The organism is Microvirga ossetica, from assembly GCF_002741015.1.
In the GTDB taxonomy this organism is placed as follows: domain Bacteria; phylum Pseudomonadota; class Alphaproteobacteria; order Rhizobiales; family Beijerinckiaceae; genus Microvirga; species Microvirga ossetica.
The window spans coordinates 3650597-3707037 of record NZ_CP016616.1 but is presented as its reverse complement, the minus strand read 5'-3'; the positions used below and the strand labels follow the sequence as shown (position 1 = coordinate 3707037).

52 protein-coding genes and 1 tRNA gene (2 of these 53 running past the window's edge) are annotated in these 56441 nt (G+C 65.8%); 23 read left to right on the top strand and 30 right to left on the bottom strand.

The genetic code is table 11. From position 1 onward, the window contains the following. From BB934_RS17585 to BB934_RS17570, 4 genes are all read right to left on the bottom strand, one after another. Positions 1–946, bottom strand: the 5' portion of a protein-coding gene (locus BB934_RS17585) for an ABC transporter permease (protein WP_099510794.1). The gene continues 158 nt to the left of window position 1, outside the view; the window shows 946 of its 1104 coding nt (coding positions 1–946); the start codon lies at positions 944–946; the stop codon falls past the left edge of the window. Then, entirely contained in the window at positions 943–1377 is a 435-nt protein-coding gene (locus BB934_RS17580) for a VOC family protein (RefSeq protein ID WP_099510793.1), read from the bottom strand. The genes BB934_RS17585 and BB934_RS17580 overlap by 4 nt, the downstream gene beginning before the upstream one ends. Beyond that, entirely contained in the window at positions 1377–2900 is a 1524-nt protein-coding gene (locus BB934_RS17575; protein ID WP_099510792.1) for an ABC transporter ATP-binding protein, read from the bottom strand. The genes BB934_RS17580 and BB934_RS17575 overlap by 1 nt, the downstream gene beginning before the upstream one ends. Positions 2901–3021: 121 nt before the next feature. After that, on the bottom strand, positions 3022–4026 hold the full coding sequence (locus BB934_RS17570) for a BMP family lipoprotein (RefSeq protein WP_099510791.1): 1005 nt from the start codon (positions 4024–4026) through the stop codon (positions 3022–3024). 282 nt (positions 4027–4308) lie between these two features. Here BB934_RS17570 and BB934_RS17565 point away from each other — a divergent pair, with 282 nt between their 5' ends. Then, a complete protein-coding gene (locus tag BB934_RS17565) occupies positions 4309–5145 on the top strand; it encodes a HesA/MoeB/ThiF family protein (protein WP_099510790.1) in 837 nt (278 codons plus the stop codon). After that, positions 5138–5431: a GIY-YIG nuclease family protein gene (locus BB934_RS17560; RefSeq protein WP_099510789.1), complete on the top strand. Its 294-nt coding sequence runs from the start codon at positions 5138–5140 to the stop codon at positions 5429–5431. Before BB934_RS17565 ends, BB934_RS17560 begins: the two co-directional genes overlap by 8 nt. Before the next feature lie 119 nt (positions 5432–5550). Here BB934_RS17560 and pheT read toward each other — a convergent pair whose 3' ends face one another. The 6 genes from pheT to BB934_RS17530 all read right to left on the bottom strand — a co-directional run bounded on the left by pheT (position 5551) and on the right by BB934_RS17530 (position 12060). Continuing rightward, complete coding sequence (gene pheT, locus BB934_RS17555) at positions 5551–7962, bottom strand: phenylalanine--tRNA ligase subunit beta (protein WP_099510788.1); 2412 nt, start codon at positions 7960–7962, stop codon at positions 5551–5553. Between the two features lie 121 nt (positions 7963–8083). After that, positions 8084–9166 carry a phenylalanine--tRNA ligase subunit alpha gene (gene pheS / locus BB934_RS17550; RefSeq protein ID WP_099510787.1) on the bottom strand — a complete coding sequence of 361 codons (1083 nt, stop codon included), beginning with the start codon at positions 9164–9166 and terminating at the stop codon, positions 8084–8086. A 177-nt stretch (positions 9167–9343) separates the two neighbouring features. Beyond that, a complete protein-coding gene (rplT, locus tag BB934_RS17545; RefSeq protein ID WP_099510786.1) occupies positions 9344–9712 on the bottom strand; it encodes a 50S ribosomal protein L20 in 369 nt (122 codons plus the stop codon). Between the two features lie 42 nt (positions 9713–9754). Next, a complete protein-coding gene (gene rpmI / locus BB934_RS17540) occupies positions 9755–9955 on the bottom strand; it encodes a 50S ribosomal protein L35 (protein WP_036362945.1) in 201 nt (66 codons plus the stop codon). Positions 9956–10156: 201 nt separating this feature from the next. Then, the gene (infC, locus tag BB934_RS17535) at positions 10157–10678 is read right to left on the bottom strand and encodes a translation initiation factor IF-3 (protein WP_237050000.1); all 522 of its coding nucleotides are present in this window, start codon (positions 10676–10678) and stop codon (positions 10157–10159) included. 137 nt (positions 10679–10815) lie between these two features. Then, positions 10816–12060, bottom strand: coding sequence for a glycosyltransferase family 4 protein (locus BB934_RS17530; protein ID WP_099512975.1), 1245 nt, complete (start codon positions 12058–12060; stop codon positions 10816–10818). An 82-nt stretch (positions 12061–12142) separates the two neighbouring features. On the opposite strand from BB934_RS17530, the gene BB934_RS17525 reads away from it, so the two are divergent. Beyond that, positions 12143–12898 (top strand): alpha/beta hydrolase, encoded by a 756-nt coding sequence (locus BB934_RS17525; protein ID WP_099510784.1) that lies wholly within the window; start codon positions 12143–12145, stop codon positions 12896–12898. 16 nt (positions 12899–12914) lie between these two features. Here BB934_RS17525 and BB934_RS17520 read toward each other — a convergent pair whose 3' ends face one another. The 3 genes from BB934_RS17520 to argH all read right to left on the bottom strand — a co-directional run bounded on the left by BB934_RS17520 (position 12915) and on the right by argH (position 15223). Beyond that, positions 12915–13181, bottom strand: coding sequence for a BQ00720 family protein (locus BB934_RS17520; protein WP_099510783.1), 267 nt, complete (start codon positions 13179–13181; stop codon positions 12915–12917). A gap of 27 nt (positions 13182–13208) precedes the next feature. Further along, positions 13209–13643, bottom strand: coding sequence for an Hsp20 family protein (locus BB934_RS17515; protein ID WP_099510782.1), 435 nt, complete (start codon positions 13641–13643; stop codon positions 13209–13211). A 179-nt stretch (positions 13644–13822) separates the two neighbouring features. Further along, complete coding sequence (gene argH / locus BB934_RS17510; protein WP_418294700.1) at positions 13823–15223, bottom strand: argininosuccinate lyase; 1401 nt, start codon at positions 15221–15223, stop codon at positions 13823–13825. 207 nt (positions 15224–15430) lie between these two features. Between argH and BB934_RS17505 the strand changes: the two genes are divergently transcribed. From BB934_RS17505 to BB934_RS17480, 6 genes are read left to right on the top strand one after another with little or no spacing between them, the layout of a single operon-like run. After that, a complete protein-coding gene (locus BB934_RS17505; RefSeq protein ID WP_099512971.1) occupies positions 15431–17026 on the top strand; it encodes an ABC transporter substrate-binding protein in 1596 nt (531 codons plus the stop codon). Between the two features lie 7 nt (positions 17027–17033). Then, positions 17034–18092 (top strand): ABC transporter permease, encoded by a 1059-nt coding sequence (locus BB934_RS17500; RefSeq protein ID WP_418294699.1) that lies wholly within the window; start codon positions 17034–17036, stop codon positions 18090–18092. Then, entirely contained in the window at positions 18092–19024 is a 933-nt protein-coding gene (locus tag BB934_RS17495) for an ABC transporter permease (protein ID WP_099510780.1), read from the top strand. The genes BB934_RS17500 and BB934_RS17495 overlap by 1 nt, the downstream gene beginning before the upstream one ends. Beyond that, positions 19024–19857, top strand: a complete 834-nt coding sequence (locus tag BB934_RS17490) for an ABC transporter ATP-binding protein (RefSeq protein WP_099512969.1) — start codon at positions 19024–19026, stop codon at positions 19855–19857. The genes BB934_RS17495 and BB934_RS17490 overlap by 1 nt, the downstream gene beginning before the upstream one ends. 16 nt (positions 19858–19873) lie before the next feature. Beyond that, positions 19874–20656 carry an ABC transporter ATP-binding protein gene (locus tag BB934_RS17485; RefSeq protein WP_099512967.1) on the top strand — a complete coding sequence of 261 codons (783 nt, stop codon included), beginning with the start codon at positions 19874–19876 and terminating at the stop codon, positions 20654–20656. A gap of 37 nt (positions 20657–20693) precedes the next feature. Beyond that, positions 20694–21761: a dipeptidase gene (locus BB934_RS17480; RefSeq protein WP_099510779.1), complete on the top strand. Its 1068-nt coding sequence runs from the start codon at positions 20694–20696 to the stop codon at positions 21759–21761. 148 nt (positions 21762–21909) lie between these two features. Here BB934_RS17480 and BB934_RS17475 read toward each other — a convergent pair whose 3' ends face one another. The 4 genes from BB934_RS17475 to BB934_RS17460 all read right to left on the bottom strand — a co-directional run bounded on the left by BB934_RS17475 (position 21910) and on the right by BB934_RS17460 (position 25871). Further along, positions 21910–22749, bottom strand: a complete 840-nt coding sequence (locus BB934_RS17475) for an ABC transporter permease (RefSeq protein WP_099510778.1) — start codon at positions 22747–22749, stop codon at positions 21910–21912. Positions 22750–22756: 7 nt separating this feature from the next. Next, positions 22757–23626, bottom strand: a complete 870-nt coding sequence (locus BB934_RS17470; RefSeq protein ID WP_099510777.1) for an ABC transporter permease — start codon at positions 23624–23626, stop codon at positions 22757–22759. After that, a complete protein-coding gene (locus tag BB934_RS17465) occupies positions 23623–24717 on the bottom strand; it encodes an ABC transporter ATP-binding protein (protein ID WP_099510776.1) in 1095 nt (364 codons plus the stop codon). Before BB934_RS17465 ends, BB934_RS17470 begins: the two co-directional genes overlap by 4 nt. An 80-nt stretch (positions 24718–24797) precedes the next feature. Next, positions 24798–25871, bottom strand: a complete 1074-nt coding sequence (locus BB934_RS17460; RefSeq protein WP_099510775.1) for an extracellular solute-binding protein — start codon at positions 25869–25871, stop codon at positions 24798–24800. A gap of 172 nt (positions 25872–26043) precedes the next feature. On the opposite strand from BB934_RS17460, the gene pip reads away from it, so the two are divergent. Continuing rightward, on the top strand, positions 26044–26988 hold the full coding sequence (gene pip, locus BB934_RS17455; RefSeq protein ID WP_099510774.1) for a prolyl aminopeptidase: 945 nt from the start codon (positions 26044–26046) through the stop codon (positions 26986–26988). 239 nt (positions 26989–27227) lie between these two features. Here the strand turns inward: pip and BB934_RS17450 are convergent, their stop codons facing one another. Beyond that, positions 27228–28016 carry a 3-hydroxybutyrate dehydrogenase gene (locus BB934_RS17450; protein WP_099510773.1) on the bottom strand — a complete coding sequence of 263 codons (789 nt, stop codon included), beginning with the start codon at positions 28014–28016 and terminating at the stop codon, positions 27228–27230. Between the two features lie 223 nt (positions 28017–28239). Between BB934_RS17450 and pxpB the strand changes: the two genes are divergently transcribed. After that, entirely contained in the window at positions 28240–28959 is a 720-nt protein-coding gene (gene pxpB, locus BB934_RS17445; RefSeq protein ID WP_099510772.1) for a 5-oxoprolinase subunit PxpB, read from the top strand. After that, positions 28956–29981, top strand: coding sequence for a 5-oxoprolinase subunit C family protein (locus BB934_RS17440; RefSeq protein WP_099510771.1), 1026 nt, complete (start codon positions 28956–28958; stop codon positions 29979–29981). Before pxpB ends, BB934_RS17440 begins: the two co-directional genes overlap by 4 nt. A 34-nt stretch (positions 29982–30015) precedes the next feature. Here BB934_RS17440 and BB934_RS17435 read toward each other — a convergent pair whose 3' ends face one another. From BB934_RS17435 to BB934_RS17425, 3 genes are all read right to left on the bottom strand, one after another. Next, positions 30016–32223: a malate synthase G gene (locus tag BB934_RS17435; protein WP_099510770.1), complete on the bottom strand. Its 2208-nt coding sequence runs from the start codon at positions 32221–32223 to the stop codon at positions 30016–30018. A 198-nt stretch (positions 32224–32421) separates the two neighbouring features. Continuing rightward, positions 32422–32497, bottom strand: a tRNA-Ala gene (locus BB934_RS17430). A gap of 80 nt (positions 32498–32577) precedes the next feature. Further along, positions 32578–32970: a TIGR02300 family protein gene (locus BB934_RS17425; RefSeq protein WP_099510769.1), complete on the bottom strand. Its 393-nt coding sequence runs from the start codon at positions 32968–32970 to the stop codon at positions 32578–32580. 188 nt (positions 32971–33158) lie between these two features. Between BB934_RS17425 and aroA the strand changes: the two genes are divergently transcribed. The 4 genes from aroA (at position 33159) to BB934_RS17405 (ending at position 36428) form a co-directional block, all read left to right on the top strand. Continuing rightward, a complete protein-coding gene (aroA, locus tag BB934_RS17420; RefSeq protein WP_099510768.1) occupies positions 33159–34508 on the top strand; it encodes a 3-phosphoshikimate 1-carboxyvinyltransferase in 1350 nt (449 codons plus the stop codon). Between the two features lie 7 nt (positions 34509–34515). Next, positions 34516–35142, top strand: coding sequence for a (d)CMP kinase (gene cmk, locus BB934_RS17415; RefSeq protein WP_099510767.1), 627 nt, complete (start codon positions 34516–34518; stop codon positions 35140–35142). An 86-nt stretch (positions 35143–35228) separates the two neighbouring features. After that, entirely contained in the window at positions 35229–36038 is an 810-nt protein-coding gene (locus BB934_RS17410) for a DUF1194 domain-containing protein (RefSeq protein ID WP_099510766.1), read from the top strand. 12 nt (positions 36039–36050) lie between these two features. Continuing rightward, the gene (locus tag BB934_RS17405; RefSeq protein WP_099510765.1) at positions 36051–36428 is read left to right on the top strand and encodes a methylglyoxal synthase; all 378 of its coding nucleotides are present in this window, start codon (positions 36051–36053) and stop codon (positions 36426–36428) included. 202 nt (positions 36429–36630) lie between these two features. Here BB934_RS17405 and hrpB read toward each other — a convergent pair whose 3' ends face one another. The 3 genes from hrpB to BB934_RS17390 form a co-directional block, all read right to left on the bottom strand. Beyond that, positions 36631–39096, bottom strand: coding sequence for an ATP-dependent helicase HrpB (hrpB, locus tag BB934_RS17400; protein WP_099510764.1), 2466 nt, complete (start codon positions 39094–39096; stop codon positions 36631–36633). A 276-nt stretch (positions 39097–39372) separates the two neighbouring features. After that, positions 39373–39984: an HAD family hydrolase gene (locus tag BB934_RS17395; RefSeq protein WP_099510763.1), complete on the bottom strand. Its 612-nt coding sequence runs from the start codon at positions 39982–39984 to the stop codon at positions 39373–39375. A gap of 117 nt (positions 39985–40101) precedes the next feature. Next, positions 40102–42393, bottom strand: a complete 2292-nt coding sequence (locus tag BB934_RS17390; RefSeq protein ID WP_099510762.1) for an NADP-dependent malic enzyme — start codon at positions 42391–42393, stop codon at positions 40102–40104. A gap of 151 nt (positions 42394–42544) precedes the next feature. Between BB934_RS17390 and mutS the strand changes: the two genes are divergently transcribed. Further along, positions 42545–45265 carry a DNA mismatch repair protein MutS gene (gene mutS / locus BB934_RS17385; protein WP_099510761.1) on the top strand — a complete coding sequence of 907 codons (2721 nt, stop codon included), beginning with the start codon at positions 42545–42547 and terminating at the stop codon, positions 45263–45265. Positions 45266–45275: 10 nt separating this feature from the next. Here mutS and BB934_RS17380 read toward each other — a convergent pair whose 3' ends face one another. Together BB934_RS17380 and BB934_RS17375 are read right to left on the bottom strand one after the other, a co-directional pair. Next, positions 45276–45746: a response regulator gene (locus BB934_RS17380; protein ID WP_099512965.1), complete on the bottom strand. Its 471-nt coding sequence runs from the start codon at positions 45744–45746 to the stop codon at positions 45276–45278. Beyond that, positions 45721–46791 (bottom strand): sensor histidine kinase, encoded by a 1071-nt coding sequence (locus BB934_RS17375; RefSeq protein ID WP_099510760.1) that lies wholly within the window; start codon positions 46789–46791, stop codon positions 45721–45723. The genes BB934_RS17380 and BB934_RS17375 overlap by 26 nt, the downstream gene beginning before the upstream one ends. 278 nt (positions 46792–47069) lie before the next feature. On the opposite strand from BB934_RS17375, the gene BB934_RS17370 reads away from it, so the two are divergent. Next, positions 47070–48608, top strand: coding sequence for a YifB family Mg chelatase-like AAA ATPase (locus BB934_RS17370; RefSeq protein WP_099510759.1), 1539 nt, complete (start codon positions 47070–47072; stop codon positions 48606–48608). 177 nt (positions 48609–48785) lie between these two features. After that, positions 48786–49841: a l-ornithine N(alpha)-acyltransferase gene (olsB, locus tag BB934_RS17365; protein ID WP_099510758.1), complete on the top strand. Its 1056-nt coding sequence runs from the start codon at positions 48786–48788 to the stop codon at positions 49839–49841. 114 nt (positions 49842–49955) lie between these two features. Here the strand turns inward: olsB and queG are convergent, their stop codons facing one another. Then, a complete protein-coding gene (gene queG / locus BB934_RS17360) occupies positions 49956–51197 on the bottom strand; it encodes a tRNA epoxyqueuosine(34) reductase QueG (RefSeq protein ID WP_237049999.1) in 1242 nt (413 codons plus the stop codon). Further along, positions 51095–51787 carry a glutathione S-transferase family protein gene (locus tag BB934_RS49130; RefSeq protein ID WP_099510757.1) on the bottom strand — a complete coding sequence of 231 codons (693 nt, stop codon included), beginning with the start codon at positions 51785–51787 and terminating at the stop codon, positions 51095–51097. The genes queG and BB934_RS49130 overlap by 103 nt, the downstream gene beginning before the upstream one ends. Before the next feature lie 177 nt (positions 51788–51964). On the opposite strand from BB934_RS49130, the gene BB934_RS17350 reads away from it, so the two are divergent. Next, complete coding sequence (locus tag BB934_RS17350; RefSeq protein WP_099510756.1) at positions 51965–52762, top strand: undecaprenyl-diphosphate phosphatase; 798 nt, start codon at positions 51965–51967, stop codon at positions 52760–52762. A gap of 3 nt (positions 52763–52765) precedes the next feature. Further along, entirely contained in the window at positions 52766–53014 is a 249-nt protein-coding gene (locus tag BB934_RS17345) for a hypothetical protein (RefSeq protein WP_099510755.1), read from the top strand. 176 nt (positions 53015–53190) lie between these two features. Here the strand turns inward: BB934_RS17345 and nth are convergent, their stop codons facing one another. Next, positions 53191–53958: an endonuclease III gene (gene nth / locus BB934_RS17340; protein ID WP_099510754.1), complete on the bottom strand. Its 768-nt coding sequence runs from the start codon at positions 53956–53958 to the stop codon at positions 53191–53193. 20 nt (positions 53959–53978) lie between these two features. On the opposite strand from nth, the gene BB934_RS17335 reads away from it, so the two are divergent. After that, positions 53979–54488: a DUF2244 domain-containing protein gene (locus BB934_RS17335; RefSeq protein ID WP_099510753.1), complete on the top strand. Its 510-nt coding sequence runs from the start codon at positions 53979–53981 to the stop codon at positions 54486–54488. A 796-nt stretch (positions 54489–55284) separates the two neighbouring features. Beyond that, positions 55285–56181, top strand: coding sequence for a methylated-DNA--[protein]-cysteine S-methyltransferase (locus BB934_RS17325; protein ID WP_099510751.1), 897 nt, complete (start codon positions 55285–55287; stop codon positions 56179–56181). Here BB934_RS17325 and BB934_RS17320 read toward each other — a convergent pair. Beyond that, positions 56178–56441, bottom strand: partial view of a hypothetical protein gene (locus tag BB934_RS17320; RefSeq protein WP_099510750.1) — the 3' portion only. 129 nt of this gene lie beyond the right edge of the window; only the last 264 of its 393 coding nucleotides appear in the window; the start codon falls outside the window, past its right edge; the stop codon is at positions 56178–56180. The two genes, BB934_RS17325 and BB934_RS17320, sit on opposite strands and share 4 nt — an antisense overlap.

Below are 56441 nucleotides of genomic sequence, written 5' to 3'. Positions count from 1 at the left end.
GATAGAGAATACCGAAGAGCAGCGACGCCAGGATGATGCCCACGGGATGTGCGCGCCCCATGAGCGCCACGGCGATGCCGACGAAGCCGTAGCCGGAGGTGAATTCGAGCAGCAGGCGGTGCTGGTAGCCTATGAGCTCGTTGACCGCGAGGCCGCCTGCCAGCGCGCCGGAAAGCAGCATGGCGATGATGGTGATGCGCGCCGGGGAGATGCCGGCATAGACCGCCGCACTCGGGTTCGACCCGACGACGCGGATCGCATAGCCGAGGCGCGAGCGGTAGATGAGAAGCCAGACGAAATAGGATGCCGCCAGCGCCAGCACCAGTGTGAGGTTGAGCTGCGAGGCCGGGATCTCGATGCCGATGGCGCCGAAGACCTCGTGGATGAACGGGATCCGCGCCTGATCCGGGAAGGCTCGCGTTTCCGGGTTCATGGATTGCGGCTCGCGCAGCACGTTCACGAGCAGGTAGACGATCAGCACGCTGGCGAGCCAGTTGAACATGATCGTGGTGATCACGATGTGGCTGCCGCGCTTGGCCTGCAGATAGCCGGGCACCGCGGCCCAGGCGGCGCCGAAGGCGGCAGCGCCTAGGATGCCGAGGGGGATGAGCAGGAAGCCCGGCAGGAAGGTGAGATTGTTGACGACGAGCGCGACGCCGAGGCCCGCCAGCGTCGCCTGACCCTCGCCGCCGATATTGAACAGCCCGGCGTGATAGGCGACCGCGACGGCGAGGCCGACGAAGATGAAATCCGTCATGTAGAACAGGGTGAAGCCGAGGCCCTCCCCGGTGCCGAGGCTGCCCTGGATCAGGTAGCGCGTCGCAGAGAGCGGATTCTCGCCGATGCCGAGCACCACGAGGCCGGCGACGAGAAACGCCGCCACCACGGAGACGGCGGGAACGAGAACCGTATCGGCCCATCGGGGCAGGTCGAGAGGCGCGCTCACTTTTGGGTATCCGGCAGGAACATGTGGCCCTGTTCGTCGAGGGGAAAAGACGGATTCCAGGCGACTTCCCAGAGATGTCCGTCGGGATCGGCGAAATAGCCCGAATAGCCGCCCCAGAAAACATCCTGCAGCGGCTTGACGGGACGCGCGCCCGCTTTGACCGCAAGCGCATAGACCTCGTCGGCCTCTTCTTTCGAGCGCGCATTGTAGGCGAGCGTGATGGCGGCAAAGCCCGTGGGCTTGTCCTCGACGCCGGCATCCTTGGCAAGATCGGCACGGCCGAAGAGACCGAGTGCGAGGCCATTCGCCTGGAAGAACGCGACACCGGGCTGACTGGCCGAGGAGGCCTTCCAGCCCCAGGCTTCGTAGAAGGCACGGGATTTCGCAAGGTCGGCCACGCCGAGCGTGACGAGGGTCAATCGCGGCTGCATCAGGCTGCCTCGTCGGTGACGCCGGCCATGAGCAGGCCGAGATCCTGCTCGTTGGTCTCGGAGGCCCTGCGCTCGCCGGTGATCTTGCCGCCGCACATGGTGAGAATGCGGTCGGAAAGATTCATGATCTCGTCGAGCTCCACCGAGACGAGCAGGATCGCGACGCCGGCATCGCGTAAGCTGATCAGGCGGCGGTGGATGAACTCGATGGCGCCGATATCGACGCCGCGCGTGGGCTGGCCGACGAGCAGCACCTTGGGATGGCGCTCGATCTCGCGGGCGAGCACGATCTTCTGCTGGTTGCCGCCGGAAAACTTCGACGATTTCAGCCGCGGCGCCACTGGGCGCACATCGTACTGCTCCATCTTCTTCGTAAGATCGGCGATCAGGCGGTCATGGTCGAGGATCGGCCCGCGGCCGAGCTGCGGTTCGTCGCTGAAGCCGAGGATCGCGCTCTCGAAGGCCGGGAAGGCCGGCACAAGCCCCATGCGCAGCCGGTCTTCCGGCACATGAAGCAGGCCGAGCTGGCGCATGCGATGCGGGTTGTGCTCCGAGGAGGAAATGGTCCGCCCCTCGAGGCGGAGCGAGCCGAGCATGGGCTGGCGCATGCCGGCGATGGCTTCCAGCAATTCGCTCTGTCCGTTGCCGGCAACGCCAGCGATGCCGACGATCTCGCCCGCACGAACCGCGAAGGAGACATTGGCCACCCGCAGCACGCCGCGCGCATCGACGACGGAGAGGTTGTCGATCTCCAGCAGCGGCGCGCCGGGAATCTTCTCGGCCTTCTCGACACGCAGGAGCACGCGCCGTCCCACCATCAGCTCCGCCAGTTCCGGCGGCGCGGTGTCGGCCGTCTCGAGGGTCGCCACCATCTCGCCGCGGCGCATGACCGAGACGCGATCCGTGATCGCCATGATCTCGCGCAGCTTGTGGGTGATGAGAATGACGGTCTTGCCCTGCTCCTTGAGCGAGCGAAGCAGCTCGAACAGCGCATCGGCCTCAGGCGGGGTGAGCACGGCGGTGGGCTCGTCGAGAATGAGGATATCCGCGCCGCGATAGAGCGCTTTCAGGATTTCGACGCGCTGCTGCAGGCCGACGGAGAGATCGCCGACGGTCGCATCCGCGTCGATCTCGAGCCCGTAATCCTTTGCCAGCCGCGCGAGCTCCGCGCGCGCCTTCGCTTCGCCGACGCGCAGCATGGCGCCGCCTTCTGCGCCGAGCATCACGTTGTCGACGACGCTTAAGGGCTCCACGAGCATGAAGTGCTGGTGCACCATGCCGATGCCGGCATGGATGGCATCGTTCGGAGAGCGAATGGTAATCGGCTTGCCGTTGACACGGATCTCGCCGGAATCGGCCTCGTAGAAGCCGTACAGGATCGACATGAGGGTCGATTTGCCCGCACCGTTCTCACCGACGATACCGTGGATCGTCCCGCGCTCCACGCTTAAGGACACATCCTTGTTGGCGTGAACGGTGCCGAAGCTCTTGTTGATGGCAATGAGTTCAATGGCTGGGGACATCGGCCTCAAACACTCTGCCGGCAAAGACTGAGACGCCGGATCTTATCGGATAAACAAGGCGCAGTCGAAAAAAGGGATCCGGCCGCAGGCCTTGGCAGACCTGCGGCCGGAATGGCCTAACTTACATCGGGCACTTGGAGTCCGACATGTAGTCGTGCACCTTGATGGTGCCGGACTTGATGTCGGCAGCGGCCTTGTCGGCGGCAGCCTTCATGTCGGCGGTCACGAGCGACTTGTTGTTGTCGTCGAGCGCCCAGGCGACGCCGTCTTCCTTGAGGCCGAGCACCGCAACGCCGGCCTTGAAGGTGCCCTTCTTGGCCTGATCGAAGGCGTTGTAGGTGGCGACGTCGACGCGCTTGACCATGGAGGTCAGCACCTTGCCCGGATGCATGCCGTTCTGGTTCGAGTCGACGCCGATGCCGAGCTTGCCCGCATCGGCGGCCGCGCGCAGCACGCCCACGCCGGTGCCGCCGGCCGCATGGTAGACCACGTCGGCGCCGCGATCGATCTGGCCCTTGGCAAGCTCGCCGCCCTTCACCGGATCGTTCCAGGCCGCGCCCGTGGTGCCGGTCATGTTCTGGAACACCTCGGCGTCCTTCTTGGCGTATTTCACGCCCTGGACGTAGCCGCAGGCGAACTTGCGGATGAGCGGGATGTCCATGCCGCCGACGAAGCCGACCTTGCCGGACTTGGAGGCCTGGGCCGCCAGGAGGCCGACCAGGAACGAGCCCTCATGCTCCTTGAACACGATGGATTCCACGTTCGGCTTCTCGACTACGGCATCGATGATCGCGAACTGGGTCTTCGGGAATTCCTCGGCGACCTTCTTCAGCGCGGTCTCCTGGGAGAAGCCCACGGCCACGATCGGCGAGAAGCCGTCGCGGGCGAAGCGGCGCAGGGCCTGCTCGCGCTGGGAATCGTTCTGAGGCTCGAAATCGCGGTATTCGGTGCCGGTGTCCTTCTTGAACTTCTCCGCGCCCATATGGACGCCTTCGTTGAAGGACTTGTCGAACTTGCCGCCGAGATCGTAGACGACTGCGGGCTTGAAGGCGGCCTGCTGCGCGAAGGCAGCGGTGGCGGAAATGGCGAGGCCCGCGAGCGCGAGGCCGAACTTGGTGACTGTCATCGGCTTTGTTCCCTGTTAGACGCCGGCTTGCTGCCGGTTGCCCCATGACGATGGCACGGCAAGGGTCACGACGCCAAGGCCTCTGTCAAGGCAGCATGTTATTTCCTTCAAGGAATGGTTGATAGCTAAACCCTTTCCAGCGCATCGTGGGACCCGCCGGGCCGCGCCAGTGAAAAGTGGTGCCGGTTTTGCCCACGAACGATGCGCCGCTTAAGGGGCTGAGCATCGGATGGATCCCGAAAGGTGTGCCCAGTTTTGGGTCCGATGCTCTAAGGTCACGCCATGCCTCTATCACCGGACGAAATCGACCGTTATGCCCGCCACCTCGTTCTCAAGGATGTGGGCGGCCCCGGCCAGCAGAAGCTTAAACGCGCTCGCGTCCTCGTGATCGGCGCCGGGGGCCTCGGCGCGCCGCTGATCCAGTATCTCGCCGCGGCCGGGATCGGCACCATCGGCATCGTGGACGACGATGCGGTGAGCCTCTCGAATTTGCAGCGGCAGGTGATCCACGGCACGCCCGATCTCGGCCGCCCCAAGGTGGAGAGCGCAGCGGAGGCGATCGGGCGTCTCAATCCGCACGTGATCGTCGAGCCTCACCTCTTGCGGCTGACGGTCGGGAATGCGCGAGACCTCATTCGCAGCTACGACGTCGTCGCCGACGGATCGGACAATTTCGACACCCGCTATGCGGTCTCGGATGCCTGCTTCTTCGAGAGAAAACCTCTGGTGACGGCGGCGCTCGGGCAGTTCGACGGCTCGCTCACCACGATCCGGGCGCATGAGACCGGCCCAGACGGCCGGCCGAACCCGACCTATCGCTGCCTCTTCCCCTCCCCGCCCCCGCCGGGCGCGATCCCCACCTGCGCGGAAGCCGGCGTCCTCGGCGCGCTCGCCGGCGTCATGGGCAGCCTGATGGCGATGGAGGTTATCCGCGAGATCGTCGGCTTCGGCGAGAGCCTCGTGGGGCGTCTGCTGATGGTGGACGCGCTTTCGATGCGGTTCGACACGGTGCGGTACGAATGGGACGAGGGGAATTTGTTGAGTGGGATATCACAAGCGTCATCCCGGACGGAGCGCAGCGAAGATCCGGGATCGTCTGGGAATTTCGCAAATGGCTGAAGCCTTCTACGTCTATATTCTAGCAACCCGGAAGGACGGGCCGCTCTATGTCGGCATCACGAGCGATCTTCCTAAACGTGTGTTCGAACACAAGACTCACGCCATTCCAGGGTTCACGGCCCGCTACAATGTCGATCGACTGGTTTACTTCGAGGTCTTTGAAGATCCGGTGACAGCTATTTCCCGTGAAAAGCAGCTCAAGAAATGGCGCCGCGCCTGGAAAGTTGAGCTGATCGAACGTGACAACCCAGAATGGCGGGACTTGGCGGAGGAATTCATCCCCTGAATTCCAAACGTCATCCCGGACGCGGCGCAGCCGCGATCCGGGATCGTAAGACGCTTGAAGCGCGATATTCTGAAGACGATCCCGGGTTCCGCTGCGCGGCCCCGGGATGACGCTTGCGGCTAGGAGCGCAACACCGCACCCGTCTTCTTCGACACCTCGCCGACGATCTTGGCTGAGACGGCCTCGATCTCCACGTCGGTAAGCGTCTTCTCCGTGGGCTGCAGGGTCACGGCGATGGCCACCGACTTCTTGTCCGGGTCGATGCCGGTGCCCTCGTAGATGTCGAACACGTCGACGCCGACGATGAGCTGGCGCTCGGCCCCTTGCGCCGCCTTCACGATGTCGCCCGCTGCCACGTTGCGGCCGACCACGAAGGCGAAGTCGCGGGTGAGCGGCTGGAAGTCAGGCAGGTTCAGCTTCGGCTTCATCTTGGTCGGCTTCGCCTTGGGCGGCGGGAGCGCGTCGAGATTGAGCTCGAAGGCCACCAGCGGGCCCTTCAGGTCGAGCGCTTTGAGCACCTTCGGATGAACCTCGCCGAAAGCGCCGACCACGTTCTTCGGACCGAACTGCAGCGTGCCCGAGCGGCCGGGATGGAACCAGGCCGGTCCGCCGGCCACGATCTGGAGACCGCCGGCGGGAATGCCGAGCGCCGCCAGCAACGCCACCACGTCGGTCTTGGCATCGAAGGCATCGACGCTCTTGGCCCCGCCGTTCCAGTGACGGCCGACGCCCTCGGTCCGTGCCGTGCCGCGACGGACGGCGGCAGCCTTGATCGACTGGCCTTCCGGCTCGTCCGAGGCGAAGGTCTGGCCAACCTCGAAGAGGGCGACGTCGCCGAGCCCACGATCCGCATTGCGCTGGGCCGCCTTCAGCAGTCCCGGCAGCAGGCTCGGGCGCATGTCCGAGAGCTCGGACGCAATCGGGTTGGCGAGCGCCAGGCGGCCATCGCCGCCGCCGAACAGCTCCGCCTCCTCCTTCGAGATGAAGGACCAGGTGACGGCCTCCACCAGCCCGCGCACGGCGAGCGAGCGGCGCGCCAGGCGGGTGCGCTTCTGGATCAGGGTGAGGATGGGCTTTGCCACCGCGTCTTCGAGGCGCGGCAGAGGCTTGGGCAGGATACGGTCGACGCCGGCGATGCGGATCACCTCCTCGACGAGATCCGCCTTGCCCTCGATATCCGGACGCCAGGACGGCACTGTCACGCTCACGCGCTCGCCCGAGCCCTGAATCTGGAAGCCGAGCTTCTTCAGGATCCCTTCGGATTCCGCAGGCGATACGTCGAGACCCGACAGGCGAGGAACCTCGCTCCAGGGGAAGTCGACGACGAGCGTTTCCTGCGGGATCTGTCCCGCGAGCGTGGCTTCGCTCGCTTCGCCGCCGCACAGGTCGATCACCAGCTTGGTGGCCATGTCGAGACCAGGCAACGTGAAGGCCGGATCGACGCCGCGCTCGAAACGGTAGCGCGCGTCGGTGATGATGCCGAGCTTGCGGCCGGTCTGCGCGATGTTCAGCGGATCCCAGAGCGCCGATTCGATCAGCACGTCGGTCGTGGTCTCGTCGCAGCCCGAATGCTCGCCGCCCATGATGCCGCCGATGGATTCGACGCCGCTCTCATCCGCGATCACCACGATGCTCGGATCGAGCTTGTAGGTGCGGGTGTCGAGCGCCAGCACCTCCTCGCCCTCCTTCGCCCGGCGCACGGTGAGGTTGCCCTTCACCTTCTTCGCATCGAAGACGTGGAGCGGACGGCCGCGGTCGAAGGTCATGTAGTTGGTGATGTCGACGAGCGCGTTGATGGGGCGAAGGCCGATGCCGAGCAGGCGGCGCTGCATCCATTCCGGCGAAGGACCGTTCTTCACGCCGCGCACGAGACGCAGCGCGAAGGCGGGGCACAGCTTCCCGTCCTCGATCGTCACCGAAACCGGGCACGCGCCGTTCGCCGCAACCGCGGGCACCTCGTCGCCCTTGAGCGTGCCGAGGCCGGCCGCAGCCAGATCGCGGGCGATGCCGTGGATCGAGGTGCAGTCGGGACGGTTCGGCGTGAGGTTGATCTCGATCACCGGATCGTCGAGGCCGGCATAAGTCGCGTAGGGCTGGCCGACCGGCGCATCGGCCGGGAGATCGATGATGCCGTCATGATCGTCGGAGATCTCAAGTTCAGAACCCGAGCACAGCATGCCCGCGCTCTCGACGCCGCGGATGGTGCCGATGCCGAGCGTGATGTTCTTGCCCGGAATATAGGTGCCCGGGGGAGCGAACACGCTCTTCATGCCGGTGCGGGCATTCGGGGCGCCGCAGACCACCTGGATCGGCGTGCCGCTGCCGGTATCGACCATGCACACGCGCAGGCGATCGGCATTGGGGTGCTGCTCGGCCGAGATCACATAGGCGACCGTATAAGGCGCAAAGGTCTTCGTCTTGTCCTCGACCCCTTCGACCTCGAGGCCGATCCGGGTGAGCGTCTCGACGATCTCGTCGAGGGAGGCCGAGGTGTCGAGGTGATCCTTGAGCCAGGAGAGGGTGAATTTCATGACACTGTTCCTTGAGTGTCATCCCGGACTGGCAAGGCCAGATCCGGGATCGTGATCCGAATGGGGTGCTTCACTTGTCTTGCGATCCCGGCTCTTCGCGATGCTTCGGCCGGGATGACACTTAGGACGTCAACCCGCTCACAAGGCTCGGGATGTCGAGCGGGCGGAAGCCGTAATGGTTCAGCCAGCGGACATCGGCCTCGAAGAAGGGGCGCAGATCCGGCATGCCGTATTTGAGCATGGCGATGCGGTCGATCCCCATGCCCCAGGCAAAGCCCTGGTATTCGTCCGGGTCGAGCCCGCAATTGCGCAGCACGTTCGGGTGGACCATGCCGCAGCCCAGGATCTCGAGCCAGTCGGTGCCCTCGCCGAAACGGATCTCGCCGCCCTTGCGCGAGCACTGGATGTCGACCTCGGCGGAGGGTTCCGTGAAGGGGAAGAAGGACGGGCGGAAGCGCATCTTCACCTGCTCGACCTCGAAGAAGGCCTTGCAGAACTCCTCCAGCACCCACTTCATGTGCGCGATGTTGGCCTGCTTGTCGATGACGAGGCCTTCGACCTGGTGGAACATCGGCGTGTGGGTCTGGTCCGAGTCGTGCCGGTAGGTGCGGCCCGGGATGATCACCCGGATCGGCGGCGCCTTGGACGTCATCGTGCGGATCTGGACCGGCGAGGTGTGCGTGCGCAGCACCTTGCGCTCGCCCTTTTCGTCGGGGGCGAGGAAGAAGGTGTCGTGCATCTCGCGGGCCGGATGGCCCTCGGGGAAGTTGAGCGCCGTGAAATTGAGGTAGTCGGTCTCGATGTCCGGCCCCTCGGCCACGGAGAAGCCCATATCGGCGAAGATCGCCGTCAGCTCCTCGATCACCTGGCTGATCGGGTGGAGCCGGCCGCGGGCCTCGGGCGCCTCGGGCACAGGCAGCGTCACGTCGATGCGCTCGGCTGCGAGCCTCGCTTCGAGGGCTGCTTCCGCGAGCGTGTCCTTCTTGGCCGCGATCGCGCCCTGCACCTTGTCGCGCAGGCCGTTGATGAGCGGGCCGCGCTCTTTCCGCTCCTCCGGCGTCATCGCGCCGAGGGTCTTCAGGAGGTCGGAGACGGAGCCCTTCTTGCCGAGCGCCGAGACGCGCACGGATTCCAGGGCCGCTTCGTCGCCGGCGGCATCGACCTGGGTGAGCAGGTCACGTTCGAGTTGATTGAGATCGGTCATCGGTCCCTTGCCAGATGCAAGCGCTTTGAGTGAAGCGCGGCGCGGGAACCGTCAAGTCTTCCGAGCCGCGAGGGAGCAGCCGACAGCTTATTTCAGCCGTCAACGCGGATGGTCTCGGAGAAGGGGGAGTAAGGCGGTGCGGCTGAAACACAGCCGCACCGAAGCTGGTCTATCCGATCAAGCGGCCTGCTGCGGCAGGGACGCCTTGGCGCGCTCCACATAGGCGGCGAAGGCCGCCGGCTCGTGGATGGCCATCTCGGACAGGACCTTGCGATCGACCTCGACCCCAGCCTTGCCGAGACCGTCGATAAATCGCGAATAGGTCAGGCCGTGCTCGCGGACAGCGGCGTTGAGGCGCTGGATCCAGAGAGCGCGGAAGGTGCGCTTCTTGTTCTTACGGTCGCGATAAGCATATTGCATGCTCTTCTCGACCGCCTGCTTGGCGATGCGGATGGTGCTCTTGCGGCGGCCGTAGAAACCTTTGGCGGCCTTCAGAACCTTCTTGTGCTTGGCATGGGCGGTAACGCCCCGTTTGACGCGGGCCATTTAAAAAACTCCTTCAAAATCCGGGATTTGGGGAAGACCGCCTTAGCCGTTGGGCAGGAAGTACTTCTTCACGTTGTACGCATCGCCCTCGAACAGGGTCGTCGTGCCGCGCAGATTGCGGATCTGCTTGTTGGTCCGCTTGATCATCCCGTGGCGCTTGCCGGCCTGGGCGTAAACGACCTTGCCGGTGCCAGTGATCTTGAAGCGCTTTTTCGCGCCAGACTTCGTCTTCAGCTTGGGCATTTGGCTCTCCTGTGGTCAGGCCTGGGGAGCGGCGTGAGCCGCACCTTGGCCTTTTCATTGCTGCATTGAGCAAAACGAACCGCCACGGCAGCCCTAACAGCCGGGCGGTTCAATGAAGGGCGGCTTATGACAGAAGGTCGCCCAAAAAGCAATGGCCGCCGGTCTCCCAGCGGCCATGAATTTCACTGTCGGCGGAACCGCTTAACGCGGCGCCAGGACCATGACGACCTGGCGGCCTTCGAAGTTCGGCTCCATCTCGACCTTGGCGAGATCGCCCACATCGGCCTTGACCCGGTCCAAAACCTTCAGGCCCAGGGACTGGTGCGCCATTTCGCGGCCACGGAAGCGCAGGGTGATCTTCACCTTGTTGCCTTCCTCGAAGAAACCCTTCATCGCCTTCATCTTGACCTCGTAATCGTGGTCATCGATGCCGGGACGCAGCTTGATTTCCTTGACCTCGACCGTCTTCTGCTTCTTGCGCGCCTCGGCGGCCTTCTTCTGCTCGAGAAAGCGGAATTTGCCGTAGTCGAGGATCTTACAGACGGGAGGGGTGGCGTTCGGCGAGATCTCCACGAGATCGAGGCCCGCATCTTCGGCAACCTTGAGGGCATCGAAGAAGGGCATCACGCCCCGGTTCTGCCCTGCATCGTCGATCAGCTGCACTTCGCGAACACCGCGAATGTCTCGGTTGGCGCGCGGTCCGTCCTTCTGCGGCACCGGCATGGCTCTCATTGGTCTGCGAATGGCTCGTATCTCCTGTTAAGGGCTAGGCCGAGGATTGGAGATCCCCAGGGGATCCCTGCTAGGTAGGCTCAGCCTTGCCACGAATGAATCGACATTTCGCGCAAAAGCGCGGGAAGTCAACTTGTTCTATGGGTAAAACGGCCCTCGAGAAGGGCCGAATACACGTCGAGGGTGCTCGAAACCATGCGATCGAGCGAGAAATGACGCTCCACATGCGCCCTCGCCCGAGCGCCCAAGGCGATTCTTGCACTCGCGCCCAGGTTCAATGCTGCGCCAAGCGCCTCGGCGAGCGCATCGGCGTCGCCGGCCGGGATGCGCCAGCCCGTCCGTTCGTGCGGCAGCACGGCCGGCGGGGAGAGAACGGTCTCCGGCACTGCGCCGAGATCGGAGACGACGACCGGGGTTCCCATGGCCTGGGCCTCCACCGCCGAACGGCCGAAGGCCTCGGGCTCGGTCGAAGGCACGGTGACGACGGAGGCCGCCAGGAAGGCCGCCGGCATGTCGGTGCAATGGCCGACCCGGCGCACGATTCCCTTGAGCTTCCTCGCCTCGATCAGGCTGTCGAGATCCTTCACGTAGGAATCCCGCCCCTGGGGGTCGCCGGCCAGGATATAGGCGACGTCGGCGAGGCCCGCATCGCGCAGCTTGGCCGCCGCTTCGATCAGCACTTTCTGGCCTTTCCAGCCGGTCAGGCGGGCGGCGAGCAGCACCACGCGTTCGTGCGGCGCCACATCCCAGGCCTTGCGCAGGGCCTCGATCCGCTCCGGGGCGACCGCACCGGGAGAGAAGACGGCAAAGTCCGTACCGCGATGGATCACGCGGATCCGCTCGCCGGATTGAGGATAGACCGACCGGATCAATTCGCCCGTGTACTCGGAATTGGCGATGACCGCGTCGCCCCTCGCCATCACCGAGTTGTAGAGCACCTTGACCGAGGAGCGGCCGGAATAGCTGCCGTGATAGGTGGTGACGAAAGGAATGTTGAGGGAGCGGGAAGCCCCCAGCCCCACCCAGGCCGGCGCCCGCGAGCGCGCATGCACGAGAGACACCCGCTCGTTGTAGCAGATGCGTGCGAGCTTGCGCACGTTGAGCAGCATGGAGAACGGGTTCTTGGTCGCCGCCGGAAAGGGAATCCAGATGCCGCCCTTGGTCTGGAGCTCACCGACGAGACGCCCGCCCTCGGTCGCGACCAGCGCCCGGGCGCCGGCATGGACCAGGCCCTCGGCGATGTCGACGGTGGTGCGCTCCGCCCCGCCCGCCTCGAGTTCGGGGACGATCTGAAGAACCGTCCGGCCCGCCAGCGGGTGGACATGAGACGACGGAAAAGCCGTCCCTCCGCCAGGTCGCGATGAAAAACTCACAGAAGTCAGAGCCTTCTCAAAAGAATCGTCCAAAAGAATCGTCTAGAACGCTTGCTTCAAAGCAGTTGAGGATGAGTTAACCATGCCGCAAAGCGTCACGGTCGGCCAGGATGCCCGCCCCATCGCCGTGCTGTCCAGGGAGGGCAAAGGCCCGCCGGTCGTCTGGCTCGGCGGCTTCAAGTCCGACATGCGGGCGACCAAGGCCACCGCCATCGACGAGTGGGCGGAAGCGAACGGCCGCGCCTTCCTCCGCTTCGACTACAGCGGCCACGGCGAGTCGGGCGGCGCCTTCGAGGACGGGACGATTTCCCGCTGGCTCGAAGATGCGCTGACCGTGATCGAGCGGTTTGTGAAGGAGCGTCCCATCTTCGTCGGTTCGTCCATGGGCGGCTGGGTCAGCCTTCTCGCGGCCCGGCATCTCATGGAGACGCGGCCCGACATCGCGCCGGCCGGGATCGTCCTCATCGCCCCGGCCGTGGACATGACCGAGCGGCTGATGTGGGAGCGCTTCCCCGAGGAGCTGCGGCGCAGCGTGCAGGTGACCGGGGTCTATCACCGCCCCTCGGCCTATTCGGACGATCCCTACCCGATCACCTGGAAGCTGATCGAGGATGGAAGGCGCCACCTGCTCCTCGGGCAGCCTATCAAGACCGGCTGCCCAGTTCACATCCTGCAGGGCATGGAGGATCCCGACGTGCCCTGGAGCCATGCGCTGCAGCTTGTGGAGCACCTGCCGGGAGACAGCGTCTCGCTCACCCTGATCAAGGACGGCGATCACCGCCTCTCACGGCCGGAGGACATCGAACGCCTGATCGCGGCGGTGGCGGCAGTTGCCTAGAGGAGAGGTGGTCAGCCTAATGCAAGCTCACCGTGGTCAGGTCATGCGCCCAGGCATTGGCGACCGCGGCGTCGCGGTTGTCGGTCAGCAGGATGGGCTCGCCGCTGGCGGATACGAGCGCGAAGAGCTGCATGCCCGGCTGAAGCTTCGGCGCCTGCGGGAACAGCCGGGCGACCTCGTCGGCCTCCATCGGCTTCACATAGGCCATCTCGCCCAGGCCCAGACTCGCCAGCTCGGTCACATCGACGACCGGCTCAGCGTAGTTTTTGATATCGAAGTTCATAGACTTCTCCTTATCGAGCGGATGCCGTCACACCTTGTCCGGGGCGCTTATGTCGATTTTGCGGACGATCCGCTCCGGCTCGGGCCGGACGAGATCGATCGACAGAAGACCGTTGGACAGGTCCGCGCCCATCACCTCCATGCCGTCGACAAGGAGGAAGGTGCGCTGGAACTGACGGGCGGCGATGCCGCGATGAAGGAAGTGCCTTGTCTTGTCATCGGACTGGCGTCCCCGGATGACGAGCTGGCTCTCCTCCAGGGTCACCTCGAGCTGGTCCCGGGTGAATCCGGCAACGGCCAGGGTGATGCGGAGGCGTTCCGGGGCGTTCTCGGTGCGGGCCAGGCGCTCGATATTGTAGGGCGGATAACCGTCCCCTGCGGCTTTGGAGACTCGGTCGAGCGCCTGCTCGATCTCATCGAAGCCTAACAGAAACGGGTGCCCGAAGGGCGACTGACGCGACATGTTCGAAGCCCAAGGTTAGAGGCACTTCGGTGATCCCGGGCCCGCATCCGCGGCACCCGGATGGCTCCGGACAGGAGCCGTTGTCAGCAATATGGTTATGGTGTCCTGCCCCATCAAGACCCTCTGCCGGGAGGCCCGGGCAGGGGCCGTTTTACGGTGAATTCCGGCGCGGAGGCGGGTCAGACGCGCTCCCGCCACCAGGCGACCTGCTCGGCCACGCGCACAGGCGAGGTGCCGCCGAAGCTCGTCCGGGAGCGGACGGAATTCTCGACCCCCAGCACGTCGTAGATGCCCTGGTGGATCTTCGGTTCGACCGCTTGCATGGCCTCGAGCGGCAGCTCCTCCAGGCTGCAGCCACGCTTCTCGGCCTCCGAGACGATGCGCCCGGTGATGTGGTGGGCATCGCGGAAGGGGATGTTGAGGCTGCGCACGAGCCAGTCGGCGAGATCGGTCGCCGTCGAGAAGCCGGCCCCGGCCACCGCCGCCATGCGCTCCGGCACGGGCTCCAGGTCCTTGATCATGCCGGTCGTCGCGGCGAGCACGATCTCGATGGTGTCGGCGGCGTCGAAGAGCTGCTCCTTGTCCTCCTGCATGTCCTTGGAATACGCGAGCGGCAGGCCCTTCATGACGGTGAGCAGCGAGACCAGCGAGCCGATCACGCGGCCGGTCTTGCCGCGCACCAGCTCGGCGGCGTCCGGGTTGCGCTTCTGCGGCATCATGCTGGAGCCGGTGGTCCAGCGGTCGGGCAGGCGGACGAAGCCGAAGGGGGCTGACATCCAGATGATAATTTCTTCCGCAAGACGTGACAGATGCACGGCGCAGATGGAAGCCGCTGCCATGAACTCGAGCAGGCTGTCCCGGTCGGAGACGGTATCGAGCGAATTCCGGGTCGGGCCGTCGAAGCCCATCGCCTTGGCGGTCATGTGCCGATCGATGGGGAAAGACGTGCCGGCGAGCGCGCCGGCGCCCAGCGGGCATTCGTTGAGGCGCTTGCGGGAATCGCGGAAGCGGCTGCGGTCGCGGCCGAACATCTCCACATAGGCCATGAGGTGGTGCCCGAAGGTCACCGGCTGGGCGCTCTGGAGATGGGTGAAGCCCGGCATGACGGTGGCGGCATGAGCCTCCGCCTTGTCGAGCAGCGCCTTGATCAGGTTCGTGAGCTGCTCGTCGGTCCGGTCATGGGCCTCGCGCACCCAGAGGCGGGCATCGGTGGCGACCTGGTCGTTGCGGCTGCGGGCGGTGTGGAGGCGCGCCGCCGGATCGCCGGCGATCTCGCGTAGCCTGCTCTCCACGTTCATGTGGATGTCTTCGAGCGCCTTCGAGAAGGTGAACGAGCCGGACTCGATCTCGCCGAGCACCCGCTGGAGGCCCTGGTGGATGGCGTCCCGATCGCTCTCGGCGATGATCCCCTGCTTGGCCAGCATGGTGCTGTGGGCGATGGAGCCCTGGATGTCCTGGGAGGCCAGCCGCTTGTCGAAGTCGATGGAGGCGTTGATGGCTTCCATGGGCGCGCTGGGCGAGGACGAGAACCGTCCGCCCCACATGGTGTTGGCACCCGGTTTCTTGGCTTCTTCCGACACTGTGCTTCATCCGTTCGAGAGGGTCGCCGAGCCTTTGCCACAGTTTTCCGTCCAAGGCCAATCCGGATCGCCGCCCATGCCCTCCCTTTGGGCAGCCTGCGCATTGTTTGCCAGTTTAAAACCACTTGCTGGACTCGACAGCTTTTGTGTGATTTGCATTCATGTTGGCGCAACAAAAAGCGCTTTGAGCGCTGTAAGGGAATGGCCATGACGCGACTTCCAAAATTTCTCCTATCCGCAGCCATGGTTGCCACCATGGCGACCTCTTTCTCCGCCGTGATGGCGGCAACGCCGGCGGACACCCTCGTCCAGGCCTGGCAGAGCGACGACATCATCTCCCTCGACCCGGCCGAGGTGTTCGAGTTCAGCGCGTCCGAGATCATCGGCAACACCTATGAGCGCCTGATCTCCTACGACATCAAGGACGTGTCCAAGATCTCCGGACAGGTGGCCGAGTCCTGGACCGTCTCGCCCGACGGCAAGACCTATACGTTCAAGATCAAGCCCAACCGCAAGTTCGCCTCGGGCAATCCGATCACGGCCGAAGACGTGGTGTATTCGCTCCACCGCGCCGTGGCGCTCGACAAGTCCCCGGCCTTCATCCTGGGCCAGTTCGGCCTGACGAAGGACAACGTGAAGGACAAGGTCAAGCAGACCGGCCCGCTCGAGATGACCTTCGAGGTCGACAAGGCCTACGCGCCGACCCTGGTTCTCTACTGCCTCGGCAACTCGGTCGCTTCGATCGTCGACAAGAAGCTTCTGGTTCAGAACGAGAAGGACGGCGACTTCGGCTATAACTGGCTCAAGACCAAGTATGCCGGCTCCGGCCCCTACGTCATGCGCGACTGGAAGGCCAATGAGGTCCTCGTCCTCGAGCGCAACCCGAACTACGAGAAGAAGACCCCTCTCGCCCGCGTGATCTTCCGCCACATCAAGGAAACCGCGAGCCAGCGCCTTCTGCTCGAGAAGGGCGACATCGACGTGGCCCGCAACCTGAATCCGGAAGAGATCGCCGCGGTGTCCAAGAACGCGGACGTCAAGATCCAGAGCGGCCCCAAGGGCACGGTCTATTATCTCGGCCTGAACCAGAAGAACCCGAACCTGGCCAAGCCCGAGGTTCGTCAGGCCCTGAAGTATCTCGTCGACTATTCGGCGATCGCCGACACGATCATGAAGAGCAAGGGCGACGTTCACCAGAACTTCCTGCCCAAGGGCTTCCTCGGCGCCGAGACCACGACCCCCTACAAGCTCGACGTCGCCAAGGCGAAGGAGCTTCTGGCCAAGGCCGGCCTGAAGGACGGCTTCTCGGTGACCATGGACACCCGCTCCACCGCCGAGATCACCGGCATCGCGCAGGCGATGCAGCAGACCTTCGCGCAGGCCGGCATCAAGCTCGAGATCCTGCCGATGGATTCCAAGCAGGCGCTCACCAAGTACCGCGCCCGCCAGCACGACATCTATATCGGCAACTGGGGCTCGGACTACCAGGACCCGAACTCCAACGCCGACACCTTCGCGGCCAACGACGACAACTCGGACAATGCGAAGGCAAAGCCCCTCGCATGGCGCAATGCCTGGGATCCGGGCCCGCTGACGGCCAAGACCCGCGCCGCCGTGATGGAGCGTGACGCCGAGAAGCGCGCAGCCATGTACAAGGAACTGCAGAAGTCGGTTCTCGACGACGGCCCGTTCGTGATCTTCCTGCAGCAGACGGAAGTCGCTGCCGTGCGCAAGAACGTGAGCGACTTCGTTCTCGGCCCGTCCTTCAGCGACAACGACGTGTCACAGGCCAAGAAGAACTGACATCTCGATGGTTTCAGCAGTCATGAACGGGGGCGGAGGGCACGGCAGTGCCCTCCGCTCCTTCCTTAAGAAAGTCGCCCAGTTCGTCATCGTACTGGCGACGACCCTCCTCGGCCTTGTCGCCGTCACCTTCTTCATCGGCCGCGTCGTTCCCATTGACCCCGTCATCGCCGTCGTCGGCGACCGGGCGCCGGCCCATGTCTACGAGCGCGTCCGCACCGAGCTCGGCCTCGACCGGCCGCTGATCGAGCAGTTCGTCATCTACGTGAAGAAGGCCGCCACCGGCGATTTCGGCAATTCGGTGCTCACCACCAATCCGGTGATGACCGACATCGTCAACGTCTTCCCGGCGACGCTGGAGCTTGCCACCCTCGGCACCCTGATCGGCGTGCTCGTCGGCATCCCGCTCGGCGTTCTCGCCGCGGTGAAGCGCGGCACCCTGATCGACCAGTTCGTGCGCGTGCTCGGCCTCGTGGGCTATTCGGTGCCGATCTTCTGGCTCGGCCTGATGGGCCTCCTGCTGTTCTACGCCAAGCTCGGCTGGGTGGCGGGTCCCGGGCGCCTCGACGTGACCTATTCCTATCTCTACACGCCGGTCACCGGCATCGTGCTGCTCGACACCGCCATGCAGGGCCAGTGGGACGCGTTCTGGGACGCGGTTTCGCATGTCCTCCTGCCGGCCTGCCTGCTCGGATATTTCTCGCTCGCCTATATCAGCCGCATGACGCGCTCCTTCATGCTCAACGAGCTGGCGCAGGAATACGTGATCGCGGCGCGGGTGAAGGGCCTGTCCGAGATGCGCGTGATCTGGCGCCATGCCCTGCGCAATGCGGCCGTTCCTCTCGTGACGGTGATCGCCCTTTCCTATGCCAACCTGCTCGAAGGCTCCGTGCTCACCGAGACGGTGTTTGCATGGCCGGGGCTCGGTCAGTACATCACCAATTCCCTGCAGAACGCGGACATGAACGCGGTGCTCGGCGGGACCCTCGTGATCGGGACCGTCTTCGTGCTGCTCAACCTCGTCTCCGACCTGCTCTATCGTCTGCTCGATCCGAGGACCCGCTGATGGCCGGCAGCCCTCTTGCTGAACAACCCGCAGGCCTTCGGGCCTGGCTGCTCTCCGCAGAGCCGCATTCCCGCTGGCAGGCGCGGCTCGGCCGCTTCTATCTCGGCTGGCGCGCCTTCTCCCGCAATCCGCTCGCGGTCGTCGGCCTCGGCATCGTCATCCTGCTGATCCTGCTGGCGGTGTTTGCCGATTTCATCGCGCCCTATTCGCCTGTCGTCGGCGGAGACCTGCGCACGCAGCGCCTCCTGCCGCCGAGCGAGACCTTCTGGTTCGGCACGGACGACCAGGCGCGGGACATCTTCTCCCGCGTGGTCTACGGCTCGCGGATCACGCTCTTCGTCGTGGTGCTGGTGGCGCTGATCGCAACGCCCATCGGTCTCCTGGTCGGCACCGTCTCCGGCTATCTCGGCGGCTGGGTCGATACCGTGCTAATGCGGATCACCGACATCTTTCTCGCCTTCCCCCGCCTCGTCCTGGCGCTGGCCTTCGTGGCGGCTTTAGGCCCCGGCATCGAGAATGCCATCATCGCCATCGCGATCACCTCCTGGCCGCCTTATGCCCGCATCGCCCGCGCCGAGACGCTGATGATCCGCAACAGCGATTTCATCGCGGCCGTGAAGCTGCAGGGCGCATCGACGCCGCGCATCATCCTCGGCCACGTGGTGCCGCTCTGCCTCTCATCCCTCATCGTGCGCGTGACGCTCGACATGGCCGGCATCATCCTCACCGCGGCGGGCCTCGGCTTCCTCGGTCTCGGCGCACAGCCGCCGATGCCGGAATGGGGCGCCATGGTCGCCACCGGCCGCAACTATCTCATCGACCAATGGTGGGTCGCCGCCATGCCGGGCCTGGCCATCTTCGTGGTGAGCCTCGGCTTCAACCTGCTCGGCGACGGCCTGCGCGACGTTCTCGATCCGAAGGCTGCCAAATGATGAAGCCGCTTCTCGACGTCGAAGACCTGCGCGTCCGCTTCCACCTGCGCACGGGCATCGTGGAAGCCGTGCGCGGCGTGTCCTTCCAGCTCGGCCGCGAGCGCCTCGGCATCGTGGGTGAGTCGGGCTCCGGCAAGTCGCAGACGGGCCGCGCCATTCTCGGCCTCACCCCTCCCCCCGGCGAGGTGACGGCCAAGCGCCTCGCCTTCGACGGGATCGACCTGCTCACCGCCTCGAACCGGACGTTACGCACCTTGCGCGGCGGGCGCATCAGCATGGTGATGCAGGACCCGAAATATTCGCTGAACCCGGTCATGACCATCGGCGAGCAGATCATCGAGGCCTATCAGGCCCATGCCAAGGCCAGCCGCAGCGAGGCTCGCGACAAGGCGCTCGCGATGCTGGAGGCCGTGAAGATGCGCGATCCGCAGCGCGTCTTCGCGCTCTATCCGCACGAGGTGTCGGGCGGCATGGGCCAGCGCGCCATGATCGCCATGATGCTGGTGACGGATCCCGACCTGCTCATCGCCGACGAGCCGACCTCGGCGCTCGACGTGACGGTCTCGATGGAGGTGCTGCGCATTCTCGACGAGCTCGTCACCGAGCGCGGCATGGGTCTGATCTTCATCTCGCACGATCTCAAGCTCGTCTCGTCCTTCTGCGACCGTGTGCTGGTGATGTATGCGGGCCACGTGGTCGAGGAGCTCGAGGCCAAGAACCTGCGGGACGCGCAGCATCCCTATACGCAGGGCCTAATGCGCTGCCTGCCGACGCTGGTGGACGACGTTCGCCCGCTCCCCACCCTGAACCGCGACCCCGCATGGGCATTGTGACTTGGGCGCTGTAACGATGCTCGATATCCAGAAACTTCAAGTCGTCTACGGCACGGGCCGCCTCAGGGTCGATGCGGTCAAGGACGTGAGCTTCCATGTGGAGCCGGGCGCTGCCTATGGGCTCGTCGGCGAATCCGGCTCCGGCAAGTCGACGGTTTTGCGCGCCTTCTGCGGCCTGGCACCGGTCAGCGGCGGGCGCGTCCTCGTCGACGGGAAGGAAGTCACCACGCCGCGGACGAAGGCCTTCTACCGCACCGTGCAGATGGTCTTCCAGGACCCCTACGCCTCGCTCCATCCGCGACACACGGTCGACCGCACGCTCTCCGAGCCGCTCGCGATCCATGGCGAGAAGAATAATGCGGAGGCGCGCATCCTGCAGGCTTTGCGCGAGGTGGGTCTCGGCCCCTCCTTCCGCTTCCGCTACCCGCACCAATTGTCCGGCGGCCAGCGCCAGCGCATCGCCATCGCCCGCGCGCTCATCCTGCGCCCGAAGGTGCTGCTGCTCGACGAGCCGACCTCCGCGCTCGACGCCTCCGTTCAGGCGGAGATCCTGAACCTGCTCGACGATCTGCGCCGCAATCTCGGGCTGACCTATATCCTCGTCAGCCACGACCTCGCCGTCGTCGCCCATCTGTGCGAGCGGCTGCTCGTCATGCGCCATGGCGAGGCGGTCGAGGAAACCACCGCCGAGGCCTTGCGCTCGGGCGCGGCGTCGAACGAGTATACCCAGTCGCTGATCCAGGCGAGCCAGGGCTACTCCCGTGCCGCCAGGCAGCCGGATGCGGCGCTGGCCGGTTGAACACCTTATTTTACTTCTAACCGCTTGATGTGAACCGATGCCCCATTCTTCGCTTATGCCCGTTTTCGATGGTCACAACGATGTCCTGCTGCGCCTGATGCGCGGCAAGATCCCGCCGGAGCAGGCCTTCCTGGAGGGCGACAATATCGGGCACCTCGACTGGCCGCGCATGAAGCAGGGCGGCTTCGTCGGAGGCTTCTTCGCGGTCTATGTGCCGTCAGAGAGCGCGGGCGTCGATATCGACACGCTCATGACGCATACGCAATACGACGTGCCCCTGCCCTCAGCCCTGCCGCTGGCCTCGAGCCAGCAGGTCACGCTGCATATGGCAGCACTCCTCATGCGCATCGAGCGGGCCTCGAAGGGCGAGGTGAAGATCTGCCGCAATGCGGCCGACATCCGCCACTGCATCGACACGGGCAAGCTCGCCGCCATCCTGCATATCGAGGGCGCCGAGGGCATCGATCCGGACCTTTACATGCTCGACGTGCTCTACGAGGCGGGCTTACGCTCCATCGGCCCGGTCTGGAGCCGCCCCAACACCTTCGGCCACGGCGTGCCGTTCCGCTATCCCGCGACGCCGGACACAGGCCCCGGCCTCACCGACCGCGGCTTCGAGCTGGTGCGCGCCTGCAACCGCCTCAAGATCATGCTCGACCTCTCGCATCTGAACGAGAAGGGTTTTTGGGAGGTGGCACGCCTCTCCGATGCGCCGCTCGTCGCGACCCATTCCAATGCGTGGGAGATCTGCCGGCATTCGCGCAACCTCACGGACAGGCAGCTTGCCGCGATCCGCGAGAGCCGCGGCATGGTGGGCGTGAACTTCGCCACCTCCTTCATCCGCCCCGACGGCCAGCGCAACGACGACACGCCGCTGGAGGAGATGATCCGCCACATGGATCACCTGATCGAGCATGTGGGCATCGACGGCGTCGGCCTCGGCTCCGATTTCGACGGCGCGACGATTCCCGCCGAGATCGGCGACGTCACCGGCCTGCCGCGTCTCGTCGACGCCATGCGCCGCCATGGCTACGACGAAGCGACCCTGCGCAAGCTCTGCTACGAGAACTGGGTGAACGTGCTGGAGCGCACCTGGGGGCGGTAAATCCAGTTTAAGTCAATCTCAAACCTCATCCTGAGGAGGATTGCATGAGCAATCCGTCTCGAAGGAGGATCCAGCGCACACTGGAATCTCCTTCGAGACGCAGCCTGACGGCTGCTCCTCAGGATGAGGGCTGGGTTCTATTTAGGTTTCACCGCTCCGCCTTCGCCGTCAGCGCGAAGACGCTCGCGATGACGCCGACGCCGAGCATCAGCAGCAGGCTCACCGCATTGATCGCCGGCGACGCGCCCTCGCGCATCTGGCCGTACATGGCGATCGGAAGGGGCGATTCGGAGCCGACGAGCATCAGGGTCGTGTTGAAGTTCTCGAACGACATCAGGAGCGCCACGAGCCCTGCGCCGATGAGCGCCGGGCGCAGGAACGGCAACGTCACCGTGCGCAGCACCCGCGCGCGGCTGGCGCCGAGATCGAAGGCGGCCTCCTCCAGCGAACGGTCGAACTTGCGCAGGCGCGCGGCGATGATCAGCGTCGCAATCGTCAGGATGAAGGAGAGCTGCCCGAGCACCACGAGCGGCAGGCCGGGCCTCAAGAGGTCGAGATCGGTCTGAAGCCAGTCCTCGAGCCCGTTCGCCACGCGCGAGAAGAAGGCGAGGATCGAGATGCCGAGCACCACGCCGGGGATGACGAGGGGCCAGAGCATCATCATGGCGAGAAGAGTCTTGCCGCGAAACTCCGCCCGCTCCAGCACCCAGGCATTCACGGTGCCGATGAGCACGGCGAGCAGCGCCACGGGGATCGCTACCTTGAAGCTGTTGCCGATGCTGCTCAGCCAGATCGGGTCCATCAGCACGCCAGGCTTGCCGAGGACGGCGCCGGTGCCGGTGAACCATTCGAGCGTGAAGCCGCGCCAGGGTGGCGAGGGAAACTGGCTCGCGTTGAAGGCGAAGATCGCCACGACCAGGAGCGGCGCGAACAGGAAGAGGTAGAACGCCGCGATGTAGAGCTTCCAGGTGAAGGACGGTCGGTTCATGGCGATCTCAAGCCTGCTTCAAGGTGGTGCCGAGGTTCTGGCCGGTGAGGCGCAGGCCCAGCCACACGATGGCGGAAGAGAGCAACAGGAGCAGCATGCCGAAGGCCGCACCCTGCGGCCAGTTGAAGCGCGTGATGAACTGCGCGTAGATCTGCTCGGTGAACCACAAGCCGTTCTTGCCCCCGAGCAGCACCGGCGTCGCGAAATTGCCGATCGTGAGCATGAACACGATGATCGAGCCGGCGACGATGCCGGGCATGGCATGGGGAATGACGATGCGGCGCAAAACGGTCCAGCGGCTGCCGCCGAGATCGTATCCGGCCTCGACCACGGCGGGCTCCAGGCTCTCCAGCGCATTGGCGAGCGGCACGATCATGAAGAGAAGCCCGCCATAGACGAGGCCGAGGATCACCGCGCCATCGTTGTAGAGAAGCTCGACCGGCTGGCTCGCAAGCCCCACCGCGCGCAAGGCATAGGAGATCACGCCGGTCTCGCGCAGAAGGATCATCCAGCCGAGCGTGCGAACCAGTTCCGACACCCAGAACGGCAGCAGGCAGAGCAGCAGCAGCATCGCCTTCAGCCGGCCCTGCGCCACACGGGCGATGTAAAGCGCGATGGGAAAGGCGAGCACGAGGGTGAGCGCCGTCACCAGGATCGACATGAAGGCCGTGCGCGCGAAGGTGCGCCAATAGAGCGGCTCGGTGAAGAACTCGAGATAGTTGCCGAAACCGAAGGCATAGACCCGCGGCGCCACGCGCTCGCTGAAGGAGAGGATCAGGATCTCCACATGCGGCAGCACGATGAGGAGCCCGAGCCACAGGATCGCGGGAGCGAGCAGCAGGAAAAGCGTGAGGCGCAGCGCGGGTTTTGCGTTCATGCGGCAAAGACCTTCATCGCATCCGCCGTCCAGCCCACATGGACCGGCGCGCCGACCTCGATGCCCGCGAGCGGCCCGGCCTGGGGCAGCACGGCGCGCACGGGCTGGTCGAAGCCCGCCGTGTCGATGAGCAGGCTAGACGCGGCGCCGTCGAACAGCACGGCGGAGACGCGGCCTTCGAAACGGTTCGGCAGGCTGGCGAGCGAGGATTGATCCTGCGCCAGCGCCACGGCCTCGGGACGCACGAAGGCGAGCGCCTGCGCGGCACCGCTCCCCTGCCCCTGCACAACCGCTCCCGAGGCAAGGCGCACGGCGACGGCTCCATCGGCAGCCGATGCGGCCTGCCCCTGCCAGCGATTGGTCTCGCCGACGAAACTTGCGACGAAGGGCGTCGCCGGGCTGTGATAGAGCTCGCGCGGACTTCCCACCTGCTCGAACCGGCCCTGGTTCATCACGGCGATGCGGTCGGACATCACAAGGGCCTCGGACTGGTCGTGCGTGATGTAGGCGAAGGTGGTGTTGAACGTGCCCTGCAGCTGCTTGAGCTCGATCTTCATATGCTCGCGCAGCTTGAGATCGAGCGCGCCGAGCGGCTCGTCGAGGAGCACGAGGGTGGGCTCGAGCACGAGGCAGCGGGCGATGGCCACGCGCTGGCGCTGGCCGCCGGACAACGCGGTCACGCGCCGGTCGCCAAAACCTTTCAGGCCGACGCGCTCCAGCATGCGGCCCGCGCGCTCCTCGGCCTCCGCGCGGGAAACGCCGCGGCAGGTGAGCCCATAGGCCACGTTCTCGCCGACGCTCATCATGGGAAAGAGCGCAAGGCTCTGGAACACCATGTTGACCGGGCGCCTGTTCGCCGGAACGCCGATCATTGACTGGCCGCGGATGCGGATATCGCCGGAGGTCGGATGCTCGAACCCGGCGATCATGCGCATCAGGGTGGTCTTGCCGCAGCCGGAGGGCCCGAGGATCGAGAAGAACTCGCCCGGCGCGACGCTGAACGTCACGTCGTCGACGGCCGCGTGGCTGCCGAAACGCTTGATGACGTTGACGATGTCGAGATCGGTGGCGGGGTGGGTGGAATTTGCCATGACGCTGCCAACAGAAGCTGCCGATACAAAAAGTCATCCCCCGGACAGGCCGGGGGATGACGATACACCACAATCAGGTTTTACGAACCGGCCTTCAGGCGGTCGAGAACCTTGCCCTCGATCTCCTCGAGGCCCGCCGGCACCGCCGGATACCACTTGATGTTGTCGATGGCGGCCTTCGGGAAGCTCTCGGCGAACTGGTCCTTCAGCTTGCCCTGCATGAGCTTGTCGGCGCCGTTGGAAGCCGTGAAGTTGCCGGCGGCTGCGGCAACTTTTGCCGCGATCTCCGGACGCATGTTGAAGTTGATCCACTTGTAGGCGGCGTCGTCGTTGCGGCCCTTGGCGGGAATCGCGAAGGTGTCGACCCAGCCCAGCGCGCCGGACTTGGGCGCGATGAACTTCATGTCCGGGTTCTCGGCGTTGAGCTTCCAGCCGCCCGTATCCCAGGCCATGGCGGCGACGATCTCGCCGGAACGCACGGCGTTGAGGAGCTGATCGGAACCCTCCCAGAAGAACTTCACGTTCTTCTTGCACTCGGCGAGCTTGGCGCCGACCTTGTCCATCAGCGCGGCATAGGCCTTCGCATCGCCATAGGCAGCGAAGGGATCCATGCCGTTGGCGAAGGCAAACGCAATCAGCGCCGGACGCTTGGCGCGGAAGCTGGCCTTGCCGGTGACGGCAGGACCGCAGAGGTCGTTGTAGTCGGCGACGTTCGGCGCAGCCTTGGTGTTCACGACGAGACCGTCCGTGCCCCAGATATGCGGAACGCCATAGACCTTGCCGTCGGTGGTGGTGTTCTTCTTGGTCGCTTCCAGCATGGAGGCGATGAACTGGTCGGACTTGAGCTTGGACAGATCGAGCGGCTTGTAGATGCCGAACTCCGCCTGCGGGCCGGCGATGCGGTCCTGGCTCGGCTGAGCGAGATCGAAGCCCGCGCCTTGCGTGGCGCGCAGCTTGGAGATCATCTCCTCGTTGTTCGACGTCGTCACCTCGACCTCGATGCCGGTCTCCTTCGTGAAGTCGGCGACGACATCGGCCGGTGCGTAGCCGGACCAGGTCAGGAGCCGCAGCTTCTCGGCGGCCTCGGCCGAGCCGACGATCATGAGAGCGGCGAGGGCCGTAGCCAGCTTCAGGCTGGCGCGTTTGGTCAACATCTTAAGTCCTCCAGTGTGGCTGGGCTTTTACCCATGTTCCCCAGTTGCAAAACTATATGACAGTGAAACGACACGCCAGAGGATTCGGAGCCGGCTTAGGATATGACGTAGCGGCTGACAGGGGCTTCCCGCCCGGTTATGGATAAGCTCCCTTCTGAAGCCGAGCCTCTTCATGCGCAGTTTCTACCCCGAAATAGAACCCTACGATCACGGCATGCTCGATGTCGGCGACGGACACCACGTCTATTGGGAATTGTGCGGCAACCCGAACGGCAAACCCGTGGTTTTCCTTCATGGCGGCCCAGGCGGCGGCTGCGCGCCGGCTCAGCGCCGGCTGTTCGATCCGGACAAGTACCGCATCCTGCTCTTCGATCAGCGCGGCTGCGGCCGCTCGAAGCCCTATGCGAGCCTCGAAGCCAACACCACCTGGCACCTCGTGGCCGATATCGAGCGCCTGCGCGAAATGATCGGTGTGGACAAGTGGATGGTGTTCGGCGGCTCCTGGGGCTCGACCCTGGCGCTGGCCTATGCCCAGACCCATCCCGAGCGCGTCACCGAGCTCGTGCTGCGCGGCATCTTCACCTTACGTCGCTCGGAGCTGCTCTGGTACTACCAGGAGGGCGCCTCCTGGATCTTCCCGGACAAATGGGAGGGCTTCCTCGCCCCGATCCCGGAGGAAGAGCGCGGCGACCTGATGGCGGCCTATCGCAGGCGCCTGATCGATCCGGATCCTGCCGTCCAGGCGAGGGCCGCGCGGGCCTGGAGCCTGTGGGAAGGCGAGACGATCACGCTCCTCCACAACCAGGGCTACAGCGACCAGTTCGGCGACGAGCATTACGCCATCGCGTTCGCCCGGATCGAGAACCACTATTTCGTCAACGAGGGCTGGTTCGAGGAGGGGCAGCTGATCCGCAACGCCCATCGCCTGAAAAACATTCCCGGCGTGATCATCCAGGGCCGCTACGACATCGCCACTCCGCCGAAATCCGCGTGGGATCTGCACAGGGCCTGGCCCGAGGCGCAGTTCATCATGGTGCCGGATGCAGGCCACGCGGTCAGCGAGCCCGGCATCACGCATCACCTCATCGAGGCGACGGACGCTTTTGCGAGGGAGTAGCGCTTTTCGTCATCCCGGATCGGCTGACGCCGTACGGGATGACGAGAGTGGCGCTTGAACCTGAACACTGTCATTCCCGCGCAGGCGGGAATCCATAACCGCTGACAATGCCGAACCGGGCGAAGGTCGTGGTTATGGATCCCGGGCTCCGCTGCGCGGCCCCGGGATGACAGTGCACTATTCTGTAAGCGATCCTGGATCTTCGCTGCGCTTCGTCCGGGATAACGCTCGAAAAAGAACTACTCCGCGGTCCAGCCGCCATCCATCGACAGGTTGGCACCCGTGATCTGGCTCGCCGCATCCGAGCAAAGGAACACCGCGAGAGCCGCCACCTGATCGACGGTCACGAATTGCTTGGTGGGCTGCGCCTCAAGGAGCACGTCGTGCATCACCTGCTCACGGGTCATGTTGCGCGCCTTCATGGTGTCGGGAATCTGCCGCTCGACGAGCGGCGTCCAGACATAGCCGGGGCTGATGCAGTTCGCCGTGACGCCGTGCGTCGCCACTTCCAGCGCCACGGTCTTGGTCAGGCCCGCGATGCCGTGCTTGGCGGCCACATAGGCCGACTTGAACGGCGAGGCGACGAGGGAATGGGCCGAGGCCGTGTTGATGATGCGGCCCCATCCGCGCGCCTTCATGCCCGCCACCGCCGCGCGGGTCGCATGGAAGGCGGAGGACAGGTTGATGGCGATGATCTGGTCCCATTTCTCGACCGGAAAGTCCTCGATCGGCGAGACGAACTGGATGCCCGCATTGTTGACGAGGATATCGACGCTGCCGAAGGTCTTTTCGCCGAGACGCACCATCTCCTCGATTTCCTGCGGCTTGGTCATGTCAGCTGGCGAATAGATCGCCTTGACCCCGAACTCGCTCTCGATCCCGGCGCGGATCTTCTCGATCTCGCCCGCATCGCCGAAGCCATTGAGGACGACGTTGGCCCCTTCCTTTGCGAAGGCAAGGGCGATGGCATGGCCGATGCCGCTGGTCGAGCCGGTCACGACGGCCGTCTTGGATGTCAAAGTCATGATCTAATCCCCTGATGCCTGGCCCCAGGCCCCCTCTCACGCTGCCATAACACGAAGGGCGCCGCGAAGGTGAGTCTATCAAAAAGAAGTAGGGGCAGCCGGGTGCCAGGGACCGACCTCACCTGCTCTTCATGCATGGCGCGATGCGGGAGGGCCCGTTGCCGGATCTCCGACAATGTGAGATTTGAGGGTCTGAGGCCGTTTCCGGAATGCCAACAGGTTCATCGTGCCGACACCGAAGATCCTTCCCTGCGGCGACAGCGCCGTGACCATCGAGTTCGGCGACAGGATCGATCCGGACATCAACGGCATGGTCCTGGCGCTCGACGACATCATTCGGGCCCGCGCACCGGCCGGCCTGCTCGAGACGGTTCCCACCTATCGCTCGCTGACCGTTCAGTTCGACCCGGTCGAAACCGATTACGAGGCCCTGATCCGGCTCGTGAACGAGGAGACGAAGGATCTGGCGCCGCGCAAGGCCGTCGGCCGGCGCTGGCGCGTGCCGGTGGTCTATGGCGGCGAATACGGGAGCGACCTCGAGGACGTGGCGGAAACCCACGGGATGACGCCTGCCCAAGTGATCGAGATCCACTCGTCGGCTATCTACCGCATCTACATGATCGGCTTCCTGCCGGGCTTCACCTATCTCGGCGGGCTCGACAAGCGGATCGCCACCTCCCGAAGGGTCCAGCCCCGCGCCAAGATTCCCTCCGGAACGATCATGATCGGCGGGGAGCAGGCCGGCATCGCGCCAATGGATATGCCGAGCGGCTGGCACAACCTCGGCCTGACGCCTGTCAGGCCCTATGCGCCGGAGCGCGATCCGATTTTCCTATTCGCCGCCGGCGACGAGATCGTCTTCGAGCCCGTCGACGCATCGCGCTGGGATGCGCTGGAGAAGGCGGCGCGCGCCGGTGAGCCGGTCGCCGAGGAGATGCGTCCATGACGGATCTTTTGGTGAAATCCTGCGGGCCGATGACCACCCTGCAGGATCGCGGCCGCCTCGGCTATCAGGGCTTCGGCGTCTCTCCCTCCGGCGCCATGGACCGCCGGGCGCTGGCGATGGCGAACGTGCTGGTGGGCAATGCTCCCGAGACGGGGGCCATCGAGTTCATGAATCTTGGCGGCTCCTTCATCTGCGAAGGCGGCGATCTCCATATCGCCCTCGTCGGTGCCGGCATCGCCATGAGCATCGACGGAGCGCCGGTCCCGCCCCAGACCTCCGCGATCCTGAAAGAAGGGCAGGTTCTCGACGTCGGCCATCCGCGCACGGGCACCTTCGCCTATCTCGCCATCGCCGGCGGCTTTGCCGTCGAGCCGCAGCTCGGAAGCCTGTCGTTTCATCTGCGCTCCCGCCTCGGCGGCCTCGACGGAGCCGCCCTCAGAGCGGGAGACCGCCTGCCCTGCCGGGCCTCGGGCGAGGAGCGCGAGCCGATGCAGCTTGCCGTGCAGCCGCCGGAGGAGGATGGCGCCATCCGCGTGATGATGGGTCCGCAGGCCGATTATTTCACGCCGGAAACTATTTATTTGTTCCTGGAAAATGATTTCACCGTCAGCGCGCTAGCAGACCGGATGGGATTCCAGCTCACCGGGCCGCGTCTCGAGCATGCGAAGGGCTTCAACATCGTCTCGGACGGCATCGTCGACGGCCATATCCAGGTGCCGGGCAGCGGCCAGCCCATCGTGCTCATGCGCGATCGGCAGACGGCGGGCGGATACCCGAAGATCGCCACCGTGATCAGCGCCGATCTCGGCCGCTTCGCGCAGCTGCGTCCGGGTACGGCCTTGCGTTTCAAAGCAGTGGAACGGGACGAGGCCGTCGCGGCGGCGCGGCGACTGAAGGACTGGATCGCCGCCCTGCCGTCGCAGCTTACGCCCGTCCGTTTCAATCTCACGACCGAGCATCTCTTGAGCCGCAACCTGATCGGCGGCACCGTCGACGCGTTCGCTCCCACGCCGCACGAATGAAAAAGGCGCCGCTGCCGCGGCGCCCTCACCCGTTCTATTTCTTCTTCGTCTTGACGCCGCTGTCCTCGGCACGGTCCGGCGCCCCAGCGGCTTTCGCCTCGCGACGGCGCGCGTGCAGGATCCACTCGGTATAGCCGTTGGGCTGCTCGCGCCCCTTGAAGATCAGGTCGCAGGCGGCGTTCCAGGCCGGGCCTTCGAATTTCGGCGCCATGGGACGATAAAGCGAATCGCCCGCATTCTGCCGGTCTACCACCTCCGCCATGCGGCGCAGGGTCTGCATCACCTGATCGTCCGAGACGATGCCGTGGCGCAGCCAGTTGGCGAGGTGCTGGCTCGAGATGCGCAAGGTCGCGCGGTCCTCCATCAGGCCCACATCGTGGATGTCCGGCACCTTGGAGCAGCCGACGCCCTGGTCGACCCAGCGCACCACATAGCCGAGAATGCCCTGGCAGTTGTTGTCGAGCTCCTGCTGCACCGCATCCGGCGCCCAGTTCGACTGCGAGACCGGAATGGTCAGGATGTCGGAGAGCTTCGCCCGCTCACGGCTCATCAGCTCCTCCTGCCGGGCCGGCACGTTGACCTGATGGTAATGCAGCGCATGCAGCGTCGCAGCGGTGGGCGACGGCACCCAGGCGGTGTTGGCGCCGGATTGCGGGTGACCGACCTTCTGAGCCAGCATGTCGGCCATCCTGTCGGGCGCCGCCCACATGCCCTTGCCGATCTGCGCCTTGCCCGGCAGGCCGCAGAGCAGGCCCACATCCACGTTGTTGTCCTCGTAGGCCTTGATCCACGCGGTCGACCGCATGTCGTTCTTGCGGACCATGGGGCCGGCTTCCATCGAGGTATGGATCTCATCGCCGGTGCGGTCGAGGAAGCCGGTGTTGATGAACACGATGCGCTCGGCCGCCGCCCGGATGCAGGCCTTGAGATTGACGGAGGTGCGCCGCTCCTCGTCCATGATGCCCATCTTGAGGGTGTTGCGGGCAAGCCCCAGCATGTCCTCGACGGCACCGAAGAGATCGTTGGCGAAGGCGACCTCGTCCGGCCCGTGCATCTTGGGCTTCACGATATAGACCGAGCCGGCGCGGCTGTTGCGCAGCGGGCCCTGACCTTTCAGGTCATGGATCGCGATCAGCGAGGTGATGGCGGCATCGAGAATGGTCTCGGGGATCTCCCGGCCTTCCTCGTCGAGCACCGCATCGGTGAACATGTGGTGGCCCACATTGCGGACCAGCATGAGGCTGCGTCCATGCAGGCGCAGCTCGCCGCCGTTCGGCATAGTGTAGACCCGGTCCGGGTTGAGGCGGCGCTCGACCGTGCGGCCGCCCTTCTCGAAGCTCTCGGCCAGATCGCCCCGCATCAGCCCGAGCCAGGTGCGGTAGATCTGAACCTTGTCGTCGGCATCCACCGCCGCGACCGAGTCCTCCAGGTCCATGATGGTCGAGACGGCCGATTCCATCACCAGATCGGCGATGCCGGCCGGATCCTCGGCGCCAATCGGGTGCGAGCGGTCGATCCTGATGTCGAGATGCAGGTTGTTGTGGCGCAGCAGCACGGAGGACGGGCTCGCCGCATCGCCCTGATAGCCGACGAAGCGCGCCGGATCGCTGAGGCCGGTCTCGGTGCCGTCGCGAAGCGTGACGACGAGCGTCCCGCCCTGGACCGCGTAGGACGCCGCATCCTCATGGCTGCCGCCTGCGAGGGGAGCGGCCTCGTCCAGCACGGCGCGGGCATGCTCCACCACCTTGGCTCCGCGCGCCTTGTTGTAGCCGCCCGAGCGGCCGGCGCCGTCCTCCTCGGAGATGGCGTCGGTGCCGTAGAGCGCGTCGTAGAGGCTGCCCCAGCGGGCATTGGCGGCATTGAGCGCATAGCGGGCATTCGACACCGGCACCACGAGCTGCGGACCGGCGATGCGGGCGATCTCGTCGTCCACGTGCTGCGTCTGGACCGAAAAATCCTCCGGCTCGGGCAGCACATAGCCGATATCGCGCAGGAACTGCTCGTACTTGGCCTGGTCGAAAGCCTTGCCCGCCAGGCCGCGGTGATACTCGTCGATCTGGCCCTGGATCTTGTCGCGGACGGCGAGCAGCTCCCGGTCGCGCGGCGCGAAGTCCCTCACGAGCCCGGCCAATCCCTCCCAGAAGGCAGCGCTCGATAGCCCCGTCCCGGCGATCGCCTCCCGCTCGATGAAATCGTGAAGAACCGGTGCAACTTGGAGGCCGTTCGTCTGGACGCGCGTCATCGTTCCCGCTTTCGGTAGCTAAAAGGCTCTGGCCTTAGCTTAAGGCGCCGCGACTAAAAATGAAGATCGCCGCCGTTTCCAGGAGAAAATGAGCGAACGATCGGCCGCTCCCCTGCGCTTAAGACGAAGGCCCCGCCATTCGGGGTGGCCTCATGCAACAAAAAAGCCGCCTGAAACGGCGGCTGTTTTTCTGAGATTTGGTGGAGCCAGGCGGGATCGAACCGCCGACCTCTTGCATGCCATGCAAGCGCTCTCCCAGCTGAGCTATGGCCCCATTTGAACCGCGGCGTTTGGGGCACCGCGGCTTTGTCTGTCGAAGCAGAGGCGTCTCTATAGTCGCCTCTTTTGCGAGGTTCAAGCCTCTTCGTCGTCTTCCAGATCGCTGTCGATCAGGTCCGACACGTCGTCGTCGCCTTCCTCCTCGTCCTCGAGGAAGGTGTCGTCGTCGGCGACTTCGTCGCCCACGTCGATATCGTCGTCGGTCGGGACGTCCTTCTCGTTCTCGCCTGCCTCGACCTCGTCGAGGGACACCATCTCCGGCCCGGTCGCTTCGAGCTCGGTCTCATCGTCATCGGCGGGGGCGGCAGCGCGGGCAACCACGGGTGCCGCGACGCGGCTCATGGCCACTGCCACGGCCTGGAAGACGGTGCCGCATTTCGGGCAGACCGCCGGGTCCTTGCTGAGATCGTAGAATTTTGCGCCGCAGCTCATGCACTGGCGCTTCAAGCCGAGTTCCGGTTTGGCCACGGGGTGATTGCCTTTGGAAGTGAATGGTTGGGAAGGCTCCGTTAGTCGTGAGGGCATGCCTTGTCAAATAGGAAATTGCAAGAGAGGTCCGCACCGGCGCCAGCTTGCGCGTGACGGCGGGAAAAGCCCGTGTTAGGAGCCCGGCTTCGGAAGAAGTCGCCAAGGAACCCGAGCAAGGACCCCCGAAAATGTCGCATGCGCACGGAACGCCGTCACCGGTCGCCAGCAGGCCTGGAACAGCCCTGAAGGGGCGCCTCCGCGTTCCGGGCGACAAGTCGATTTCGCACCGTTCCATGATTTTCGGACTGCTCTCCATCGGCGAGACCCGGGTCGACGGCCTCTTGGAGGGCGACGACGTGCTGCGCACGGCCGAGGCCTGCCGGGCGCTCGGCGCCACCATCACCCGCGAGGCTCCCGGCCGCTGGCGCATCGTCGGCGTCGGCATCGGCGGGCTGACTGAGCCCAAGGACGTTCTCGATTTCGGCAATGCGGGCACCGGCTCCCGCCTCATGATGGGCGTGGCAGGCAGCCACCCGATCACCTCGACCTTCGACGGCGACGCCTCCCTGCGCAAGCGCCCCATGCGGCGGATCGTCGATCCGCTCGTCAAGATGGGCGTCACCGTGGTCAGCGAGGCCGAGGGCGGACGGGTGCCTCTCACCCTGCGCGGCCCGAAGGAGACGATCCCGATCACCTACGAGACACCTGCCGCCTCCGCCCAGATCAAGTCGGCGATCCTGCTCGCCGGCCTTAACTCTCCCGGAAAAACCACCGTCATCGAGCGCGAGGCGACCCGCGACCATACGGAGCGGATGCTGCGCCACTTCGGCGCCAGCGTCGAGGTCGCCCCCCACGGCGCCGACGGCCGCGCCATCACCCTGCAGGGCCAGCCGGAGCTGCGCGGCACCGACATCGTGGTGCCGACCGACCCCTCCTCCGCCGCCTTCCCCCTGGTGGCGGCCCTGATCACCCCGGGCTCGGACGTGGTGATCGAGGGGGTGATGATGAACCCCCTGCGCACCGGCCTCATCACGACCCTGATCGAGATGGGCGCCTCCATCGAGCGCCTGAACGAGCGCGACGAGGGCGGCGAGACGGTCGCGGACCTGCGCGTCCGCCACAGCAAGCTCACCGGCGTGACGGTTCCGCATGCCCGCGCCCCTTCCATGATCGACGAATACCCGATCCTGGCGGTCGCAGCCTCCTTTGCCCAGGGAACCACCCGGATGCAGGGTCTCCACGAACTGCGCGTGAAGGAATCCGATCGCCTCGCCGCCGTGGCCGCGGGTCTCGCGGAGGCAGGCGTCGCGCACGAGATTGAAGGAGACGACCTCCTCGTTCACGGCTCGAACGGCAAGGTTCGCGGGGGCGGGCGGCCGGTCGCGACCCATCTCGACCACCGCATCGCCATGGCGTTCCTGGTCATGGGCCTGGCGACGGCCGAGCCGATGACGGTCGATGACGGCGCCATGATCGCGACGAGCTTCCCCTCCTTCATCCCGCTCATGCGGGAGCTCGGCGCGACGATCCAGGATTGAGCCGCCCATGATCATCGCCATCGACGGTCCCGCCGCCTCGGGCAAGGGCACCCTGGGCAAGCGCCTCGCCGAGCATTACGGCTTCGCTCATCTCGATACCGGCCTGCTCTACCGGGCCGTCGCCCGCGTGCTCATGGACCGGGACATCCCGCTCGCCGACCGGGACGCCGCGGCAGAGGTGGCGCAGAACCTGGACGTCAGCCATCTGGACGACGATTCCCGCCTCCGGGGCGCCGCCATGGGCGAGGCCGCCTCGGTGGTGTCGGCCTACCAGCCGGTGCGGGACGCGCTTCTCGCCTTCCAGCGCCAGTTCGCCATGCAGGAACCAGGCGCCGTGCTCGACGGGCGGGACATCGGAACGGTGGTCTGCCCGGACGCGCAAGTGAAGCTCTTCATCACCGCGGCCCCCGAGGAACGGGCCCGGCGCCGGCACCGGGAGCTGCTGAGCCGGGGCGAGCGGCCCGAATACGAGATCATCCTCGTGGATATCCGCCGCCGCGACGAGCGCGACATGAACCGGAGCACGGCACCGCTGAAGGCCGCGGCCGACGCCATCACCCTCGACACCACGCACCTGGACGCCGACGGCGCCTTCCGCGCCGCGCTCGATCTTGTGGAGGGTCGGCGCTCCTAATCCCTCTGGTCCCAGAGGCTCCTTGCCTTAGTTTCAGAAGCTGGCACACTTCCCAGACCTATCCGGCTCCCGGCAAGGAGACTCCGATGGTTCGTTCCGGCTTCACCCGTTTTGCCGCAGGGCTGGCCTGTCTGTGGGCGCTGACAGTCGCGCCGGCCCTGGCCCAAGTCCCGACCGAGACAGAGGTCGATCTCGCCCTCGTCGTCGCCGTCGACATCTCCTTTTCCATGGATACGGACGAGCAGGCCCTGCAGCGGGAAGGCTTCGCGCAGGCCTTCCGCTCCAAGCTGGTCCACGACGCCATCCGCGGCGGCATGCTGGGCAGGATCGCCGTGACCTACATGGAATGGGCCGGCTCCCCGGACCAGAAGGTGATCGTCCCCTGGACCGTTCTCGACAATTCCGAGAGCCTGATGGCCTTCGCCGACAGGATCGCCTCGACGCCTCTGCGCCGCGCGCAGCGGACCTCGATCTCCAGCGCCATCGATTTCAGCGTGAAGCTCCTGGAGGACAGCGGCCTCAGCGCGACCCGGCAAGTGATCGACGTTTCCGGCGACGGCCCCAACAACCAAGGCCGGCTCGTCATCGAAGCCCGCGATGCCGCCATCAAGAAGGGCATCATCATCAACGGTTTGCCGATCATGCTGCGCCAGCCCGGCTATCTCGACATCCCGGACCTCGACATCTATTACAAGGACTGCGTGATCGGCGGCCAAGGCTCGTTCACCGTTCCGGTTCGGGAACGCGATCAGTTCATCGAGGCCATCAAGACCAAGATCCTGCTCGAGGTTGCGAACCTGGTGCCCGAGCAGCCGCTGATCCGCCGTATTCAGGCCCCTCCACGCACCAACTGCATGGCCGGCGAGATGCAGTGGCGTGACCGCTGGAGCAATTGAGCTGTTCTTCCCATGAAGCAGATGACTTTGGCGCTCGTGGCTCACGACGCCAAGAAGGACGACATGGCCGCCTTCGTGGCCAAGTATGAGAACGACATCCGCCCCTTCACGCTGTTTGCCACCGGCACCACCGGCGGACGGGTGATGGAGCGTTGCCCCGCGCTCTCCGTGACGCGCCTGAAGAGCGGCCCGCTCGGCGGCGACCAGCAGATCGGCGCGATGATCGCGGAGGGAAAGATCGCTGTTCTGTTCTTCTTCGTCGACCCGCTTTCCCCGCATCCGCACGACGTCGACGTGAAGGCGCTGATGCGCCTTGCGCTCGTCTACAACATCCCGATGGCATTGAACCCAGCAACGGCCGAGCGGCTGATCGAGTCGTTTCGGGATTAGAAGGTCCACTTTCCACGTCCTCAAACCTCATCCTGAGAGTCTGATTCATAAATCTCGCCCTCATCCTGAGGAGGTCACGCAGTGACCGTCGGCGGCCCTCAGGATGAGGGCTTGGGGGCCAAATACTGGGCCCGACACTCAGGATGAGGTTGAGCACCCCGGAAGACGGTTTTGCGGGCTGAGGCTTTGCGTTGCGAGTGTTCTACGTCCCCCGCGGCTTCGCACGCCGCGTCGGCGGGGCGGCGAGCGGATCCTCCGGCCAGGGGTGCTTCGGATATTGCCCGCGCATATCGGCCCGTACCGCCGCCCAGGAGCCGCGCCAGAAGCCCGGCAGGTCGCGGGTGATCTGGATCGGGCGATGGGCCGGCGAGAGCAGGTGCAGGATCAGCGGCGCCCGCCCGGCAGCGATAGTGGGGTGCTTGTCGAGCCCGAACAGCTCCTGCACCCGCACGGCGAGGACGGGCCCTTCTTCCGCGCCGTAATCGACCGGGATCTGCGATCCGGTCGGGACCTCGACATGGGTCGGCGCCTCCGCATCGAGACGTCGCTGCAGGTTCCAAGGCAGGAGGCCGCGCAGAGCCTCGCTCAAGAGATCGGAGCCGATCTCGCCGAGGCCGCTTTTCCCGACGAGGTGAGGCGCCAGCCAGTCCCCGGCTGTTCGGGACAGGTTTTCGTCAGAGAGGTCCGGCCATTCCTCGCCTTCGGCCTTGCGAAGAAACATCACGCGCTCGCGCCACTGCGCCAGGGCCTTCGACCAGGGCAGAACGTCGAGCCCGAGCGAGACGAGACCTTCAGCAAGCGCGCGCGCGGCCTCCTCGGTCGCCGGCACCTTCAGCGGGCGCTCGTTCAGGGCGAGCGCCCCGAGGCGCCGGACACCGCGCGCCCGCAGGGCCCGCGCCTGCCGGTCGAAGGCGATCTCGTCGCGCTGCTCGATGGCCTCCGCGAACAGCACTTCGATCTCGTCGGGCGAGATGGCGGCGGCGGCGAGAATGCGCGCCGAGGCGGCTCCGCCTACAATTTCGGCAATGGCGAGATAGGGCTCCTTCGCCAGCCGCTCATGCGCTTCGAGCGAGGCGCCGCGTCCATTGGCCATGAGATAATCGCCCGGCTTGCCGCGCGCCTTGGCGAGGCGGTCGGGATAGGCGAGGGTCAGCAGCGCGCCGACGGAACGCAGCTCGCCCTTCACGGAGCCGTTGCTCCCCTTGGCCCAGCCCTCCGCCATGCGCCGCATGTCCTGCGCCCTGCCCGACCGGTCGCGACGGAAGCGCTCGACGCGGTCGGACAGATCCACCGCATCGCCGCCGAGGCCGCGCTCGACGAGAACGGCGGCCACATCCGCCGCATCGCGGGCCTGCCCGCTCTCGCCCGCCTGCAGCACCATGCGCGCCAGCCGCGGCGGCAGGGGCAGATCGCGCAGGCGGCGGCCCATCTCCGTGATGCGCCCCTCGCCGTCGAGCCCGCCGAGCTGCCGCAGCAGCGCCCTCGCCTCCTTGAGGGCGGGAGCCGGCGGCGGATCGAGGAAGGCGAGTGAGGTCGGATCGGCGACGCCCCAGGCGGCACAGTCGAGCAGGAGGGGGCTGAGATCGGCCGACAGAATTTCCGGGCGAGCGAAGGGCTCGAGCGCGCCGGTCGAGGCCTCTTCCCAGAGGCGGTAGCAGACGCCAGGCTCCGTGCGGCCGGCGCGGCCGCGCCGCTGATCGGCGGCGGCGCGCGAGACGCGCACGGTTTCCAGCCGTGTCAGGCCGATATTCGGCTCGAAGACCGGCACGCGGGAGAGACCGGAATCGATGACGACGCGCACGCCCTCGATGGTGAGCGAGGTTTCGGCGATGGAGGTAGAGAGCACCACCTTGCGCCGCCCGGGCTTCGCCGGGCTTACCGCCAGATCCTGCTCGCCGCGCTCCAGGGCGCCGTAGAGCGGCGCGAGGTCGATGGCGGGATCGGCGATGCGCTCGCGCAAAAGGCCTTCGACCCTGCGGATCTCCCCCTGCCCCGGCAGGAAGACCAGGACGGAGCCGCTCTCGGCTCGCAGGGCGCGCGTGACCGCATCCGCTACCTGCTCGTCGATGCGGCGGTTTGGGTCGCGCCCGAGATAGCGGGTCTCGACCGGATAAGCCCGGCCTTCGGATTCGATGACGGGCGCCTCGCCGAGCAGCCTGGCGACCCGCGCCCCGTCGAGGGTCGCGGACATGACGAGGAGGCGCAGATCCTCACGCAGGCCGCCTTGCGCATCGAGCGCCAGCGCGAGGCCGAGATCCGCATCGAGGGAGCGCTCGTGGAACTCGTCGAAGAGAACGGCGGCGATGCCGTCGAGCGAGGGATCGTCGAGGATCATGCGGGCGAACACGCCCTCGGTCACGACCTCGACGCGGGTTTTGCGGCTGATCTTGGAGCCGAGGCGAACGCGCAGGCCCACCGTCTCGCCGACGGCCTCGCCGAGCGTCTGCGCCATGCGCGCGGCCGCAGCGCGGGCCGCGAGCCGACGAGGCTCCAGCACGATGATCTTCGCCCCGTTCGCCCAGGGCTCGTCGAGCAGCACCAGCGGCACCCGGGTGGTCTTGCCGGCGCCGGGCGGCGCCACGAGCACCGCGTTCGGCCGCCCGCGCAGGCTCGCCGTCAGGTCGTCGAGGACCGCATCGATGGGAAGGGGGCTGTCGAAAGCGCGCATGCCGCGTGATGGCTCAAGCCGGGGGAGAGAGCAAGGGCGCTGCACTCTCTACACCGCCATTCCCCGGCCGGAGCGCGGCGAAGGGGGAGGGAATCCATTGAACCGCTCACGCTATGGATCCTCTTCCCGGCCTCCGGCCACCGGGGATGACACCCACCACGTCATCGCCGGGCTCGTCCCGGCCATCCCGGTTGGAAAGGCTCGGCGCTTCTCGGATCGGGATCACCGGCACAAGGCCGGTGACGACGTGGGTAGTATTCAAGATGTGGGTTGGTTTCAAACCGGAAACCCGTACCCCCGCAGCTCCGCGGCGAGGTCGATCGGTTCGACGCAATGGATCGCGTGCATGCCCACCTTGCGGGCCCCTTCCACATTGGCCTTCGAATCGTCGATGAAGACGCAATCCTCCGCTTCGAGGCCATAGCGGTCGAGGAGCAGTCGGTAGATGGCAGGATCGGGCTTCAGGAGACGCTCGTCGCCCGAGACGACGATGCCGTCGAAGCCCGAGAGGAACGGGTATCGCTCCTGCGACAGGGCGAATTTGGGGCTGGAGAAATTCGTGATGCAATAATTCGGCACGCCCGCCTCGCGCAGGCGCTGCAGCAGGACGACATGGTCCTCGAACACGCCTGAGACGGTCTCGTCCCAGCGCTCGTGGAAGGCGCGGATCTTCGGCTCGTGCGTCGGATGATCCTTCACGAGGAGAGCGACCGCCTCGTCCCAGTCGCGGCCCCGGTCCTGCTCCAGATTCCAGTCAGGCGTGCAGACATTGCCGAGGAACCACTCCATCTGCTCCTCGTCGTCGAAGATGCGGCGGTAGAGATGGCGCGGGTCCCAGCGCAGCAGGACATTGCCGACATCGAACACGACGGTGGTAGGCTTACCCATAATCGACGCACTTTCTTCTTTATCCGGCGCAAGGATTTATCCGGATGAGGGCTCTTCCACACCTCTCGGAATGGACAGGCTGTCGTCGGAGTTGGACACTCCGACGACTCTCTCCGATCACCCGCCGATATTGTAGGCGGCGAGCGCCGCCATGTTGACGATGTCGTTGTCGGTGGCGCCGAGGGAGACGATCTGGACCGGCTTGTCGAGGCCGACCACGAGCGGGCCGAGCACCATCGCGCCGCCGAGCTCCTGCAGCATCTTGGTGGAGATCGACGCTGAGTGGAAAGCCGGCATGACGAGCACGTTCGCCGGTTCTTTGAGGCGGCAGAACGGATATTGCGCCATCACGTCCCGGTTGAGCGCCACGTCGGCCGACATCTCGCCGTCATATTCGAAATCGACGCGCAGGTCGTCGAGGATCTCGACCGCCTGCTGGATCTTCTCCGCGCGCTCCGCCTTCGGATGGCCGAAGGTGGAGAATGACAAGAGCGCCACGCGCGGCTCGTAGCCGAGGCGGCGCGCGACGCCGGCGGATTCGATCGCGATCTCCGCGAGTTCCTGCGCGCTCGGCATCTCGTGGATCGCCGTATCCGCCACCAGGACCGTGCGGCCGCGGGCAAGGCACAGGGAGACGCCGATGACACGATGGCCGGGCTTGGCATCGATCACATGCCGGACATCGGCGAGGGCCGTGGAATAGTTTCGCGTCGCGCCGGTCACCATGGCATCCGCATCGCCGAGCGCCACCATGGAGGCGCCGAAATGGTTGCGGTCCTGGTTGATCATGCGCTGGCAGTCGCGGAACAGATAGCCGCTGCGCTGCAGCCGCTCGTAGAGGAACTGCGCATAGGTCGCGTTGCGGTGGGACAGGCGCGCATTGTGGATCTCGATGCCTTCGCGGCCTTCGAGCTCGATGCCGGCCTGGTTCGCCGTCTCGTGAATGCGGTCCTCGCGTCCGACGAGGATGGCCTTGCCCAGACCCTGGTTGACGAAGGACAGGGCGGCGCGGATCACCTGCTCTTCCTCGCCCTCGGCGAAGACCACGCGCTTCGGGAACTTGCGCACGCGCTCGAAGATGCGGTTGAGCGTGCCGGCGACCGGATCGCGCCGGGCGGAGAGCTGCGCCTTGTAGGCGCGCATGTCGACGATGGGCCGGCGCGCGACGACCGTATCCATGGCGGCCTTCGCCACCGCCATCGGGATCGTGTGGATCAGGCGCGGATCGAAGGGCACGGGGATGATGTATTCGCGCCCGAAGCGCGGACGCGTGCCCTGATAGGCCGCGGCGACCTCGTCGGGCACGTCCTCGCGGGCGAGCTCCGCCAGCGCCTGGGCTGCCGCGATCTTCATCTCCATGTTGATCGTGGTCGCCTGAACGTCGAGCGCGCCGCGGAAGATGTAGGGAAAGCCCAGAACGTTGTTGACCTGATTCGGGTAGTCGGAGCGTCCGGTGGCGATGATCACGTCGTCACGGATGCGGGCCACCTCTTCCGGCGTGATTTCGGGATCGGGATTGGCCATGGCGAAGATGATCGGGTTCGGCGCCATCGAGCGTATCATCTCGTCCGTGAATGCGCCCTTCGCCGAGAGGCCGAACACCGCATCCGCGCCGTTGAGGGCATCCGCCAGGGTGCGGGCGCTGGTATTGGCCGCATGGGCGGATTTCCACTGGTTCATGCCTTCGGTGCGACCCTGGTAGATCGCGCCCTTGGTGTCGCAGAGAATGACGTTGTTCGGGGCAAAGCCCATGGCCTTGAGAAGCTCGGTGCAAGCGATGCCGGCAGCACCCGCGCCGTTCACCACGAGCTTGGTCTTCGCCATGTCGCGGCCGGTCAGGTGCAGGGCGTTGATGAGGCCGGCCGCCGCGATGATCGCCGTTCCGTGCTGGTCGTCATGGAAGACGGGAATGTCCATGAGCTCCCGCAGGCGCTCCTCGATGATGAAGCATTCCGGCGCCTTGATGTCCTCGAGGTTGATGCCGCCGAAGGAGGGCCCGAGATAGCGCACGCAGTTGATGAAGGCGTCCGCATCCTCCGTGTCGACCTCAAGATCGATGGAATCCACATCGGCAAAGCGCTTGAAGAGAACCGCTTTCCCCTCCATCACCGGCTTCGAGGCGAGCGCGCCGAGATTGCCGAGACCGAGGATCGCGGTGCCGTTCGAGATCACCGCGACCATGTTGGACCGGGTGGTGTAGTCGAAGGCCAAGGACGGGTTCTCGGCGATCGCCAGCACCGGCACCGCGACGCCCGGCGAATAGGCCAGCGACAGATCGCGCTGGGTCGCCATGGGCTTGGTCGGCACGACTTCGAGCTTGCCGGGGCGGCCATGGGCGTGGAACTGCAGCGCCTCCTGGTCGGTGAAGGTCGGGCGTTTGCGGCGGGTCGGGCGCTGATCGTCTGTCATGGGATATGGTTTCTTTTTTGGTGCGGGGCGTTTCCAGAGGGGGATGCGACCTTAAGGCATAGGTGGCGCGCTCCTCAAGACTTGTCCACATCCGCCCTTCGGACCTTATGACAAGGATGAAAGGGCTCTCCGGCTTTGCTACACAGGGCAGATGTCGTTCCAAGCCGCCTACAAGCCCCCCGAGACAGCCCCGTCGAATGCCGCCCCTGCCCCCGTGCAGGAGGCCCGCGTGACGCCGATGATGGCGCAATACGTGGAGATCAAGGCCGCCAATCCGGACAGCCTGCTGTTCTACCGGATGGGTGACTTCTACGAATTGTTCTTCGAGGACGCGGAAATCGCGAGCCGGGCGCTCGGAATCGTGCTCACCAAGCGGGGGAAGCACCAGGGGCAGGACATTCCCATGTGCGGCGTGCCTGTGGAACGGGCCGACGACTACCTGCAGCGCCTGATCGGCCTCGGCCATCGGGTCGCCGTGTGCGAGCAGACCGAGGATCCCGCGGAAGCGAAGAAACGAGGCCCCAAATCCGTCGTGCGCCGCGACGTGGTGCGCCTCGTCACCCCGGGCACGATCACCGAGGAGCGCCTGCTGGAGCCGGGCCGGGCCAATTACCTGCTCGCCATCGCCCGCCGCCGCGTCTCCGATACGCAATTCTGCTACGGGCTCGCGGCCGTCGACATATCCACAGGTCATTTTGCCCTGAGCGAGACGGACGGAACCGGCCTTTCCGCCGAGATCGCCCGCTTCGAGCCGCGCGAGATCCTGGTGCCGGACGTGATCCACGACGATCCGGACCTGAGAAGCTTCTGGCAGGAGACGAAGGCCTCGATCACGCCGCTCCCCCGCGAAGGCCTCGATCCGGCTTCCGCCGAGCGGCGGCTAAAAGGTTATTTCGGGGTCGCGACCCTCGACGCCTTCGGCGCCTTCAGCCCGGCCGAGATCACAGCGGCCGGCAGCGCGCTCTTCTACATCGAGAAGACGCAGATCGACAGCCGTCCGACGCTCAACCCGCCCTCCCGCGACACCTCCGGCGCGGCGCTTGCCATCGATGCGGCGACCCGCGCCAACCTGGAACTCACCCGGACCCTGGCCGGGGAGCGGGCAGGCAGCCTGCTCGCCACCATCGATTGCACGGTGACGCCGGGCGGCGCGCGGCTCCTCGCCGAGCGGCTCGCCGGCCCCCTCACCCATCCGGACCGCATCCGCGACCGGCAGGATTCCGTCGCGGCGCTCGTCGAGAACAACGACCTGCGCGACCGGCTGCGGCGCATCCTCAAGCGCTCGCCCGATCTGGCGCGCGCCCTCTCCCGCCTCAGCCTCGGACGCGGCGGCCCGCGGGATCTCGCCTGCGTGCGCGACGGCCTGTTCGCCGCGCGCGAGCTCGGGCTCGAACTCGCCATCGCCCCCGATCTGCCGCGGGAACTGCGCGAGGCCGCGCAATGCCTGCAGGGCCTGCGCACGGATGTTGCCGACAGGCTCGCGTCCGCCCTTGCCGACGAGCTGCCTCTCTTGAAGCGCGATGGCGGCTTCATGCGAGCAGGCTTCGATCCCAACCTCGACGAGCTGCGCGAGCTGCAGCAGGATTCGCGCCGCTTCATCGCGGCGCTGCAGAGCCGCTACGCGACGGAGACCGGCTGCCGCACCTTGCGCGTCAAGCACAACCACATGATCGGCTATTTCGTCGAGGTGCCGCAGAATGTGGGCGAGGATCTGCTGAAGGAACCTTGGAAGGACACCTTCGTCCATCGCCAGACCATGGCGGGCGCCATGCGCTTCTCGACCATGGAACTCGGCGAGCTCGAATCGAAGATCGCCTCCGCCGCCGACCGGGCGCTGAAGATCGAACTCGCCCTCTTCGACGAGATGGTGCAGGCCCTTCTCGATCTCGCTGCCGACGTCGCCGCTGCGGCTGAGGCCATCGCCGTGATCGACGTGTCCGCATCGCTTGCCGATCTCGCCATGCGTCTCGACTGGACGCGGCCGGTCGTCGACACGGGCCTCGCCTTCACCGTCAAGGGCGGCCGCCATCCGGTGGTCGAGGCCGCACTCAAGCGCGAGGGCGTGCCCTTCATCGCCAACGACTCGGATCTCTCCGGCAAGGATTCCGGGCACATCCTCCTGATCACCGGCCCGAACATGGGCGGTAAATCGACCTATCTGCGCCAGAACGCGCTCATCGTCGTGCTGGCGCAGATGGGCTCCTACGTTCCGGCGAAAGAGGCCCATCTCGGCATCGTCGACCGGCTCTTCTCCCGCGTGGGCGCCGCCGACGATTTGGCACGGGGCCGCTCGACCTTCATGGTCGAGATGGTCGAGACCGCCGCCATCCTCAATCAGGCCACCGCCCGCTCGCTCGTGATCCTCGACGAGATCGGCCGCGGTACGGCTACCTTCGACGGCCTCTCCATCGCCTGGGCCGCCATCGAGCATCTGCACGAGGCGAACCGCTGCCGCGCCCTCTTCGCCACCCACTTCCACGAGCTGACGGCGCTCGCCGAACGAATGGCGCGGATCTCGAACGCGACCCTGAAAGTGACCGAATGGAACGGCGAGGTCGTCTTCCTGCACGAGGTCGTGCCCGGCGCCGCGGACCGCTCCTACGGCCTTCAGGTGGCGCGGCTTGCCGGTCTTCCGGTGCCGGTCGTGGAGCGGGCGAAGACGATTCTGAGCGAGCTGGAGAAGTCGGATCGCGAGGCTCCGAAGCGCGCGCTCGTCGACGATCTGCCGCTATTCTCCGTCAGCAAGCGCCAGGATCCCGCACCTGCTTCGAAGCCGGATGTCTTGCGGGAGGCGCTCGATGCGCTCGATCCGGACCAGATGACGCCGCGCGAAGCGCTCGATGCGCTCTACCGCCTCAAGGCGCAGAGATAGCCGGAACCGATCAGGAGACCTTGGGACTACGCTCCCTGTGCGTCGCGCCGAAAGGGAGGAAGGTCACCGTTCGCTCGTTCTGCGGTTCGCGCGGCTGACCAGCCGTCACATAGGCAAGCGCCTCTCGGACGCCGCGTTCGGTATAGGGCTTGGCGATCACGCCCCAGGCTCCTCCGAAATCCTCCGGGATGCGCTTGGCATTGGCCGTCATGAACAGCACAGTGACCTGATGCTGCGCCGTCAGCTGACGCGCCACGTCCACGCCGGTCGGCCCATCGGCGAGATGGATGTCGACGAAGGCGAGATCAGGTTTTGCCTCCTGGCCGAGGGCAAGTGCGTCCTTCGAGGAGGAGGCGATGCCGACGACGTCATGACCGAGATCCTGCAGCAGGCTTTCAAGCTCGAGCGCGATCAGGATTTCATCCTCTACGAGGAGGACGCGCAAACGCTTCTCGCTACTCAAACCGTGTCTCCTCCGCATCGATGGGCAACAGGATCTCCGCGCGTGTACCTGGCTCCATATCGCGCCAAGTCAACCGCCCCTCCAACTGATGGACCAACATTGTCATCAGGGTTTTCCCGAAGCTTCCCTCCGGCGGGGGAGCATGGTCGAGGCCGACGCCATCGTCCTCGACCGCAATTGCGAGGCCGTTGTCGATCCGCCCGATGGCGATCGTCAATCGTCCCCGCCGCTCGTCCGGGAAGGCATGCTTGACGGCATTGCCGATCGCCTCGTTGAGGACAAGCGCCAGGGCCGCCGCCTTGGACGCAGGAACAGCGAGGGGCTGAATGTCCAACGAGAGCTCGACCTGGCCCGCCGGCAGCGCCAGGATGAGTTCTTCCGCAAGTTCGACCGTAAAATCCCGGATGCTGAACCATCCGGCGTCGTCGGAGGCATCGAGAAGCCGATGGGCCGCAGCGAGAGCGCCGACGCGCTCGGCGACCTCCTGCAGCACCTTGCGCGCCTCGGGGCTCGGGAGGCGGCGCGCCTTCAGGAGCACGAGGGAGGCTGTCATCTGGAGGCTGTTCTTGACCCGGTGCTCGACCTCGCGGAGGAGCACCGTTTTCCGCTCGAGCTGGTCCTCCAAAAGGCGCTGAGCCTGCTTCCTGACGCTGACGTCGCTCAGCATCACGGTGAACAGGCGGTTGCGCCCCGCGTCATCGAGAACGGGGCTGACCGTGAGCGCGCCCCAGAAGGAGGAGCCGTTCCTGCGATGGCAGAGGATCTCGGCGTCGTGCCCTTCGCCGGCGTTCAGGGACGCGTCCATTGCGTCCAAGACCTCGCGATCCGCATGCTCGCCGGCAATCGAGCGCCAGCTTCGACCCAGAACCTCGCTATTGGAGGAGCCCGACAGGCGCAGGAAAGCCTCGTTCGCAAAGACGATGAAATGCTCTTGCCCACGGGGCGCAAGCAGGAGGAAGGGCATGCGCAGGGAGCGGAAACTCGCCTCGAAGGAGGCAATCGAGTCGGTCTGGTCCAAGTCCAGAACCTGTGTATGCGACAGCATCGCGATCTCTGAAAGCATCAGGATCTTATCGGCGCTGCGCGCGTGGTCGTCTCAGGTCGATGGAATTGCCCCAAGCCATGAACAGCCCCTTCCAGAACAGGTCTTCGCGAGAGTTGTTATCGTCCGGCTTCCCCGATGCAGTGGGACTCAACGCGGGTATTGATGACGGGGTTCCGACCGGCGATCGGGGATCTCCCGCAAAAGAATAAGTAATGCTATCGCATTGCAAAGGGCCACGCTAAACTCGAAATCTCCTCGAAATCTCTTGGGGAGAGTGAGCGGGGGATCTCAGCCGGATGGTCACGCGCGTTTCCACTGTTGCGTTCGAGGGGATCGAGGCGCGGACGGTCGATGTGCAGTTGCAGATTTCGCCGGGCGCGGTCGTCTTCATGATCGTCGGCCTGCCGGACAAGGCCGTGGCGGAATCCCGCGAGCGGGTCCGCTCCGCCCTGATCGCCTCGGGCCTCGCCCTGCCGGCGAAGCGCATCACGGTCAACCTCGCCCCGGCCGACCTGCCGAAGGAGGGGTCGCATTACGATCTGCCCATCGCGCTCGGGGTCATGGCGGCCATCGGGGCGATCCCCGCCGATGCGCTCCACGGCTTCACGGTGCTGGGCGAGCTCGCGCTCGACGGATCGATCACCCCGGTCGCCGGCGTGCTTCCCGCCGCCATGGCGGCCTATGAGCGCGGGAACGGCCTGATCTGCCCCGAAGCCTGCGGCTCGGAAGCTGCCTGGGCCAGCAGCGACATCGAGATCCTGGCGCCGCGCTCGCTGATCCAGCTCGCCAACCATTTCAAGGGCACGCAGGTGCTGGCGCGGCCGGAACCCGCCATCGTGCCGCCCTCCACCACCCTGCCCGACCTGCGCGACATCAAGGGCCAGGAAAGCGCCAAGCGCACCCTCGAGATCGCCGCTGCCGGCGCCCACAACCTTCTCATGAACGGCCCGCCCGGCGCCGGCAAGTCGATGCTGGCGCAGCGCCTGCCCTCGATCCTGCCGCCGCTCTCACCCCGCGAACTGCTGGAGGTGTCGATGGTCCAATCGGTGGCGGGGCTTCTTGCGGACGGCGCCCTCTCCAACCGTCGCCCGTTCCGGGCTCCGCATCATTCCGCTTCCATGGCGGCGCTCGTGGGCGGCGGGCTCAATGCCCGGCCGGGCGAGGCTTCGCTCGCCCATCACGGCGTGCTGTTCCTGGACGAGCTGCCGGAATTCCAGCCCCAGGTTCTCGATTCGCTCCGCCAGCCCCTGGAGGCCGGCGAGATCCTGATCGCCCGCGCCAATCAACGGGTCACCTATCCGGCCCGCTTCCAGCTCGTCGCCGCCATGAATCCCTGCCGCTGCGGGCAGGCCACCGAGCCCGGCTATGTCTGCCGTCGCCAGCCGAACGAGCGCTGCATCGCGCAGTACAAGGCGCGCCTGTCCGCGCCGCTTCTCGACCGCATCGATCTCGCCATCGACGTGCCGGCCGTCACAGCCTCGGACCTGATCCTGCCGGCGCCGGCCGAGGGATCGAAAGAGGTCGCGGCGAGAGTCGCCCGGGCCCGGGAGCGGCAGGCGAGACGCTACGCAGCCCTGAAGCTCGACGGCATCGCCACCAATGCCGCCTGCCCGCCGGCGCTCCTGGAGGAGGTGGCGCAGCCCGATTCGGAGGGCCTGACCCTTATCCGCGACGCCGCCAACGCCATGCGCCTTTCCGCCCGCGGTTTCCATCGCGTGCTGAAGGTCGGGCGCACGCTCGCCGATCTCGACGGCGAAGAGCATGTGCGGCGCATCCACATCGCCGAGGCCCTGTCCTATCGCGCCCATGCGGACAGGCGCCCAGCCGCAGCTTAAGTGCGGAGCAGCACCGTCGAAGCCTTCTCGCGGCAGCATGGGACGGCCTCGATATTTTCCCCCGGGACATTTATGTTTTCTGTCACAAAACAGTTTGAAACGGGCCCTATGTCATGACTGAGGTGGAGAGGCGAAACGCCCCGCCCGGCATTGGAGACGAGACCCCATGAGGCTGCCATGAACGGTTTCCCGTCGAACGAGGCGATAACCGCTCCAGCGGGCTCACGCCTCCATGCTCTCGGCAAGTTCATCCCCGGTGCGGACCGGCCCGTCCGCGATTACGGCAGCCTCGATCCCGTGCTCGGTCGGATCGGATCCCTCGAAGTGCGTCTGGCGACCACCGCCAAGGAAATCCGCCGGGCGCAGCGCCTGCGCTTCAAGGTGTTCTACGACGAGATGTCGGCCTCGCCCCAAGGCGCCGCCCTGATCTCGCGCCGCGACGTCGACACATACGACGCCATCTGCGACCATCTTCTCGTCCTCGATCACGACGTCAAGCCGAAGCCTTTCCGCAATGCCAAGCCGAAGGTGGTCGGCACCTACAGGCTTCTGCGCCAAGACGTGGCGAACCGCCATGGCGGCTTCTACACGCGCGGCGAATACGACATCGCTCCCCTGCTCCGGGCTCATCCCGATCTGCGTTTCCTGGAACTCGGCCGTTCCTGCGTGCTCAAGCCCTATCGGAACAAGCGTACGGTGGAGCTGCTCTGGCATGGGATCTGGACTTACGTGCTGCACCACCGCATCGACGTCATGATCGGCTGCGCCAGCCTGGAGGGCACGCAGCCGCAGCAACTGGCGCTGCCCCTGAGCTTCCTGCATCATTACGCGGCCGCGCCCACCGAGTGGCAGGCGCGTGCCCTGCCGGGTCGTTTCACGGCGATGGATATTCTCCCTAAGGACGCGGTCGATCCCAAGGCGGCCCTCCATGCCCTGCCGCCGATGATCAAGGGCTACCTGCGCCTCGGCGCCACCTTCGGAACGGGCGCCGTGATCGACCGGCAGTTCGGCACCACGGACGTGCTGGTAGTGCTGCCGGTCTCGGCAATCAACCCGCGCTATATCGACCATTTCGGGCTGGCGGCGAACCGTCACGCGGCGTATGGCGAGAGCCGAGCCAAGCCCTCCTCCCCCTTGTGGGGAGGAGTTGGAGGTGGGGGTGTGAGCGCTACGCTTCTCCAGTTCAGCTGTGAGGCTGCCGGCATCTCACTTCTTCCCGGTGGGGAGAGGTGAGCAGGCGCCTCACCTTGATAGGCATCGCTCACACCCCCACCCTTGATCCCTCCCCACAAGGGGGAGGGAAAATGCGCCTGCGCCTCTGAGCGGAGAATTCCGATCCAGCGTTGACTAGGCCAGTGCCCGAATGGGCGCCTTAGCCCGGCGCCACTCCTCGCGCACGTCCGGATCGGTCTCCTTCTCCATCCGCTCCTCGGCATGTCGCGCAACGGTCTCGGGCGGCAGCAGACGTCCGACGGCCCAGGCAGCCATGGCGCGAACGAGCGGCGAGGCATCGTCGAGCAGGCGCACCGCCTCCCCGGCCAGTCCGACATCGCCCGCGTTTCCAATGGCGACGAGCACGTTGCGGATGAAGCGGTCGCGCCCGGTGCGCTTGATCGGGGTGCCGGAAAAGCGCGCACGGAAAGCGGGATCGTCGAGCCGGGCGAGTTCCGCCAGCGGCAGCGAAGCGAGATCCTCGCGCTGCACGAGGCGCGCCTCGCGTCCGGCCTGCGCGAACTTGTTCCAGGGGCAGACCGCGAGGCAATCGTCGCAGCCGAAGATGCGGTTGCCGATGCCGGGGCGCAGTTCGGCCGGGATATGCCCCTTGTGCTCGATGGTGAGATACGAGATGCAGCGCCGCGCATCGAGCCGGTAGGGCGCGGGAAAGGCGTTCGTCGGGCAGATGTCAAGGCAGCGCCGGCACGAACCGCAATGATCGCGCTCCGGCTCGTCGGCCGGCAGTTCCGCCGTGGTGAAGATCGCGCCGAGAAACAGCCAGTTGCCGAACTCGCGCGAGACGATCACCGTGTGCTTGCCCTGCCAGCCGAGGCCTGCGGCTTCGGCAAGCGGCTTCTCCATCACCGGCGCCGTGTCGACGAAGACCTTTACGTCGGACGAGGCCCTGGAGGCGAGAAAGCCCGCCACCTCCTTGAGCTTGCCCTTGATCACATCGTGGTAGTCGCGGTTGCGGGCATAGACCGAGATGTAGCCGCAATCCGTCCGCTCCAGCTCGGCCAGCGGGTTCTCGGCAGGACCGTAATTCAGCCCGAGCAGGATGACGCTGCGCACCTCCGGCCAGAGGGTGCGGGGATCGGCGCGGCGTTCCGCCGTCTCGGCCATCCAATCCATGGAACCGTGATGGCCGGCCTCGATCCAGGTCTTGAGGCGCTCGGGCGCCAGTGGAATCGCGTCGGGCCGGGCGATGCGGACGATCTCGAAGCCGAGCGCCTTGGCGCGCGCGACGAAGGCGCGTTTCAGCTCCTCGCTCTCTAAAAGTCCAGGTCGTCGTATTGGCCCGCCGGCGCCATCCCCGGCACCCGGTCCGCGAGGAGCGCGCGAAAGGACGGCCGGGACTTGATCCTGGCGTACCAATGTTTCGCTGTTTCGTCCTCGTCCCATGGCACGTCGCCGAGATAATCCACCACCGACAGATGGGCCGCCGCCGCCAGATCCGCATAGGTCATCTGGTCGCCGGCGAGCCAATTCCGCTTGGAAATCAGAAAGCCGATATATTTGAGGTGGTATCGCACATTGGTCCGGGCTGCGCGAATCGCGCCCATGTCCGGCGGACCGCCACCCATTTCGATGGGCATGAACCGCTTGTAGATCTTTTCCGTGGCAAGATAATCCGAGACCTCGCCGTGAAACTTGACCAGGAACCAGTCGAGCAGGCGGCGCACCTCGACCCGCTGCGGCAGGGCCTGAGGCAGAAAGCGCCGGTCCCTCAAATCCTCGCCGCGCGTTTCGTCGAGGTACTCCGCCAGCCCCAGGGGTCCTGCCACCGCAAGGCCGTTATCGTCGACGAAGAGCGGCAACTGGCCGGCCGGGTTGATTTCCAGAAAGGGGATGCGCCGAATCCAGGGCTTTTCCTCGACCACATCCGGCTCGAGACCGAGCTCCGCGAAAACAAGGCGCGCGAACCGCGACTGCGGGCAAAAAGGGTAGGAATGCAGGATGGCCATGAAATTATGCAGACGCGAAACAGAGGGCGAGAATAAGGCCGTGCTTCGTTAAGGGTTGGTAAGGAATTTTGGTGAATCTCATGTCTGTGATGCAGAAGGCCGGCGCAGGCAACGCAAACCTCGCTTGACAGACGTGAGCCGCTCCCGCATCTGGCGCCGTTTTCAGGATTTTCAACGATGTCGCAACTTATCGAGGCGCTCTTTCTCGGCCTCATCGAAGGCCTGACGGAGTTCCTTCCGGTCTCCTCGACGGGGCATCTGCTCCTGGTCGGCCATTTCCTCGGCTTCGAGTCGACCGGCAAGACCTTCGAGGTCCTGATCCAGCTCGGCGCGATCCTCGCCATCCTGTCGGTCTACTTCAACAAGCTGTGGTCGATCGCAAAGGCGCTGCCCTACGATCCGATGGCGCGCCATTTCGTCGTCGGCGTTCTCGTCGCCTTCCTGCCTGCCGCCATCATCGGCGCGGCTCTGCACGGCTTCATCAAGGACGTGCTCTTCAATCCCTGGATCGTCTGCGCGACGCTGATCGTCGGCGGCTTCGTGCTCCTCGCCATCGACCGCATGCCGCTCGAGGCGACGAAGACCGACGCGACGCGCTTTCCGCTCTCGATGTATTTCAAGATCGGCCTCATCCAATGCGTGGCGATGGTCCCCGGCGTCTCCCGTTCGGGCGCCACCATCGTCGGCGCCATGCTGATGGGAGCCTCGAAGCGCGCAGCGGCGGAGTTCTCGTTCTTCCTCGCCATGCCCACCATGGCCGGCGCCTTCGCCTATGACCTGCTGAAGAACTACAAGTTCCTCTCCGCCAACGACGCCGCGATCATCGTCGCCGGCTTCCTCTCCGCCTTCGTCGCGGCGCTGCTCGTCGTGAAGCTGCTGCTCGACTACGTCTCCCGGCACGGCTTCACGCCCTTCGCCTATTGGCGCATCCTCGTCGGCGCCGCGGGCCTCGCGGGCCTGATCGTCTACGGCTGATCCATGCCTTCACGCGACGAAAGCCTCGCAATCGTCCTGTCCCTTGCGGTCGCTCTGCTGATCGTAGTTCTTGCCGTGATCGCGGGTACACATGCCGGGCCGCAGCCCACGACGGAGGGCGGGCCTCCCGATCCCGCCTGCGTCGAGTGGACCGACAGCTGCGTGGTCTGCGCCCGAACCCCAGAGGGCCTCGCCTGCTCGACGCCGGGGATTGCGTGCACGCGAGCGGCGCCGCGCTGCCTGAGGCGATAAGTTCTCGTCGCATTTCCCAGGGCGTCATCCCGGACGGAGCGACAGCGGAGATCCGGGATCGTTCAACGAGTGCAGCGCGATCAGCCCTCCAGCCCTCATGGAGGGAGGGGACACCCGCGCTATATCCGTTTTGCGATCCCGGATCGGCTTCGCCGTCCGGGATGACGGAATAGAACCTACGGAATCGTCTTGTCCGGATAGCGGCACAGATCGTTGATCGGGCAGCGCCAGCATTCGGGACGGCGCGCCTTGCAGATGTAGCGGCCGTGCAGGATGAGCCAGTGGTGGGCGTGGAGAAGGTACTCGTCCGGGACCAGCGCCTCGAGCGCAACCTGCGTGTCGAGCGGCGTTAGGGTGATGGCGAGCGGGATGCGGTTCGTGACGCGGAAGATATGCGTGTCGACGGCGATGCGCGGGATCTTGAAAGCGATGTTGACCACGACGCTGGCGGTCTTTCGCCCGACGCCCGGCAGGGTCTCCAGGACCTCGACGGAGTTCGGCACCTTGCCGCCGAACTCCTCCACCAGCCGCCTCGCGGTCGCGATCACGTTCTTCGCCTTGGTGTTGAAGAAGTTCAGCGTCCTGATGTGCTGGCGCAGCCCCTCCTCGCCGAGGTCGAGCATTCGTTGCGGCGTATCCGCGATGGGAAACAGGCTCCGCGTCGCCTTGTTGACGCCGACATCGGTCGATTGTGCGGAGAGTGCCACGGCGACGAGGAGCGTGTAGGCATTGGTGTGCTCGAGCTCGCCCTTGGGCTCCGGCTCGGCCGCATGGAAACGGCGGAAGATCTCGATTACCGTCGCCCGGTCGACCGGCTTCGGCGTGCGGGCGCGCACCGCCCTGCCCACGGCCTTCGCCGGAACGGCGGGCTTCGATTTGGGGGGCGCCTTGGGGGGCGCCTTGGGCTTGGAAGTGCGGCGGGGGGATGGCTTCAGATCGGACATTTATGCGTTATACTTGAGCGATGACGAGCGGCAAGGCGACATTGGGCGGGATCGACCGGTTCGAGCAGCCGGTTTTCTCGGCCGTCATCCGTCCGCACCGGTCGCTGAGCCTGCGCGGCTTCAGGATCCTCATGGTGCTGGTCTGCCTCGTCTCCGTGGCAGCGAGCCTCCCCTTCCTGATCATGGGCTTCTGGCCCGTCGCCGGCTTCTTCGGCCTCGATTTCCTCGGCCTCTACATCGCCTTCCGCGTCAGCTACCGCCAGGGCGAGGCCTTCGAACTCCTGGAGCTGACGCCGATCCGGCTCCTGTTCCGCAAGGTGAGTCCCAGGGGCGACGTCCAGGACTGGCAGTTCAACCCCCTCTGGACCCGGCTCGACCGCGAGGTCGACGACGAGTACGGGATGCAGGAGCTGTCCCTCACCTCCCGCAACGAGCATGTGGTGATCGCCCGCGACCTCTCCCCGCCGGAACGCGAGACCCTGGCGGAAGCCCTCAGCCGGGCCCTGGCGGATGTGAAGCGGGGTCATTAGACAAAACTCCAGCACCGTGGGGCCCGGAGCTTTGGGCTCCGAGCCTGTGGTGAGAGCGAGGGTGGCGCGAAGGGCGGCCCGGCTCGATGATGCATGGTGATGATGGAAGAGCCGGGAGGCCGCTTCGCGCACGGCTTTTTTAGGCGGACAGGCGGTGCCGGTTCGGCGACTGCCCGAGGCGGGAACCGCAAGGTCAGCGGCGGCCTCGACCCAATCCCTATTCAGCGGCACACAGCCTGGGCCTCCCGTCGACAGGGGTGCGAGACCTGTCACGGGACCGTGCCTGCTCCCACACTGCGACGCCTCGCGAGCGCGCCCCTCGTGCAGGAGCAGATCTTAGGCAAGGGTATAGCCGAGGTTGCCATCCCTGTCAAGAACAAAGTGAGAACATAACGTTGCCCGCGCTCCTCCGCTCACCCCCTCTCGTCACCCTCTCGTCACCCTCTCGTCACACTCCCACTGTCATGGCCGGCCTTGTGCCGGCCATCCCGATACGGAAGAGCGCACCGCCTCAACTAATCGAGATCACCGGCACAGGGCCGGTGATGACGTGGTGCGTGTGATAACCCGGTCGGGGGCATGAAGGACGGTGTCATTCCCGGCCGGAGCGCAGCGGAGGGGAAGGGAATCCATCAAACCGCTGAGCGCGCGGATGGATCCCCTTCCCTCGCTTCGCTCGCCGGGGATGACATCGGCTCCGCTCTCACCCACTTCCACACGGGGGGATCGCCACAGGAATCGGGTGTCGCCTCTCCACCGGGCTCGCTAGGATGGCTCTCAATCAAGGATGAAAGTCATGCTCGATACATTGCGCGACATCACCATCGACCCGGGCGCCTTCACGGTGCCGGACGAGCCGCATTCGGATTACGAGCGGGTGCGCCGGATCATCGCGTTCATCTCGGAGCGCTGGCGCGAGCAGCCTTCGCTGGAGGCGATCGCGGACCATGTGGGGCTCTCCACCACCCATGTGCACCACCTTTTCCGGCGCTGGGCGGGCCTGAGCCCGAAGGCCTTCCTGCAGGCGCTGACCCTCGACAATGCCAAGGCGTTGCTCGCCGATTCCGCGAGCGTGCTCGATGCCACCTACGAGGTCGGCCTCTCCGGCCCGGCCCGGCTGCACGACCTCTTCGTCACCCACGAGGCCATGACGCCGGGCGACTACAAGGCGGCGGGCGCAGGCCTCGTCATGCGCTACGGCTTCCACCCCTCCCCCTTCGGCGAGGCGGTGCTGATCGCGACCGACCGCGGCCTTGCCGGCCTCGGCTTCGTCGATGACGGCGACCGGCAGGCGGCGCTCGCGGATCTCACCCGCCGCTGGCCCAAGGCCGAATACGTAGAGGACGAGGCCGCCACCGCGCCGCTCGCGAAGCGCGTCTTCAACCCGTCGCAATGGCAGGCGGAGCAGCCCCTGCGGGTCGTGCTGATCGGCACCGATTTCGAGGTCCGGGTCTGGCAGACCCTGCTGCGGATCCCACGCGACCGGGCCACCACCTATTCGGACATCGCCCGCCATATCGGCAAGCCCGCCGCCTGCCGGGCGGTCGGTGCGGCGGTGGGCAAGAACCCGGTCTCCTTCGTCGTCCCCTGCCACCGGGTGCTCGGCCGGTCCGGCGCGCTGACCGGCTACCACTGGGGCCTGACCCGCAAGCAGGCCATCCTGGGCTGGGAGGCTGGACGGAAAGCGGCCTAAGGAGCGCTTCCGGTTCCGACGAGTCCGAGCCGCAGCTTGAGGAGGGATGCGGCGCCGGGCGGCAGGATGGCGCATTGGGTGACGTGGAACACGCTGTTGTCGACCCTCTGATAGGACCGGCCGCACCAATGGCCGCCGTTCGTTTCACCGCTATCGCCGCTCAGCGCCCGGTACTGGATCGTGTAGCCCGGCACCTCGACCCATTCCCCATCGACGAGCATGCGCACGCCGGTCGGCGTCACGCGATAGCGCGCCGGCCG

Bases quoted from the DNA above. Each gene is read 5' to 3' on its own strand.
- BB934_RS17580 (WP_099510793.1), bottom strand. From the start codon at position 1,377: ATGCAGCCGCGATTGACCCTCGTCACGCTCGGCGTGGCCGACCTTGCG.
- BB934_RS17575 (WP_099510792.1), bottom strand. From the start codon at position 2,900: ATGTCCCCAGCCATTGAACTCATTGCCATCAACAAGAGCTTCGGCACC.
- BB934_RS17570 (WP_099510791.1), bottom strand. From the start codon at position 4,026: ATGACAGTCACCAAGTTCGGCCTCGCGCTCGCGGGCCTCGCCATTTCC.
- BB934_RS17565 (WP_099510790.1), top strand. From the start codon at position 4,309: ATGCCTCTATCACCGGACGAAATCGACCGTTATGCCCGCCACCTCGTT.
- BB934_RS17560 (WP_099510789.1), top strand. From the start codon at position 5,138: ATGGCTGAAGCCTTCTACGTCTATATTCTAGCAACCCGGAAGGACGGG.
- pheT (WP_099510788.1), bottom strand. From the start codon at position 7,962: ATGAAATTCACCCTCTCCTGGCTCAAGGATCACCTCGACACCTCGGCC.
- pheS (WP_099510787.1), bottom strand. From the start codon at position 9,166: ATGACCGATCTCAATCAACTCGAACGTGACCTGCTCACCCAGGTCGAT.
- rplT (WP_099510786.1), bottom strand. From the start codon at position 9,712: ATGGCCCGCGTCAAACGGGGCGTTACCGCCCATGCCAAGCACAAGAAG.
- rpmI (WP_036362945.1), bottom strand. From the start codon at position 9,955: ATGCCCAAGCTGAAGACGAAGTCTGGCGCGAAAAAGCGCTTCAAGATC.
- infC (WP_237050000.1), bottom strand. From the start codon at position 10,678: ATGCCGGTGCCGCAGAAGGACGGACCGCGCGCCAACCGAGACATTCGC.
- BB934_RS17525 (WP_099510784.1), top strand. From the start codon at position 12,143: ATGCCGCAAAGCGTCACGGTCGGCCAGGATGCCCGCCCCATCGCCGTG.
- BB934_RS17520 (WP_099510783.1), bottom strand. From the start codon at position 13,181: ATGAACTTCGATATCAAAAACTACGCTGAGCCGGTCGTCGATGTGACC.
- BB934_RS17515 (WP_099510782.1), bottom strand. From the start codon at position 13,643: ATGTCGCGTCAGTCGCCCTTCGGGCACCCGTTTCTGTTAGGCTTCGAT.
- BB934_RS17505 (WP_099512971.1), top strand. From the start codon at position 15,431: ATGACGCGACTTCCAAAATTTCTCCTATCCGCAGCCATGGTTGCCACC.
- BB934_RS17500 (WP_418294699.1), top strand. From the start codon at position 17,034: ATGGTTTCAGCAGTCATGAACGGGGGCGGAGGGCACGGCAGTGCCCTC.
- BB934_RS17495 (WP_099510780.1), top strand. From the start codon at position 18,092: ATGGCCGGCAGCCCTCTTGCTGAACAACCCGCAGGCCTTCGGGCCTGG.
- BB934_RS17490 (WP_099512969.1), top strand. From the start codon at position 19,024: ATGAAGCCGCTTCTCGACGTCGAAGACCTGCGCGTCCGCTTCCACCTG.
- BB934_RS17485 (WP_099512967.1), top strand. From the start codon at position 19,874: ATGCTCGATATCCAGAAACTTCAAGTCGTCTACGGCACGGGCCGCCTC.
- BB934_RS17480 (WP_099510779.1), top strand. From the start codon at position 20,694: ATGCCCCATTCTTCGCTTATGCCCGTTTTCGATGGTCACAACGATGTC.
- BB934_RS17475 (WP_099510778.1), bottom strand. From the start codon at position 22,749: ATGAACCGACCGTCCTTCACCTGGAAGCTCTACATCGCGGCGTTCTAC.
- BB934_RS17470 (WP_099510777.1), bottom strand. From the start codon at position 23,626: ATGAACGCAAAACCCGCGCTGCGCCTCACGCTTTTCCTGCTGCTCGCT.
- BB934_RS17465 (WP_099510776.1), bottom strand. From the start codon at position 24,717: ATGGCAAATTCCACCCACCCCGCCACCGATCTCGACATCGTCAACGTC.
- BB934_RS17460 (WP_099510775.1), bottom strand. From the start codon at position 25,871: ATGTTGACCAAACGCGCCAGCCTGAAGCTGGCTACGGCCCTCGCCGCT.
- pip (WP_099510774.1), top strand. From the start codon at position 26,044: ATGCGCAGTTTCTACCCCGAAATAGAACCCTACGATCACGGCATGCTC.
- BB934_RS17440 (WP_099510771.1), top strand. From the start codon at position 28,956: ATGACGGATCTTTTGGTGAAATCCTGCGGGCCGATGACCACCCTGCAG.
- BB934_RS17435 (WP_099510770.1), bottom strand. From the start codon at position 32,223: ATGACGCGCGTCCAGACGAACGGCCTCCAAGTTGCACCGGTTCTTCAC.
- aroA (WP_099510768.1), top strand. From the start codon at position 33,159: ATGTCGCATGCGCACGGAACGCCGTCACCGGTCGCCAGCAGGCCTGGA.
- cmk (WP_099510767.1), top strand. From the start codon at position 34,516: ATGATCATCGCCATCGACGGTCCCGCCGCCTCGGGCAAGGGCACCCTG.
- BB934_RS17410 (WP_099510766.1), top strand. From the start codon at position 35,229: ATGGTTCGTTCCGGCTTCACCCGTTTTGCCGCAGGGCTGGCCTGTCTG.
- BB934_RS17405 (WP_099510765.1), top strand. From the start codon at position 36,051: ATGAAGCAGATGACTTTGGCGCTCGTGGCTCACGACGCCAAGAAGGAC.
- hrpB (WP_099510764.1), bottom strand. From the start codon at position 39,096: ATGCGCGCTTTCGACAGCCCCCTTCCCATCGATGCGGTCCTCGACGAC.
- BB934_RS17395 (WP_099510763.1), bottom strand. From the start codon at position 39,984: ATGGGTAAGCCTACCACCGTCGTGTTCGATGTCGGCAATGTCCTGCTG.
- BB934_RS17390 (WP_099510762.1), bottom strand. From the start codon at position 42,393: ATGACAGACGATCAGCGCCCGACCCGCCGCAAACGCCCGACCTTCACC.
- mutS (WP_099510761.1), top strand. From the start codon at position 42,545: ATGTCGTTCCAAGCCGCCTACAAGCCCCCCGAGACAGCCCCGTCGAAT.
- BB934_RS17380 (WP_099512965.1), bottom strand. From the start codon at position 45,746: ATGCGGAGGAGACACGGTTTGAGTAGCGAGAAGCGTTTGCGCGTCCTC.
- BB934_RS17375 (WP_099510760.1), bottom strand. From the start codon at position 46,791: ATGCTTTCAGAGATCGCGATGCTGTCGCATACACAGGTTCTGGACTTG.
- BB934_RS17370 (WP_099510759.1), top strand. From the start codon at position 47,070: ATGGTCACGCGCGTTTCCACTGTTGCGTTCGAGGGGATCGAGGCGCGG.
- olsB (WP_099510758.1), top strand. From the start codon at position 48,786: ATGAACGGTTTCCCGTCGAACGAGGCGATAACCGCTCCAGCGGGCTCA.
- BB934_RS49130 (WP_099510757.1), bottom strand. From the start codon at position 51,787: ATGGCCATCCTGCATTCCTACCCTTTTTGCCCGCAGTCGCGGTTCGCG.
- BB934_RS17350 (WP_099510756.1), top strand. From the start codon at position 51,965: ATGTCGCAACTTATCGAGGCGCTCTTTCTCGGCCTCATCGAAGGCCTG.
- BB934_RS17345 (WP_099510755.1), top strand. From the start codon at position 52,766: ATGCCTTCACGCGACGAAAGCCTCGCAATCGTCCTGTCCCTTGCGGTC.
- nth (WP_099510754.1), bottom strand. From the start codon at position 53,958: ATGTCCGATCTGAAGCCATCCCCCCGCCGCACTTCCAAGCCCAAGGCG.
- BB934_RS17335 (WP_099510753.1), top strand. From the start codon at position 53,979: ATGACGAGCGGCAAGGCGACATTGGGCGGGATCGACCGGTTCGAGCAG.
- BB934_RS17325 (WP_099510751.1), top strand. From the start codon at position 55,285: ATGCTCGATACATTGCGCGACATCACCATCGACCCGGGCGCCTTCACG.